Annotated in this window: 56 protein-coding genes, 5 tRNA genes and 2 rRNA genes (1 of these 63 running past the window's edge); 15 read left to right on the plus strand and 48 right to left on the minus strand. The window is 34.9% G+C overall.

Annotated features, from left to right (window positions below):
* Positions 1 to 128: 128 nt before the first annotated feature.
* Positions 129 to 205 (minus strand) — tRNA-Pro (locus tag A9G44_RS02875).
* Between the two features lie 72 nt (positions 206 to 277).
* On the minus strand, positions 278 to 1,414 hold the full coding sequence (gene tgt / locus A9G44_RS02880; RefSeq protein ID WP_065589872.1) for a tRNA guanosine(34) transglycosylase Tgt: 1,137 nt from the start codon (positions 1,412 to 1,414) through the stop codon (positions 278 to 280).
* 137 nt (positions 1,415 to 1,551) lie between these two features.
* Here tgt and A9G44_RS02885 point away from each other — a divergent pair, with 137 nt between their 5' ends.
* Positions 1,552 to 2,226: a M48 family metalloprotease gene (locus A9G44_RS02885; RefSeq protein ID WP_065609151.1), complete on the plus strand. Its 675-nt coding sequence runs from the start codon at positions 1,552 to 1,554 to the stop codon at positions 2,224 to 2,226.
* 80 nt (positions 2,227 to 2,306) lie between these two features.
* Here A9G44_RS02885 and queA read toward each other — a convergent pair whose 3' ends face one another.
* Positions 2,307 to 3,347, minus strand: a complete 1,041-nt coding sequence (gene queA / locus A9G44_RS02890) for a tRNA preQ1(34) S-adenosylmethionine ribosyltransferase-isomerase QueA (RefSeq protein ID WP_065609152.1) — start codon at positions 3,345 to 3,347, stop codon at positions 2,307 to 2,309.
* A 152-nt stretch (positions 3,348 to 3,499) separates the two neighbouring features.
* Between queA and A9G44_RS02895 the strand changes: the two genes are divergently transcribed.
* Positions 3,500 to 4,258: a M48 family metallopeptidase gene (locus A9G44_RS02895; RefSeq protein WP_034914078.1), complete on the plus strand. Its 759-nt coding sequence runs from the start codon at positions 3,500 to 3,502 to the stop codon at positions 4,256 to 4,258.
* A gap of 142 nt (positions 4,259 to 4,400) precedes the next feature.
* Here the strand turns inward: A9G44_RS02895 and A9G44_RS02900 are convergent, their stop codons facing one another.
* The 14 genes from A9G44_RS02900 to rpsU all read right to left on the minus strand — a co-directional run bounded on the left by A9G44_RS02900 (position 4,401) and on the right by rpsU (position 20,481).
* A complete protein-coding gene (locus A9G44_RS02900) occupies positions 4,401 to 4,853 on the minus strand; it encodes a hypothetical protein (protein WP_065609153.1) in 453 nt (150 codons plus the stop codon).
* A gap of 61 nt (positions 4,854 to 4,914) precedes the next feature.
* Positions 4,915 to 6,045 carry a bifunctional diaminohydroxyphosphoribosylaminopyrimidine deaminase/5-amino-6-(5-phosphoribosylamino)uracil reductase RibD gene (gene ribD / locus A9G44_RS02905; RefSeq protein WP_065609154.1) on the minus strand — a complete coding sequence of 377 codons (1,131 nt, stop codon included), beginning with the start codon at positions 6,043 to 6,045 and terminating at the stop codon, positions 4,915 to 4,917.
* Positions 6,046 to 6,053: 8 nt separating this feature from the next.
* Positions 6,054 to 6,506, minus strand: a complete 453-nt coding sequence (gene nrdR / locus A9G44_RS02910) for a transcriptional regulator NrdR (RefSeq protein WP_034914085.1) — start codon at positions 6,504 to 6,506, stop codon at positions 6,054 to 6,056.
* A gap of 218 nt (positions 6,507 to 6,724) precedes the next feature.
* Positions 6,725 to 8,014, minus strand: a complete 1,290-nt coding sequence (gene thrC, locus A9G44_RS02915) for a threonine synthase (RefSeq protein ID WP_065609155.1) — start codon at positions 8,012 to 8,014, stop codon at positions 6,725 to 6,727.
* A 110-nt stretch (positions 8,015 to 8,124) separates the two neighbouring features.
* Positions 8,125 to 9,063, minus strand: coding sequence for a homoserine kinase (thrB, locus tag A9G44_RS02920; protein ID WP_065609156.1), 939 nt, complete (start codon positions 9,061 to 9,063; stop codon positions 8,125 to 8,127).
* Positions 9,064 to 11,520, minus strand: coding sequence for a bifunctional aspartate kinase/homoserine dehydrogenase I (thrA, locus tag A9G44_RS02925; RefSeq protein WP_065609157.1), 2,457 nt, complete (start codon positions 11,518 to 11,520; stop codon positions 9,064 to 9,066).
* Positions 11,521 to 11,866: 346 nt separating this feature from the next.
* Positions 11,867 to 12,196 (minus strand): hypothetical protein, encoded by a 330-nt coding sequence (locus A9G44_RS02930; protein ID WP_034914101.1) that lies wholly within the window; start codon positions 12,194 to 12,196, stop codon positions 11,867 to 11,869.
* 138 nt (positions 12,197 to 12,334) lie between these two features.
* On the minus strand, positions 12,335 to 13,090 hold the full coding sequence (locus A9G44_RS02935) for an SDR family NAD(P)-dependent oxidoreductase (protein WP_065609158.1): 756 nt from the start codon (positions 13,088 to 13,090) through the stop codon (positions 12,335 to 12,337).
* A gap of 181 nt (positions 13,091 to 13,271) precedes the next feature.
* On the minus strand, positions 13,272 to 13,724 hold the full coding sequence (uspA, locus tag A9G44_RS02940) for a universal stress protein UspA (protein ID WP_065589863.1): 453 nt from the start codon (positions 13,722 to 13,724) through the stop codon (positions 13,272 to 13,274).
* A gap of 65 nt (positions 13,725 to 13,789) precedes the next feature.
* Positions 13,790 to 15,304: an inorganic phosphate transporter PitA gene (pitA, locus tag A9G44_RS02945; protein WP_034914116.1), complete on the minus strand. Its 1,515-nt coding sequence runs from the start codon at positions 15,302 to 15,304 to the stop codon at positions 13,790 to 13,792.
* Positions 15,305 to 15,373: 69 nt separating this feature from the next.
* Positions 15,374 to 16,345, minus strand: coding sequence for a bile acid:sodium symporter family protein (locus tag A9G44_RS02950; protein ID WP_065609159.1), 972 nt, complete (start codon positions 16,343 to 16,345; stop codon positions 15,374 to 15,376).
* Between the two features lie 73 nt (positions 16,346 to 16,418).
* Positions 16,419 to 18,260, minus strand: coding sequence for an RNA polymerase sigma factor RpoD (rpoD, locus tag A9G44_RS02955; RefSeq protein ID WP_034914122.1), 1,842 nt, complete (start codon positions 18,258 to 18,260; stop codon positions 16,419 to 16,421).
* 80 nt (positions 18,261 to 18,340) lie between these two features.
* On the minus strand, positions 18,341 to 20,122 hold the full coding sequence (gene dnaG, locus A9G44_RS02960) for a DNA primase (RefSeq protein ID WP_065609160.1): 1,782 nt from the start codon (positions 20,120 to 20,122) through the stop codon (positions 18,341 to 18,343).
* A gap of 143 nt (positions 20,123 to 20,265) precedes the next feature.
* Positions 20,266 to 20,481: a 30S ribosomal protein S21 gene (gene rpsU, locus A9G44_RS02965; protein WP_024495180.1), complete on the minus strand. Its 216-nt coding sequence runs from the start codon at positions 20,479 to 20,481 to the stop codon at positions 20,266 to 20,268.
* A 185-nt stretch (positions 20,482 to 20,666) separates the two neighbouring features.
* Here rpsU and hemB point away from each other — a divergent pair, with 185 nt between their 5' ends.
* The 3 genes from hemB to A9G44_RS02980 all read left to right on the plus strand — a co-directional run bounded on the left by hemB (position 20,667) and on the right by A9G44_RS02980 (position 23,573).
* Positions 20,667 to 21,680 (plus strand): porphobilinogen synthase, encoded by a 1,014-nt coding sequence (gene hemB / locus A9G44_RS02970; RefSeq protein ID WP_065609161.1) that lies wholly within the window; start codon positions 20,667 to 20,669, stop codon positions 21,678 to 21,680.
* A 284-nt stretch (positions 21,681 to 21,964) separates the two neighbouring features.
* Complete coding sequence (locus tag A9G44_RS02975; protein ID WP_034914983.1) at positions 21,965 to 22,735, plus strand: hypothetical protein; 771 nt, start codon at positions 21,965 to 21,967, stop codon at positions 22,733 to 22,735.
* A 28-nt stretch (positions 22,736 to 22,763) separates the two neighbouring features.
* Complete coding sequence (locus tag A9G44_RS02980) at positions 22,764 to 23,573, plus strand: hypothetical protein (protein ID WP_034914980.1); 810 nt, start codon at positions 22,764 to 22,766, stop codon at positions 23,571 to 23,573.
* On the opposite strand, the gene nudC is transcribed toward A9G44_RS02980, so the two are convergent.
* From nudC to epmB, 6 genes are all read right to left on the minus strand, one after another.
* Positions 23,570 to 24,373, minus strand: coding sequence for an NAD(+) diphosphatase (gene nudC, locus A9G44_RS02985; protein WP_065589856.1), 804 nt, complete (start codon positions 24,371 to 24,373; stop codon positions 23,570 to 23,572). The two genes, A9G44_RS02980 and nudC, sit on opposite strands and share 4 nt — an antisense overlap.
* Before the next feature lie 58 nt (positions 24,374 to 24,431).
* Positions 24,432 to 26,054: a membrane protein insertase YidC gene (gene yidC / locus A9G44_RS02990; RefSeq protein ID WP_065609162.1), complete on the minus strand. Its 1,623-nt coding sequence runs from the start codon at positions 26,052 to 26,054 to the stop codon at positions 24,432 to 24,434.
* Positions 26,054 to 26,296 carry a membrane protein insertion efficiency factor YidD gene (yidD, locus tag A9G44_RS02995; RefSeq protein WP_034914994.1) on the minus strand — a complete coding sequence of 81 codons (243 nt, stop codon included), beginning with the start codon at positions 26,294 to 26,296 and terminating at the stop codon, positions 26,054 to 26,056. Before yidD ends, yidC begins: the two co-directional genes overlap by 1 nt.
* Positions 26,297 to 26,343: 47 nt before the next feature.
* Entirely contained in the window at positions 26,344 to 26,700 is a 357-nt protein-coding gene (rnpA, locus tag A9G44_RS03000; protein WP_080702383.1) for a ribonuclease P protein component, read from the minus strand.
* An 11-nt stretch (positions 26,701 to 26,711) separates the two neighbouring features.
* Positions 26,712 to 26,852, minus strand: coding sequence for a 50S ribosomal protein L34 (gene rpmH, locus A9G44_RS03005; RefSeq protein WP_025314679.1), 141 nt, complete (start codon positions 26,850 to 26,852; stop codon positions 26,712 to 26,714).
* Between the two features lie 210 nt (positions 26,853 to 27,062).
* Positions 27,063 to 28,091 carry an EF-P beta-lysylation protein EpmB gene (gene epmB / locus A9G44_RS03010; RefSeq protein WP_065609163.1) on the minus strand — a complete coding sequence of 343 codons (1,029 nt, stop codon included), beginning with the start codon at positions 28,089 to 28,091 and terminating at the stop codon, positions 27,063 to 27,065.
* A 33-nt stretch (positions 28,092 to 28,124) separates the two neighbouring features.
* Between epmB and efp the strand changes: the two genes are divergently transcribed.
* Together efp and A9G44_RS03020 are read left to right on the plus strand one after the other, a co-directional pair.
* Complete coding sequence (gene efp / locus A9G44_RS03015) at positions 28,125 to 28,691, plus strand: elongation factor P (RefSeq protein WP_034914965.1); 567 nt, start codon at positions 28,125 to 28,127, stop codon at positions 28,689 to 28,691.
* A 247-nt stretch (positions 28,692 to 28,938) separates the two neighbouring features.
* On the plus strand, positions 28,939 to 29,499 hold the full coding sequence (locus A9G44_RS03020) for a hypothetical protein (RefSeq protein ID WP_065609164.1): 561 nt from the start codon (positions 28,939 to 28,941) through the stop codon (positions 29,497 to 29,499).
* Positions 29,500 to 29,616: 117 nt separating this feature from the next.
* Here A9G44_RS03020 and A9G44_RS03025 read toward each other — a convergent pair whose 3' ends face one another.
* From A9G44_RS03025 to A9G44_RS03040, 4 genes are all read right to left on the minus strand, one after another.
* Positions 29,617 to 30,144, minus strand: a complete 528-nt coding sequence (locus A9G44_RS03025; protein ID WP_065609165.1) for an STY0301 family protein — start codon at positions 30,142 to 30,144, stop codon at positions 29,617 to 29,619.
* 159 nt (positions 30,145 to 30,303) lie between these two features.
* Positions 30,304 to 30,792, minus strand: a complete 489-nt coding sequence (locus A9G44_RS03030) for an STY0301 family protein (RefSeq protein WP_034914955.1) — start codon at positions 30,790 to 30,792, stop codon at positions 30,304 to 30,306.
* Positions 30,793 to 31,222: 430 nt separating this feature from the next.
* A complete protein-coding gene (locus tag A9G44_RS03035; RefSeq protein WP_034914950.1) occupies positions 31,223 to 31,960 on the minus strand; it encodes a carbonic anhydrase in 738 nt (245 codons plus the stop codon).
* 396 nt (positions 31,961 to 32,356) lie between these two features.
* Positions 32,357 to 33,313, minus strand: a complete 957-nt coding sequence (locus A9G44_RS03040; RefSeq protein WP_065609166.1) for a hypothetical protein — start codon at positions 33,311 to 33,313, stop codon at positions 32,357 to 32,359.
* A gap of 608 nt (positions 33,314 to 33,921) precedes the next feature.
* Here A9G44_RS03040 and A9G44_RS03045 point away from each other — a divergent pair.
* Complete coding sequence (locus A9G44_RS03045) at positions 33,922 to 34,440, plus strand: hypothetical protein (protein ID WP_034913606.1); 519 nt, start codon at positions 33,922 to 33,924, stop codon at positions 34,438 to 34,440.
* 112 nt (positions 34,441 to 34,552) lie between these two features.
* Here A9G44_RS03045 and A9G44_RS03050 read toward each other — a convergent pair whose 3' ends face one another.
* From A9G44_RS03050 to mazG, 3 genes are all read right to left on the minus strand, one after another.
* The gene (locus tag A9G44_RS03050; RefSeq protein WP_034913610.1) at positions 34,553 to 35,245 is read right to left on the minus strand and encodes a glutathione S-transferase family protein; all 693 of its coding nucleotides are present in this window, start codon (positions 35,243 to 35,245) and stop codon (positions 34,553 to 34,555) included.
* Positions 35,246 to 35,341: 96 nt separating this feature from the next.
* Positions 35,342 to 35,782 (minus strand): hypothetical protein, encoded by a 441-nt coding sequence (locus tag A9G44_RS03055; RefSeq protein ID WP_034913613.1) that lies wholly within the window; start codon positions 35,780 to 35,782, stop codon positions 35,342 to 35,344.
* Positions 35,775 to 36,578 carry a nucleoside triphosphate pyrophosphohydrolase gene (gene mazG / locus A9G44_RS03060; protein ID WP_218837513.1) on the minus strand — a complete coding sequence of 268 codons (804 nt, stop codon included), beginning with the start codon at positions 36,576 to 36,578 and terminating at the stop codon, positions 35,775 to 35,777. The genes A9G44_RS03055 and mazG overlap by 8 nt, the downstream gene beginning before the upstream one ends.
* 226 nt (positions 36,579 to 36,804) lie before the next feature.
* Here mazG and A9G44_RS03065 point away from each other — a divergent pair, with 226 nt between their 5' ends.
* Positions 36,805 to 38,808, plus strand: coding sequence for an OPT family oligopeptide transporter (locus A9G44_RS03065; RefSeq protein ID WP_065609168.1), 2,004 nt, complete (start codon positions 36,805 to 36,807; stop codon positions 38,806 to 38,808).
* A 145-nt stretch (positions 38,809 to 38,953) separates the two neighbouring features.
* Positions 38,954 to 40,876, plus strand: coding sequence for an ABC transporter ATP-binding protein (locus A9G44_RS03070; protein WP_065609169.1), 1,923 nt, complete (start codon positions 38,954 to 38,956; stop codon positions 40,874 to 40,876).
* Between the two features lie 67 nt (positions 40,877 to 40,943).
* On the opposite strand, the gene A9G44_RS03075 is transcribed toward A9G44_RS03070, so the two are convergent.
* Positions 40,944 to 41,516, minus strand: a complete 573-nt coding sequence (locus A9G44_RS03075; RefSeq protein WP_065560458.1) for a TetR/AcrR family transcriptional regulator — start codon at positions 41,514 to 41,516, stop codon at positions 40,944 to 40,946.
* A gap of 180 nt (positions 41,517 to 41,696) precedes the next feature.
* Here A9G44_RS03075 and A9G44_RS03080 point away from each other — a divergent pair, with 180 nt between their 5' ends.
* A complete protein-coding gene (locus tag A9G44_RS03080) occupies positions 41,697 to 42,248 on the plus strand; it encodes an HPP family protein (protein WP_065609170.1) in 552 nt (183 codons plus the stop codon).
* Between the two features lie 212 nt (positions 42,249 to 42,460).
* On the opposite strand, the gene nusG is transcribed toward A9G44_RS03080, so the two are convergent.
* The 9 genes from nusG to tcdA all read right to left on the minus strand — a co-directional run bounded on the left by nusG (position 42,461) and on the right by tcdA (position 49,242).
* The gene (nusG, locus tag A9G44_RS03085) at positions 42,461 to 43,006 is read right to left on the minus strand and encodes a transcription termination/antitermination protein NusG (protein ID WP_034913625.1); all 546 of its coding nucleotides are present in this window, start codon (positions 43,004 to 43,006) and stop codon (positions 42,461 to 42,463) included.
* A 1-nt stretch (position 43,007) separates the two neighbouring features.
* On the minus strand, positions 43,008 to 43,409 hold the full coding sequence (gene secE, locus A9G44_RS03090) for a preprotein translocase subunit SecE (RefSeq protein ID WP_034913628.1): 402 nt from the start codon (positions 43,407 to 43,409) through the stop codon (positions 43,008 to 43,010).
* A 134-nt stretch (positions 43,410 to 43,543) separates the two neighbouring features.
* Entirely contained in the window at positions 43,544 to 44,728 is a 1,185-nt protein-coding gene (gene tuf, locus A9G44_RS03095) for an elongation factor Tu (protein ID WP_034913631.1), read from the minus strand.
* 183 nt (positions 44,729 to 44,911) lie between these two features.
* Positions 44,912 to 44,987, minus strand: a tRNA-Thr gene (locus A9G44_RS03100).
* Positions 44,988 to 44,990: 3 nt separating this feature from the next.
* A tRNA-Gly gene (locus A9G44_RS03105) sits at positions 44,991 to 45,065 on the minus strand.
* 55 nt (positions 45,066 to 45,120) lie between these two features.
* Positions 45,121 to 45,205, minus strand: a tRNA-Tyr gene (locus tag A9G44_RS03110).
* A gap of 33 nt (positions 45,206 to 45,238) precedes the next feature.
* Positions 45,239 to 45,314 (minus strand) — tRNA-Thr (locus A9G44_RS03115).
* Positions 45,315 to 45,464: 150 nt separating this feature from the next.
* Positions 45,465 to 48,161, minus strand: coding sequence for a bifunctional acetaldehyde-CoA/alcohol dehydrogenase (gene adhE / locus A9G44_RS03120; RefSeq protein WP_065574926.1), 2,697 nt, complete (start codon positions 48,159 to 48,161; stop codon positions 45,465 to 45,467).
* 286 nt (positions 48,162 to 48,447) lie between these two features.
* Complete coding sequence (gene tcdA, locus A9G44_RS03125; RefSeq protein ID WP_065605816.1) at positions 48,448 to 49,242, minus strand: tRNA cyclic N6-threonylcarbamoyladenosine(37) synthase TcdA; 795 nt, start codon at positions 49,240 to 49,242, stop codon at positions 48,448 to 48,450.
* Positions 49,243 to 49,767: 525 nt separating this feature from the next.
* On the opposite strand from tcdA, the gene A9G44_RS03130 reads away from it, so the two are divergent.
* Complete coding sequence (locus tag A9G44_RS03130) at positions 49,768 to 49,983, plus strand: DUF4177 domain-containing protein (protein WP_065609171.1); 216 nt, start codon at positions 49,768 to 49,770, stop codon at positions 49,981 to 49,983.
* A gap of 220 nt (positions 49,984 to 50,203) precedes the next feature.
* On the opposite strand, the gene A9G44_RS03135 is transcribed toward A9G44_RS03130, so the two are convergent.
* The 5 genes from A9G44_RS03135 to A9G44_RS03155 are packed head-to-tail and all read right to left on the minus strand — an operon-like array spanning position 50,204 to position 52,123.
* Positions 50,204 to 50,587, minus strand: coding sequence for a DMT family transporter (locus tag A9G44_RS03135; protein WP_034913644.1), 384 nt, complete (start codon positions 50,585 to 50,587; stop codon positions 50,204 to 50,206).
* Entirely contained in the window at positions 50,587 to 50,943 is a 357-nt protein-coding gene (locus A9G44_RS03140) for an EamA family transporter (protein WP_034913647.1), read from the minus strand. Before A9G44_RS03140 ends, A9G44_RS03135 begins: the two co-directional genes overlap by 1 nt.
* Entirely contained in the window at positions 50,931 to 51,365 is a 435-nt protein-coding gene (zur, locus tag A9G44_RS03145) for a zinc uptake transcriptional repressor Zur (protein ID WP_065590506.1), read from the minus strand. The genes A9G44_RS03140 and zur overlap by 13 nt, the downstream gene beginning before the upstream one ends.
* A gap of 16 nt (positions 51,366 to 51,381) precedes the next feature.
* The gene (locus A9G44_RS03150) at positions 51,382 to 51,660 is read right to left on the minus strand and encodes an RnfH family protein (RefSeq protein WP_065590505.1); all 279 of its coding nucleotides are present in this window, start codon (positions 51,658 to 51,660) and stop codon (positions 51,382 to 51,384) included.
* A gap of 1 nt (position 51,661) precedes the next feature.
* Complete coding sequence (locus tag A9G44_RS03155) at positions 51,662 to 52,123, minus strand: type II toxin-antitoxin system RatA family toxin (RefSeq protein WP_081298233.1); 462 nt, start codon at positions 52,121 to 52,123, stop codon at positions 51,662 to 51,664.
* A 33-nt stretch (positions 52,124 to 52,156) separates the two neighbouring features.
* Here A9G44_RS03155 and smpB point away from each other — a divergent pair, with 33 nt between their 5' ends.
* On the plus strand, positions 52,157 to 52,639 hold the full coding sequence (gene smpB / locus A9G44_RS03160) for an SsrA-binding protein SmpB (RefSeq protein WP_065590504.1): 483 nt from the start codon (positions 52,157 to 52,159) through the stop codon (positions 52,637 to 52,639).
* Positions 52,640 to 52,752: 113 nt separating this feature from the next.
* Here smpB and lolA read toward each other — a convergent pair whose 3' ends face one another.
* On the minus strand, positions 52,753 to 53,346 hold the full coding sequence (gene lolA / locus A9G44_RS03165; RefSeq protein ID WP_034913659.1) for an outer membrane lipoprotein chaperone LolA: 594 nt from the start codon (positions 53,344 to 53,346) through the stop codon (positions 52,753 to 52,755).
* A 178-nt stretch (positions 53,347 to 53,524) separates the two neighbouring features.
* Between lolA and A9G44_RS03170 the strand changes: the two genes are divergently transcribed.
* Positions 53,525 to 54,862 (plus strand): replication-associated recombination protein A, encoded by a 1,338-nt coding sequence (locus tag A9G44_RS03170; RefSeq protein WP_065609172.1) that lies wholly within the window; start codon positions 53,525 to 53,527, stop codon positions 54,860 to 54,862.
* 420 nt (positions 54,863 to 55,282) lie between these two features.
* On the plus strand, positions 55,283 to 55,576 hold the full coding sequence (locus tag A9G44_RS03175; protein WP_065609173.1) for a hypothetical protein: 294 nt from the start codon (positions 55,283 to 55,285) through the stop codon (positions 55,574 to 55,576).
* A 116-nt stretch (positions 55,577 to 55,692) separates the two neighbouring features.
* Here the strand turns inward: A9G44_RS03175 and rrf are convergent.
* Both rrf and A9G44_RS03185 read right to left on the minus strand, forming a co-directional pair.
* Positions 55,693 to 55,808: ribosomal RNA gene (gene rrf, locus A9G44_RS03180) — 5S ribosomal RNA — on the minus strand.
* Between the two features lie 139 nt (positions 55,809 to 55,947).
* A 23S ribosomal RNA gene (locus A9G44_RS03185) occupies positions 55,948 to 57,671 on the minus strand (it continues 1,176 nt past the right edge of the window).

The raw sequence follows: 57,671 nt of genomic DNA on the forward strand, positions 1-57,671 counted from the left end.
CTGCTAAAATATAAAAAATAACTTATTTTATAATAAGTTAGCTTTAATTTTTTATTTTTATTAAATAATGTAATTATGTTATTTTTTAAGGTATTAATGATGTTAAAAAAGGGTTTTGAAAGGAAAAATGGTCGGCGAGAGAGGATTCGAACCTCCGACCCACTGGTCCCAAACCAGTTGCGCTACCAAGCTGCGCTACTCGCCGTTGGAAGCGCATAATACTGCGCTTCCTAAAAAGTGTCAATACCTACGATAAAAATTTATATCTGCTATGTCCTTATTTCGATAAAGGTGCTGGTGTTTTACCAATTCGTTGATAAAATTCAATGACAAAATTTTCGTAACGTTTATTCGCAACAGCTTCACGAATTTCAGCCATTAAACGTTGATAATAACGTAAATTGTGGATGGTATTTAGTCGTGCACCTAAAATCTCACCACACTTATCTAAATGATGAAGATATGATTTAGTATAATTTTTGCAAGTATAACAATCACAATGAGGATCAAGCGGAGTAGTGTCGTCTTTATATTTTGCATTACGAATTTTAATCACACCATTTGTGACAAATAAGTGACCATTACGTGCATTACGGGTTGGCATAACACAGTCAAACATATCAATACCTCGACGTACACCTTCAACTAAATCTTCAGGTTTACCCACGCCCATTAGGTAACGAGGTTTATCGGCTGGTAATTGTGGGCAAGTACCCTCCAAAATGCGATGCATATCAGCTTTAGGCTCTCCAACAGCTAATCCACCAACAGCATAGCCATCAAAGCCTATTTCGGTCAATCCTTTAATTGAGATATCACGTAATTCTTGATGTATTCCGCCTTGCACAATACCAAAGAGTGCATTTTTGTTGCCTAATTCATCAAAACGCTTTCGGCTACGTTTAGCCCAACGTAAAGACATTTCCATTGATTTTTTGACATAATCCCAATCAGCAGGAAACGGGGCGCATTCATCAAAAATCATCACAATATCAGAACCAAGATCATATTGAATTTCCATTGAAACCTCAGGTGATAAGAAAATCGAATCACCATTAATCGGATTACGGAAATAGACACCTTCCTCTTTGATTTTGCGGATATCACCTAAACTAAAGACTTGAAACCCTCCCGAATCGGTCAAAATTGGACCATGCCACTGCATAAAATCATGTAAATCACCATGTTTTCGCATGATTTCTTGTCCAGGCCTTAACCATAAATGGAATGTGTTGCCTAGTAATATTTGAGCTCCAGTTGCAGTAACCTCTTCAGGGGTCATACCTTTTACCGTGCCATAAGTACCAACAGGCATAAATGCTGGTGTTTCAACGGTATATTCAACTCCACGACGATCGAATTTCATACGTCCTCGACGAGCAAGCCCATCGGTATTGTCTAGTTCAAATTTCATTTTTTTGTTAACCTCTTGCGACCAAATAAACAGTTTGGCGCGAATTATTGTTATAATACGTCACCGTATCATTAATTTTCGGTGTTAGTTTATCGTGCTAGGCATCAATAAACAATATTTGAAAGGATTTAAGACATTTGAAGCATATTAATTTATTTTTAATATTATGTTTTTCAATTAGTTTATTAGTTGGTTGTCAAAACTTCAATAATGAAGTTGCGCTAATTATTACATCAGACAAAATTAAACATTTATCTGAACAAGACATCGAGGCTATTGGAGCACAAGCGTGTGCTGACTCAGATAAGCGATCTGTTATTGCTAATGAAAGTAGTTGGCTTACCCAAAAACTTGAAAAACTAACTCAAACGTTGCCTAAAAAGATTAATGATATTGAAGTAAATTACAAAGTTTATTTAAATACTGATCCTAATGCATGGGCAACAGCTAATGGTTGTATTCGCATAAACAGTGGGTTAATAAAATTATTAAACGATAATGAATTACAGGCAGTTTTAGCTCATGAACAAGCTCATATTGCGCTTAAGCATGCTATAAAATCATTTAAACTAGCCCCTTATGTTGGGATAACTAATAAAGAGGTAGTAGTTCTTATTAAAGAAGAGATTGCTCAACAATATGAGTTTGAAGCCGATCATTATGCCTTAGAATTATTAATGAGCAGTAATATTAACCCTATCGGGCTTGTAACTATGTTAAAAAAAATGCCGATTCATTCAGAAACAAAAACATCGCATCCATCAAATACAAAACGTATTGATCGTATTTTAGATAAATTAGGCAATAAATAAGTATTTATATAGATAAGCTTAATATTGCCAATAAAGTTTGAACCTAGCTAAATTACATTGGCTATTTATTTGATATTTTTTTAATATTTATTACTTTTCGCTGTAATAAACATAGCATCACCATAACTAAAAAATCGATAGTTTTCTTTAACAGCATGTTGGTAAGCTTTCATGGTGTTTTCGTAACCAGCAAAGGCAGAAACAAGCATAATCAAAGTTGATTCAGGTAAATGAAAATTAGTTATGAGTGAATCAATGACCTTAAATTGATACCCCGGATAAATAAAAATTTGGGTATCGGCAAAAAAAGGGGCTATTTTTCCTGTTTTTTGTGCTGCACTTTCTAAAGCTCGAACAGAAGTTGTTCCCACAGCGATAACTTTTTTGTTTCGTGCTTTACATGCTAACACCGCTTCCACAACAGTTTCTGGCACTTCAGCATATTCAGAGTGCATAATATGGGTTTCAATGTTTTCAACCCTAACTGGTTGGAATGTTCCTGCTCCAACATGTAGAGTGACAAATGCCATTTCAACGCCTTTCTGTTTTAGTTTTTCTAATAAAGGTTTATCGAAATGAAGACCCGCCGTGGGCGCAGCAACAGCTCCTGGTACTTTACTATACACTGTTTGATAAACTTCACGATCTTGTTCATTATCTGGGCGATCAATATATGGCGGTAATGGAATATGACCTATCTTATTTAAAACACTAAGCACATCGTCAGGAAATTGCAATTCAAATAAAGCATCGTGGCGTGTTAGCATGGTAACCTTAATAGGGTCATTTTCACCTAATATTAGTTCAGCACCTGCTTTGGGTGATTTTGAAGCTCTAATATGCGCTAGGGCTCGGTTATTATCTAATATTCTTTCAATTAATATTTCAATTTTTCCACCTGAAGCTTTTTTTCCATATAAGCGAGCAGGAATAACTTTAGTATTGTTGAAAATAAGTAAATCACCCGGATTGATTTTATCGATAATATCAGTAAATACATTATCTTCAACTTTACCTGTATGGCTATCAAGAGATAAAAGTCGGCATGCACTTCTGTTTTTTGAAGGATGTTTGGCAATTAGCTCTTTAGGAAGATAAAAATCAAAATCGGATAGTTGCATAATCGTGTTCCTCAAAAATGAGGCATTAGTCTAAAGCCCTGATATTGTCTAATCAAGCAATTATTTGTTGATTATTATAAAAGTTACGTTAAAATTTCAATTGTCTAAAGAAATTAGGCATTTGACATTTATATTAATATAAGGAAAAGAGTATGAATAAACATCAAAAAACATTGTTAGTTGCACTACCTTTAGTTGCTGCAATGTCACTCGCTGGTTGTAAAAATATGAGCGCAGATGACTTAACTAGTCTTGGCATGAAAAGTTTGCAAGCTGCTACTCTAAGTGATAATGATGTTAAAGCATTAAGTCAACAATCATGCGCTGAAATGGATGCTCAATCAAAAATTGCTCCAGCAAAAAGCGCTTATACTAAACGATTAAATAAAATCGCTAAAACACTTGGTAATAATCTAAACGGAACACCAATTAACTATAAAGTATACATTACAAAAGATGTCAACGCATGGGCAATGGCTAATGGTTGTGTTCGTGTATATAGTGGTTTAATGGATATGATGACTGATAACGAAATTCAAGGTGTTTTAGGTCACGAATTAGGTCACGTAGCTTTAGGTCATAGTAAAAAAGCAATACAAGTTGCTTATGCAACTGAAATAGCACGTGATGCAGCAGCTGCTTCTGGTAATGCAAAAATTGCTTCTTTATCAAAATCTAGCTTAGGTGCGTTAGCATCAGCAGTGATTAATTCTCAATTTTCACAAAAACAAGAACAAGATGCGGATAACTATTCTTTCGATTTCTTAGTTAAGAAAAAAATTAATCCAGTAGGTCTTGCAACTGCATTTGATAAATTAGGTGGCGGTGACGCTTCAATCTTAAGTAGCCATCCATCTTCAACAGATCGTGCTAACAATATTCGTAAAAAAATCGCTGAACTTAAAAAATAAGCACAGTAATTTTTAATCAAAAGCGCTATTAATGGCGCTTTTTTTATTTGTTACCAATAAAATAAAATTAGATAAGTTAAGTGTAACCATCCCTTAAATAGTTAAATGGTAGTAATGTTTTAAATAAAATTTGAAGACGAAGCTAAGATTTAAAAGTTTCAAGGAGATTATTGATAATACATTGATTGTTAACCATTTCAAATGAAACCAAAATTCCTTCCAAATTAATACCTAGAGTAATCAAAATGTTATCAAAAACATAATAATAACGCATGTGATCTTCATATATATAATCTTTAAATCTATAATTATGATTAAACTGATTGGTTAACTCAAACGGTTGACCAATTTTAAAGTCAAAACCAAGAAAATCTAAAATTTGATTTGCTTTATCACATAAGAAAGTGTTGTCTATAACTTCATCAATTGATAATGCCTCAACATTATCCGAAATATAAAAAAAGAGAATTTGATAACCACAGACTTTTCCTATTCCTGAAATATCAGCATAACCGAAGTCTTCGATAATACGATACTCATCTAAATTAAAAAAAAGATCGATATCAAGTGTGGCGAATCTTGTTATTTGATACATACTGGCTAACTTACTATTAAATTTTTAGTTTTGAATGTTACTGAAAAAAGTTATTAACCCTTTACAAAGTTGCAAGTAATTTTCTTTTTAAAATAATTCGAAGATCATCGCCCACCATAGCAATCGATTCAAATTGAAATTGTGGTGCTAATGAAAGCTTTTGCAGATTTGGCAATATACACATATCTAACGCATTATGACCAAGTAATTTTGGTGCATAATAAATAATTAATTCATCCACTAAATCTTGTTCTATTAGAGCTCCAGCCAGATGAGCACCAGCTTCAACCCAAACCGAATTTATTTGTTTTTCGGCTAATAATGCAAACAATTTAGATAAATCTATTTGTTTACAACTAGATGATTCTATAATTAATTTGGTATTTTGTTTTGCAATAAGGTTATCTTTTTTTCGTACTACCCATGTTTCACCTGGCTGATTGAAAATATTTTCAGTTCCTATTAGCTGATCTTGACTGTCAATAATTACACGAATAGGTTGCCGGATTTTTTCTGGTAGGTAGATTTTTTTTATTTCATCAGGTAATTCGTTATATCTAACTGTTAAACTTGCATTATCAGCTTGCACAGTCGCACGAGTACTTAAAATACAGCTTGCTTGAGCTCGGAACTGTTGCACATCTTCTCTTGCCTTATTTGATGTTATCCATTTGCTTTCACCAGATGCCATGGCTATTTTACCATCTAATGAGGCGGCTAGTTTAAGTTGAACATAAGGCAAACCTGTTCGCATGAGTTTTAAAAAGCTTTTATTAATAGCTTCTGCTTGCTCAGTTAAAACGCCAATGGTGACATCTATTCCTGCTTCTTTTAAGCGTTTAATACCATTACCTGCAACATTAGGGTTAGGATCTTGCATCGCAATTACTACACGAATGATACCAGCTTTAATAAGCGCATCAGCACAAGGAGGTGTTCGACCAAAATGACTACAAGGCTCTAATGTCACATAAGCAGTTGCGCCGATTGCACCAGCACCAGCCATTTTTAGTGCATGAACTTCGGCATGAGCCTCACCAGCTTTTTGGTGATAACCTTTGCCAATTATTTGATCATCTTTAACAATGACACAGCCAACATTAGGATTTGGTGTTGTTGTAAAACGACCAAGCTTAGCCAAATCAATGGCTTGTTGCATATAGAAGTGATCTTTGTTGCAAATTGTAGTCATATTGTTGATTATTTTTGTTGTAACTTAGCAATTTCATTACTAAATTGTTCGATATCATCAAAACTAAAATAAACCGAAGCAAAACGAATATAAGCAATTTTATCTAGATTTTTAAGTTCTTCAATCACATAGTCACCAATTAATTTTGCTGGGACTTCACGTTCACCTGTTGCTCTTAGTTTGGATTTTATACGTGTAATCGCATCTTCAATGGCATCAAAACTCACTGGACGTTTTTCAAGAGCCCTTTTCATACCATTGCGTAATTTATCTTCATTGAATGGTTCGCGAACTTTATTGCTTTTAATGACATTAGGCATAATTAATTCAGCAACTTCAAATGTAGTAAATCTTTCATTACATTCAACACATTGCCGTCTACGACGGACTTGAAATCCTTCACCAATAAGACGTGAATCAATCACCTTTGTATCATCTGCATTACAAAAAGGACAGTGCATAAATGTATCCTTATGGCAACAAAATAATCATTACAATATCTGAAAATTTTGATTTAAACAAGGGTCTAATTGTTATGACGTTAATCATTATACTAGAAAAATAGGTATGGTTTATTCACCTTAAATGTTAGTTTTATCATTGATAGTATTAAAATATATGATGATGAAGATTCACCAAACATTCAAAAATTAGCCACCTATTTGGTGGCATAAAAAACTTACCAATTTAATTTAATGAGAAAATCTCTTAATTTAGCAAAATCATCAGGCATACAATGAGAAAGCAATGTCATATCAGCTCGCTCTGCTAACTCTTTAGGCAATGGAACTGATTTACCTAAAATATCTTCAACCACTTCTTTAAATTTAGCAGGATGTGCCGTACCTAAAAATAGTCCATATTCACCCTCTTGTAACTGATCACGCAGTGCTCGATAAGCAATTGCACCATGAGGTTCAGATAAGTAACCTTTTTGATCAAGTTCACAAACAGTTTGCTTAGCAACTTCATCCGAAACAGTAGCATGACCGAGTGATTTAAGAGCCCATCCCTCACGCTTATAAATCTCTTCGATACGTGGCCAGTTATTTGGTTGGCTTACATCCATTGCATTCGATAATGTTGCAATGGTTGTGTGAGGTTCCCATTTACCGGTTTCTAAATAACGAGGTACTGTATCATTGGCATTCGTTGCGGCAATAAAGCGTTTAATAGGTAATCCCATTGTTTTCGCAAGTAGACCTGCTGTTAAGTCACCAAAATTGCCACTCGGCACAGAAATAACCAGCTGTTCACGTTGGGTTGATGTGAGTTGTGCAAAAGCTTCAAAATAGTAACAGATTTGTGCTAATAATCGGCTAATATTAATTGAGTTAGCGGAGTTTAAACCTATTGTTTTTTTCAAATCTTCATCATCAAATGCTTTTTTTACTAAGGCTTGACACGCATCAAAGTCACTTTGAATAGCAATTGTATGTATATTATCACCTAAAGTACAAAATAACTTTTCTTGTAATGGACTAATTTTACCTTCTGGGTATAAAATCACGACGCGAATATTTGGTAAATGATAAAACGCATGAGCAACAGCTGCACCAGTATCGCCAGAAGTAGCAGTCAAAATAGTAATTTTTTTGTCAGCAGCAACTTGCACTAAAGCTTGCGCCATAAAGCGTCCACCAAAATCTTTAAATGCTAATGTTGGTCCATGATATAGTTCTAATGAACCAATATCTGCTTCCACAGAAGTTACTGGAGCAGGGAATTGAAATGCATTTTTAACAAGTCTATGCATATCATCACTGCTAATCTCATCACCAATAAAAGCAGATAAGATCTTGGCACTTCGTGTAATGAAATCAAGTTTTAATAACGACTCAATTTCGGATGATGAAAATTTAGGTAATTGTTGAGGAAAGAATAAACCTTGTCCTCTTCCTAATCCTTGTTGAACTGCTTGTGCAAAGCTAACTTGCTGGGAATGATCTTTTAAGTTATATAATTTCATAATATTTTCCGGTTATCTTTATGCTGTAATATTTCACTCTTCGTAATATCAACTTGTTCAATAATAATTGGCATCTTTGTTATATTTAACTCTACTTTTTATAGTAAACATTAAATAACTCTTGTTCCTTGAGTATCAATTTTACAAATATGAGTAAAACCTTCATCATTTTGCAAATAATATTTTTTAAGTAATAATTCAATTTGCTGAGCTGTTTCAAGTTTATCTGCAATCACAAACATTGTTGGCCCTGAACCTGAAATACCCGATGACAAAGCACCAAGTTGCTTAACCCGTTTTTGAGTTTCATCAAAATTAGGTAATAATTGTTTACGATAAGGCTCAGCAATATTATCAAAAAGCATTGTGGCAGCTAGCTTAGGTTGTTTGGTATAACAAGCATGCAAAAATCCCCCCACATAGCGACCATGTGCTACACAATCAGACCTTTGATATTGAGCAGGTAAAATTGCACGTGCTTCAGCCGTTGATACCTTTATACCTGGATAAGCCATCACCCAATACCAATCATCAAAATGCGGAATCGACTCACTAATAATACCCATCTCATTAAGAATAAGTTGCATCCCACCTAAATAGCATGGCGCAACATTATCATAATGCACACTGCCCGAAATACGACCTTCAAGTTCTCCCATCATGGATAACATTTCAAATTCATTAAAAGGTTTATCAAAAAACTCATTTAATGCAACCAATGCACCAACTACTGAGCACGCACTTGAACCTAAACCAGAGCCAATTGGCATATTTTTTTCAAGAGTCATACTAACAGGTAAAGTTTTACCCATTGCTTGACAAAATCGCTGCCAACATTGAAATACAATATTACATTTTGGATCACGTGGTAGCTTTTTGACAAATTGACCTTTGCTAGTAAGGGAAAATTCGTTAGCAGATTTAACTGTAATACAGTCGCCAAGCATAGCACCACTAATCGGGCTAATTGCTGCGCCCAATATATCAAAACCAACACTAATATTAGCCATTGATGCAGGCGCATAAACAGTTAAAGATTTATGACTCATTTAACCTCCAATTTTACCTGATGTTGTACGTAAAATATCAGCAAAAACACCTGCTGCAGTAACATCATTACCAGCACCATAACCACGTAATACAAGAGGAATAGGTTGATAATAACGAGTATAAAAAGCTAAGGCATTTTCGCCATTTTTGACTTTATAAAGAGGATCTTCGCTATCGACAGCTTCAATTCTAACACTGCATTGATGGTTTTCTATGCTACCCACATAACGTAGAACTTTACCTTCTTTTGCTGCTTGTTCAGATTTTGCTTTAAACTGTGCATCTAACTGCGGTAATTTAGCCATGAAATCATCAATGCTACCTTGTGCATATTCAAGAGGTAATACGGACTCGACATTGATTTGATCCAATTCTAATTGTAAACCTGATTCTCTAGCTAAAATAAGTAACTTTCTAGCTACATCGGTTCCAGATAGATCGTCTCGAGGATCAGGTTCAGTAAAACCTTTCTCTTTAGCCAATTTAGTTGCTTCAGACAGTGACATGCCTTCATCAAGTTTACCAAATATAAAAGAAAGCGATCCAGATAGAATTCCCGAAAACTTGATTAACTCATCACCTGCATTAAGTAGATTTTGAAGATTTTCAATTACCGGTAACCCTGCCCCTACATTGGTATCATATTGGAATTTACGCTTACTTTTTGCAGCTTCTTGGCGTAAGCGTAAATAGTAGGCCATTGAGCTGGTATTTGCTTTTTTATTTGGTGTAACGACATGAAAGCCATTAGCTAAAAAATCAGCGTATTTGTCAGACACTTCGCTACTAGAAGTACAATCAACGAGAATCGGATTAAGTAGTCGATTAGACTCAGCAAACTCAATAATACTATCCAATGAATATTTAGTATCACTCTGTTTGATTTGATCACGCCAATTACTAAGATTAATACCGTCTCTATTGGTTATGCTGTGTTTAGAATTAAACAAACCACATACTCGCAAATCAATCTGTTTGTTTTTAAGCCATTTCTGTTGACGTCCGATTTGGTCGACAAGCGCACCACCAACCCCACCAACACCAATAACAAAGACATCAAGCATTTTATCAGTACCAAATAACATCTGATGCGCAACACGAACGCCCATTACAGCAACATCATTATCAACTACAACTGAAATTGAGCGTTCAGATGAACCTTGTGCTATAGCAACAATATTAATATTAGCTCTGGCTAATGCTGTAAAGAAATTAGCTGATAAACCACGTAAGGTACGCATGCCATCACCTACTACAGAGATAATAGCAAGCCTTTCAATCACCTCGATCGGTTCAAGTAATCCATCTTTTAATTCTAAGAAAAATTCATCACTTAAAGCTTCTTCTGCACGATAAAGTTCTGTTTGTGGCACACAAAAACTAATGCTGTATTCAGATGATGATTGAGTAATAAGTACAACTGAAATGCCAGCATAAGACATCGCAGAAAAAACACGTGCCGACATACCAACCATACCTTTTAATCCAGGACCTGAAACATTAATCATTGCCATGTTATTTAAATTGGTAATACCTTTCACAGGTGTGGTTGAGTCAACAATATTAGCACCAATTAATGTGCCTGGCGCATCAGGATTATTTGTATTTTTGATTAAACAAGGAATCTGAAATTGGGCAATAGGTAAAATAGTTCTTGGATGAAGCACTTTTGCTCCAAAATATGAAAGTTCCATCGCCTCTTGATAAGACATTGTTTTTAGTAATTTGGCATCTGGTACAATACGGGGATCACAAGTATAAACTCCATCAACATCGGTCCATATTTCACAGCTATTTGCTCTTAAACAAGCTGCTAATACGGCTGCAGAATAATCAGAACCATTTCGTCCAAGCACAACTAATTCACCTTTTTCATTACCGGCAGTAAAACCAGGCATTAGAATAAAATTGTCTTGTGGAATGTGCATTTCAGCAATTCGATGAGTTGATTCAGGTATATCAACAGTCGATTCTAAATAATCACCTTCTGCAATAAGCATAGCAACAGGATCTATTACCGTGATCGTATGGCCTCTTGCTTTGAGAAGTTCTTGCATAATAGCAATTGATAGCTTTTCTCCACGACAAATAATTGATGCATTGATACTATCAGGACATTGACCGAGTAAACGGATACCCTCAAGTAATTGCTTAACATGATTTAATTCATTAAGAGCAAAATGCTTCATCTCTTCATAAGCAAAATTAGGTTGAGCTTTTGCAAGACCTGCTAATAGATCTGCAAATATCTTTTCAGCATCATAAATGTTACTTTTGATATCTTGCCCAGCAACCGTTTTTTCAACCATGGCTACTAAATGGTTGGTAATTTTAGCAGGTGCCGATAAAACTGTAGCGGTTTGCTCTTGTTTAGCATTATTTTCAATAATTTCTGCAACTCGCAAAAAGCGTTCTGCGTTAGCAACAGATGTTCCTCCAAATTTTAAAACTTTCATATCACACCTTACTTATTATCTTAGTTTATGCCCATTACTATCTATAATTACAGTTTTTAGAACTTATTTATAGGTATCAAAAATCTTGTAGTCTTATCATGCTAATTCTATTTTTAATTTTTTGCACAGGTTAACTACTTTATTTCCATGCAAAATAAAAACCCGCCTTTAGGGGGCGGGTTTTTTAATATTTATTGAAAAAATCAACCCGCCCTAGATCGCATAATAGTACCTAAGGTGCTAATAATTCCTGTCATACTAACTAAAATTATCATGATTTTCCCTAAAAAATATTTAATTAAACTAAAAACAAAACAGCCCAACATTTTCATGTCAGGCTGTAATTTTAAAAAACCTTTTTGCTATTTTCGTATTCATTAACAACTTTATTCAATGCTTGATATATGCACTTTTCATCTTGTTTTTTTAATGCTTCATCTAAAATATTAAGATACGATAACATTAGCTTTTGATTATCTTCGGCAAATTGCGGCGATACTTCTTGATCTTCATATAACATAACATATGTACGAGCAAATCCAAAAATCAGAAAATAAACCGATGCATTTTTTGGATCTTCTTGAATTAGTGCTCTCATTGCCTTTCTTAGCTTTACATAACTATCAGTACCAGGCAAACTTGTCGCAAATGTTTTCGTTACTTCAGAAAATGTCATTGCCATAAACCTCAATCAAAATCACAAGAAGAAAGAATAACAACCCATTAGCATAAGTGCAAGTCTATTTTGTTTGCCAAACAAATTTTTTTAATTTCTACTAAAAATCAACAGAAAAAAATTAATAAAAAAGTTATCTTATTTGGCCTCTTTACAAACAGACAATCCTGCCGATGCTTGTGCAACAGGCATTATTTCAATTGAGTTGACATTAAAATGATTTGGTGTATTAATTAACCAAGAGACAGTATTAGCTATATCTTCGGGAGTAATAAATTCAACACCTTGATAAACCTGTTCGGCCTTCTGGTTATCGCCATGAAAGCGAACATTTGAAAACTCTGTACCACCACTTAATCCCGGTTCGATATTAGTAACTCTAACCTTTTTCCCTAATAAATCGGTACGCAAATTAGCACTAAATTGTTTAACAAAAGCTTTAGATGCACCATAAACATTTCCGCCTTTATAAGCATAAGTACCAGCCACAGATCCAAGATTAATAATATAACCAAAATTGCGCTCAACCATTTCTGGTAAAATTTGTCGAGTTAGATTTACTAGCCCAATAATGTTAGTTTCAATCATTGTTTCCCAATCGTTATAATCTGCTTCATAAGCAGGTTCTAAACCTAATGCTAGACCTGCATTATTTATTAAAATATCTATGGGCTTAAATTCATTTGGTAGTTGCAATAAAATAGTATTTACTGCATCTTTTTTAGTTATATCTAATGGTAATGAAAAGAAATTAGCACCTAATTCATCTGCAAGGTTTTGTAGTTTATCTGCACGTCTAGCTACGCCTACAACTTTATAACCATCTGCTATAAGCTTACGGCAGATAGCTTGCCCAAATCCAGAGGATGCACCAGTAACCAAAGCTATATTCATATTAAATCCCCTTATAAACTAAGTTAAAATTGGAGTATATTTCGATAAACGACTATATGCACAAACAAAAAGTAGTAAATAAAAATATACTGAAACACATAGTTACCTGAAAGTTTTTTACAAAAAACTATCTAATATCTATAAAAAAACCCGCTAATTAAGCGGGTTGATATTTAATACTTCATTTAGCTGGTTCTTCTGCTGGTTCTTCATCTTTTAGCGGAACAATTAATGTATCAATATGTGTATTATTGATAAGTTGACGAGCAGAAGACATTAACTTACTCCAAAAGTCCTGATGATGACCACACACGACAAGATCAGCGCCATATTCATGAATTGCTTCGATTAATACTTGGTCAAATTCACCATTCCCAGAAAGAGTATGGGCTATAGGATATCCCGCATCATTGGCTAGTTTATTTAATGCAATATGCGCATCTTCAGTAATTCGGTCTTTCATATCATTCATATTAATATCAACTAAACCAGTATAAAGATCAGAATAATTAATACCAACATGAATCAAAGATATTTGAGCATTATATGGCCTAGCCATAGAAACTGCTTTTTCGACAAGAACTTCACTTTCAGGTGATAAATCTACTGCAACTAATATGTGTTTATAAGCCATGATACATTACTCCTTCCAATTTAACGGTCAGATAAAACTACAAAATTGATACTCTCTTTTTACTACTAAATCAATTTTTGAGCAAGCCAAAAAAGTGACCCAGATAACAAAATTGAAATTGGAAGTGTTAAAATCCAAGTTAATGCAATATTTTTAATGGTCTTACTTTGAACGCCACCACCATCAACAATCATTGTACCTGCCACAGATGAAGAAAGAACTTGAGTTGTTGAAACAGGCATACCAGTATAACTTGCAATCCCAATTGATAAAGCCGTAGTGATTTGTGCAGACACGCCCTGTGCGTAAGTCATCCCTTTTTTACCAATTTTTTCACCAATAGTAATAGCTACACGACGCCATCCTATCATTGTTCCAATTGCTAGTGCTGAAGCTACCGAAATAATGATCCAAATCGGCGCATATTCAACAGTTTTAAGTAAATCGTTATTCAAAGATTTCAGATATTGTTTTTCCTCTGCTGTTACATTAGCTTGTTTAGCAACATGCGAAACAGTATCCGATAAACATAATAATATGCGTCTAGCTTGTGAACGTTGTTCAACTGTGAGTGATTCATAATTATTGATTTTATTAAATAAATTATGAGCAATACCCAGTGTGATAAATGAATGTGAATAGTCACAATGATACTTATTCAAATCGCCTTCTGGAATACTTGTATCTAATGCAGGTTGTTTACCTATTATCGTAGTTAGATCATCATTGTGAGTAACAAAGTACTCTCGAATATTATCAATAGCATTACGAGTGTTAGTAATATCATAGGTGGACGCATTCATATTAACAATAAAGCCAGCAGGAGCGATACCCATCAATACTAACATTAATAAACCAATACCTTTTTGTCCATCATTAGCACCATGAGAAAAACTCACACCTGCAGCAGAAATAATAAGCATTATTCGGATCCAAAAAGGTGGCTTTTTCTTACCATAAAGTTTTTCTCGCTGCTCTGGAGTCATAAAGATGCGTTCTCTTTTTTTACTACTCTTTTTACTTTGCCCTTTACGTGTCCAATACTTACGCAGACAAAAAATCATTAATCCAGCAATAACAAGACCAACTATTGGTGAAACAATCAAGGATAAAAAGATTTGAATCATCTTAGGAATATTAAGCGCATCAATAATTGATGTATCCATAACCAATGCATTTGCAAGTGCTACGCCAATAATAGAACCAATTAAAGTATGTGAACTTGATGCAGGAATACCAACAAACCAAGTACCTAAATTCCAAATGATTGCTGCAAATAAAATAGAAAATACCATAGCAAGCCCATGAGTAGAGCTTACATTAAGTAATAAATCAGTTGGTAACAAATGCACAATGGCATAAGCCACACTAAGCCCACCAAGTAGTACGCCAAAGAAATTAAATACTCCGGCCATAAAAACGGCAAGCTGTTCTTTCAATGCCCTTGTATAAATAACAGTGGCAACAGCATTAGCAGTATCATGAAATCCATTAATAGCCTCATAAAAGAGTACAAAAAGTAAAGCTAAGACTAATAATATAATGGTTGAAAATTCTAAATCAGCAAATAGATGAAACATAATATATCTTTCTGTTGTTAATTAGCGCCACTATTATCCTTGAGAATAAGCTAATGAGCAAAACAATTTTTATATTTTTCTTTTAGCATAACGAGCAGCTAAAAAAGCACAAATCATTAATTGGATTTGATGAAAGATCATTAAAGGTAGGATCAAAATACCCATCATCGACATGGGGAAGATAACACTTGCCATTGGAATACCGCTTGCTAGGCTCTTTTTTGAACCACAAAATACAATTGTGATTTCATCTTGTTTGCTAAAACCAAAAAATCTTGCACTATAAGTGGTAATAAATAAAACTATAACTAACAAAATAATTGAGAAAAATATAATATTTAACAAAGATAAAAAACCGACTTGCGACCATATACCATTAACAACTGCATCACTAAACGCGACATAAACCACTAATAAAATCGACAAACGATCTGTTTTAGAAATAATATTTTTATACTTATCTACCCATTGACCAATAAAACGTCTAGATAAATGCCCGACAACAAAAGGCAACATCAGTTTCAGCATAATAGAGGTAATGGCATCAATTATGTTCATTGATGCCGAGGTTTGAGTATGTATTAACAATCCAACTAAAAGCGGGGTAATAAACACCCCCAATAACGTTGATGCTGAGGCACTGCAAATAGCTGCTGCCACATTACCTTTAGCTATTGAAGTAAATGCTATTGCAGACTGCACTGTTGCTGGTAAAACACAAAGATAAACAAAACCTAAATAAATATCGTGCGATAAAAAAGTGGGCACTAGTAACTGCATCATCATGCCTAAAACTGGGAATATTACAAATGTAGTTGTAAATATTAACAAATGTAATCGCCAATTTTTAATACCAGAGACAATTGCTTGAAAAGAAAGTTTTGCACCATGCATAAAAAATAGCAAGCCAATAGCAAAAGTTGTAAGGTATTCAAAAACCGTTTTAGCCTGTCCTTCACAAGGAAAAAAGCTAGCTGTAATCACAACACAAATTAGAATCAATAAGAATGAATCAATCTTAACACGTTGAAATATATTCATGATTTTTAATATCTTTGATTAACAAGAATAAAAAAATCGCCACAAAAGTGGCGATATACAAGAAAGATAAAATTTATTCTAAGAAACTACGAAGCACATCAGATCGACTTGGATGACGTAATTTTCTCAGCGCCTTAGCCTCAATTTGACGAATACGTTCACGAGTTACATCAAATTGCTTACCAACTTCTTCTAGCGTATGATCTGTATTCATATCAATACCAAATCGCATACGTAACACTTTCGCTTCTCTAGGCGTTAATCCTGATAAAATATCGCGAGTTGCGCTACGTAAACTCTCAGAAGTCGCCGCATCTAGCGGTTGCTCAAGCGCAGTATCTTCAATAAAATCACCTAAATGCGAATCTTCGTCATCACCAACTGGTGTTTCCATCGAAATTGGCTCTTTAGCAATTTTAAGCACTTTACGAATTTTATCTTCAGGCATTTGCATGCGTTCAGATAACTCTTCAGGTGTTGGTTCACGACCGATTTCCTGTAACATTTGACGAGAAATACGATTTAACTTATTAATTGTTTCAATCATATGTACCGGAATACGAATTGTCCTTGCTTGGTCAGCTATAGAACGAGTAATCGCTTGTCTTATCCACCAAGTTGCATAGGTTGAGAATTTATAACCACGACGATATTCAAATTTATCAACTGCTTTCATCAAGCCAATATTACCTTCTTGGATAAGATCTAAGAATTGTAATCCTCGGTTGGTGTATTTTTTCGCAATAGAAATAACTAGTCGTAAGTTAGCTTCTACCATTTCTTTCTTAGCTCGACGCGCTTTAGCTTCGCCAATAGACATACGTCGATTAATATCTTTAATTTGCTCAATAGAAAGACTTGTTTCAGTTTCAATTTGTTGTAACGAATCAACTTGAGCAGCAATTTGAGTTTCAAAATCTTTTAAATTAGCCGCAAAAGCACCTTTCGATGATAAAGCTTTCTTAAACCAATCCATGCTATTTTCATTACCAGTAAAATAAGTCATAAATAGTTTTTTCGGCATTTTGCATTTTTCAACACAAATCCTCATAATAACACGTTCATGAGTTCTAACACGCTCCATCATGCTTCTCATGTTATTAACAAGAATATCAAACTGTTTAGCAACTAAACGGAATTGTTTAAATATTTCTGATAGATTTTCGATCTCTTTTTGTGCTTTTTTATGAGCACGACCATATTTTTTAATAGCATCAGACGTTTTATCATGTTGCTCTTTTAATTCGGCAAATTTAGCTTTAGCAACTTCGGGATCGATAGAAACATCATCATCAGTTGATGCCTCGTTTTCATCATCCTCACTATCATCATCGCTATCATCGATTTCAATTTCGGTTTCACTAACGTCTAAATCTTCAGGTAACTCTTCAACAACTTCTTCAGCATTTGGATCAACAAAACCTGTAATCAAATCAGATAAACGAACTTGTCCACTTTCGATTAAATTATATTGCTCTAAAAGATAAGTTATAGCTTCTGGATATTCGGATACCGAAGTTTGAACTTGATTAATACCATCTTCAATACGCTTAGCAATATCGATTTCGCCTTCACGCGTTAACAGTTCAACCGCTCCCATTTCACGCATATACATACGAACAGGATCGGTTGTTCTACCAATTTCTGACTCAACATTAGATAATACTAATGCTGTTGCAGCTTCAACGGCCTCTTCATCAGGGACATTATCTGAAAGTAATAACTCATCAGAATCTGGGGCTTCTTCAAGAACTTGAATCCCCATATCATTAATCATTTGGATAATATCTTCAATCTGATCTGAATCAATAATCTCTTCAGGCAAGTGATCGTTGACATCAGCATAGGTCAGGTATCCTAGCTCCTTACCTCGAATGATTAGGAGTTTTAACTGTGATTGAGAATTTTGCTCCATAAAGGTATCCATTTTAGTTATTTGGTCATTTATATTATGCATGTAGAACAATATCTGGAATCTACACGTACTCTATATATTTAGTCTTTTTTTGATAAAACAAGTATTAAAGTCGCCAATTCTTTTTTCTCTGCGGTGCTTAAACCGGAGACTCTCTCTTTTGCGATTAGTTCATCTTGCCTCTGGGCGAGTATATTATCATATAACTCTTTTAAAGTATGTGAAAAAATTGAGCCTATTTCAGCATCTTGATAATGACACTCCCATGTGGATAAACGATTCAACTGCTTATAAAACGGTCTATCCATACACTCTATTAATATTTGTGCAGTAGTTATATTGGGATAACGTTGACATAGTTCAAGTAATTCAACAAAAATCTCGATCCCAGCCATTTTAACCTGGCGAATCACATTTATATCAGAAACTTGCTCAGCAAGATTAGGATATTGAAGTAATAAACCAATTAAAACTCGCATCGTTGTTAATTTCATTTGTGATGTAGGTGCTTTTTCATTTGCCTTTTCATCACGTTGGGAACGATTTTCTTGAATTAATTGTTCTAATTGAGATACATCAAGTAAACCTAAATAATTACCGAGCTTCTGCAATAAATTTAATCTAAAGGCTTTCGCCTTAATTTGATCAAGTAGCGGTAAAGCTAGCGAGCTCAATTTCGCTTTTCCTTCAGCCGTTTTTAAATCAACCTGTTTCAAAAGTTCATCAAATAAAAATTTCGATAAATTTGAAGATTCATTTAAATATTTTTCAAAATTATCCTTACCGACTTTACGCACAAAACTATCAGGATCTTCATCTTGAGGTAAAAAAGCAAAAGTAATTTTCTTACCATCGATTAAGCAAGGTAATAAAACATTAAGTGCCCGCCAAGCAGCGCTTCGCCCAGCATTATCGCCGTCATAACAAAATATTACCGAATCGGTTGCTCTAAATAATAATTTAATATGCTCCTCTGATGTAGCCGTACCTAAAGCAGCAACAGAATAATCAATGCCATATTGAGCAAGCGAAACCACATCCATATAGCCTTCAACCACCATCAATTGCTGAGGATTACGATTGACTTCTAGCGTTTCATAAAGTCCATAAAGTTGAAAGCCTTTATGAAAAATAGGGGTTTCTGGTGAATTAATATATTTTGCAGAATCATTAATGATAGTTCGTCCACCAAACGCGATAACATTGCCTTGTCTATCACGAATAGGAAACATGATTCTTCCACGAAAACGGTCATATTGATTACCCCTATCGTGGCTGACTTGCATACCGGCTTGTTCATAAAGTGCTTCTTCAGCTTTTGTTTTAACCACACTTTGTGAAGTTAAACGCCACTCATTAGGCGCAAAACCAATTCTATACCGTGCTATAATTTCTGCATTGAGTCCCCGTTGCTCAAGATATTTTTGAGCATCAGTAGATGTAGATAATGCTAATTGTTGCTGATAAAAATCGGTAATTTTGCCCATCAAAGTATATAGATCTCGACGTACATTTCTAGATTCAATGTGCTTTGATTGATCAATTTGATTTTTATCGTTATCAATATAAGGGACACGAATCCCTTGCAAGCTAGCTAACTCTTCAATAGCCTCAGGAAAAGATAACCTCTCATATTGCATTAGAAAATTAACAACAGATCCTGACGCTCCACATCCAAAACAATAAAAGATCTGTTTTTTCTCATTAAGAGAAAAAGAAGCTGTTTTTTCATCATGAAAAGGGCAACAACCAAAATAATTATTCCCCTTTTTTTTCATTTTAACCCGTTTACCAATCACATCAAGAATGTTAGTTCGAGCAGTTAGATCCAAGATAAAATCGCGAGGAATAAGACCTTTCATGATAAAACTTTAACCAATTATGGTGTTATAAAAAGACAACAAGCCGTATCAAAATACGGCTTGTTAGAATTCTTTATATCAAAAAGATAATAAATTGATTTTTAATATCAATTTTAATTTTCAGTATAAATAATCTTAAAATATTAATATAAGCGAGTACGACGAGCGTTTTCTCTTTCTAATTTTTTAGCATGACGCTTAACAGCTGCTGCTTTAGCTCGTTTACGAATAGTTGTTGGTTTTTCGTAAAATTCACGATTACGAACTTCAGCTAAAATTCCTGCTTTTTCACAAGAACGTTTGAAACGACGTAACGCTACATCGAAAGGTTCATTTTCACGTACTTTAATTACTGGCATGTGCCTCTCACCTCAAATTTGTTTAATATCACAAGGGATTAAAATTAGTGCGCAATTTTACCCTCAATCGATATATGTTGTAAAGTAAAAAATAGAATTATTACAAGATAACAAATTAATTTGCTAATCAGCATATAGAGTCAGATAATAAATCAAACCTAATTGAGAATAAACAGGAGTATTTCATGCCATCATTAATTACTGGTCAATATCCAAAGCGCCGCCTACGCCGTAATCGTGCCCATGACTTTAGTCGTCGTATGGTTGCAGAACATAGTTTGACGGTCAACGATCTAATTTATCCGGTTTTTATTGTTGAAGGAAATAATATTACTGAATCAATTACCTCGATGCCAAACGTTAATCGAATGAGTATTGACGTATTGTTAAAAGAAGCGGAACAAGTAGCTAAACTAGGAATTCCTGTTCTTTCACTATTTCCCGCTATTGAACCATCAAAAAAATCTTCATTAGCACAAGAAGCATATAACGAAAATGGATTAGTACCAAAAGCTGTTCGAGCATTAAAAAAAGAAATTCCAGAGCTCGGTGTACTAACTGATGTCGCACTTGATCCATATACCACGCATGGACAAGATGGCATTATTGATGAACAAGGGTATGTACAAAATGATATCTCTGTTGAAACGCTTGTTAAACAAGCATTAATGCAAGCTCAAGCAGGTGTAGATATTATTGCACCAAGTGACATGATGGATGGACGCATTGGAGCAATACGTAACGAACTCGAAAAGCACGGTTTTTTTAACACACAAATTATGGCTTATTCCGCAAAGTACGCATCAAGTTTTTATGGTCCTTTTCGTGATGCTGTCGGTTCTGCGAAAAATATTAAAGGTGGCAATAAAAAAACTTATCAACTCGATCCAGCTAATAGTAACGAAGCATTACAAGAAATCTATCAAGATTTAAGTGAAGGTGCAGATATGGTCATGGTTAAACCTGGTATGCCTTATCTTGATATCGTTCGAAGAGTTAAAGACACCTTTGCTGTCCCAACTTTTGCTTATCAAGTTTCTGGCGAATATGCTATGTTAACAGCGGCAATTCAAAACGGTTGGTTAGATGAAAAATCAGCAATTATGGAATCTTTACTTTGCTTTAAACGTGCTGGTGCCGATGGCGTATTAACCTATTTTGCCAAACAAGTAGCCGAATGGTTGCATCAACAAAAATAATATTTTTTGAAATACTGCTCTTTTCAAATTGGAAGGAGCATTTAATTACCTATCTAGATTCTCATATTCATCAAATCACATTATTAATCATATTATTTAATAGCAATTTTTCACATCTTTTTAATTCACCAGTATAAGAAATTTATAGATAAACATTAATTATCATATTTATACTTGGACAATTATTGTACTTTACTAGAAAATGTAAAAAAGTTTCAGGAAAGCTATATGTTTATGTAAAAATCTGATAATATTTACGGGGATAAGCGATAAGGGAATAAAAAATGATTTATGAACTCGTACCAAACGAATTACATGATGAATTTAAAGCTTTTCATCATGACCTAGAAAAAATAACATCGCAACATGTGCAATCTTGTCCCTTCTGTAAAAAAACTGAATTCTATATAATTCGTTCAAAACCTAATAAAACATATCGTTGTAAAGACTGTCATAAATATTTTACCGTTTCAACCAATACTCCTTTCTATCGTTTAATGCCCTATAATTGGTTAGAGTTTATTTTTACCAACCGAATAAATAAAATGGGTTATAAAGAAATTGCGGACAGACTCGAAACATCGCTCGAAAAAGTTATACGACGGGATCGAGCTATTATTAACTATCTTCAAAGCTATTACCCATCATTACATAACTGGTATACACATCAAAAACAAACAAAACTAATGCCATCTTTAGCGGAACAATACAATACCATTAAAGCTAAAGTAACTGCCTTATTGAATGAACAAAATCCAACTTGTAAACACTGTGGATCTAACGAAACCGCCAAAATTGGTTCTCGCACTTGCTATCGCTGTAAACGGTGTCGACATAGCTTTAGTCTTTTAAGCAACACTAGTTTAAACCGTATACCAAAACCTGAATTATGGCTACAATTCATTGAGTTACTTGTTTCTGGGGCTAATAACTCACAAATAGGAAAAGCTTTAAATTTACACAATGATACAGTACGTAAATGGCGCTCTGCTTGGTACTATATGATGAAAGATTGGCAATGTGAAGCACTTGCAGTATGGTGCAAAAATAAATAAGAAAACAGGATAAAAGGAAAATAGAACTATGAGAAAAAATAATTTATTTTTATATACGTGCATAATTAGCAGTACATTACTAATTAACGGTTGCGATGATAAAAAAACATCTGACAAAAAAAACTTACCACAACTACCAACAGCAGTTATTAATAGCTACCTTTTCCATACTGAGCCAGAGCTATTACCATTTAGTAAAATGATTAAACAACAGCATATTCAAGGCTCATCAACTAAGATAATTAACTACAATGACAAAGGCTTTGTAGCTAATTATGATTTAGAAGGGCTACATGGCGAAATTAACTACGACACAGCTAAATATAGCTACGGCATAGGCGATACCAGAAACGTTTACGATATTACCTTTGATTCTTCACAAAATATACTAGGTATGAAAAACAATGAAAATGATATCGTCGCAAGTTCAGAGTTCGATGAACAAGATCGTTTAGTTGAAACAACTTTATCGCATTTTGCAGAAAATAATATCATTTTTAACAGCAAAATTATTTATGACAACAATCGTGTAGAACTCGTGTTATATAATGCCTATATTCCTGTAGATGAAAAAACAAAATTCCCTGTGTTGGCTCAAGAAAAAGAATTTGTATATAACGCAAACAATCAATTAGAAAAAACTATTATCAAAACCTTTAAATTATCATCAAATGGAGACATCATCATTAATGATAAAAACGAACAAGAGGTAGAACTAATAGAAACTTGTACTTATTCAGATTATAATCCAAACAGTGATTGGACTAAAGCTGTGTGTATTACAACAGGTGACGAATCAAAAACAGTTAATCTAACAAGAACAATTCAATATAATTAGTCATTGCCATATTCATCATATTCGCGGCAAAGTATAATTGTATCCTCAATTAAGCGTCTAGCAATGGTGCCATACTCAGGAATTTTAGGTAACTCTGTATAATGGTACCAATTTGCTTCAATGAGTTCGTTTTTATCTACCACTATTTCACCGCTATCATAATCAGCTAAATAAGCCATCATTAATGAATTTGGAAATGGCCAAGGTTGCGAACCAACATAACGAATATTTTTAATTTTTATTTTTGATTCTTCAAATACTTCTCGTTCAACGGCTGTTTCCATTGTTTCACCGATTTCAGTAAAACCAGCTAAAACGGTATATAAGTTATCTTGATTATGCCTAACATGTTTTGCTAATAAAATTTTATTATTATGACGAATAGCCACAATAATAGATGGTGAAATTTGTGGATAATAGCGCTCTTTGCAGTGATCGCATAGACAACACCATTCCGTGCTACTGATATACATCTCATGCCCACAATATCCACAATATTTGTGGGAACGATAAAACTCAGAAAGTTGCACTGCTCGACCAGCTAAATTAAATAATGATTGATCTGTTCTATCAAGTAATGAACGAACTGAACTCATCGCATTTTTCATTTCATCACAAATCAGCCAAGCTGTTTGCCCATTCCATTCACCTATTGGTTGAGCAAGTTTGTTGGTAAAACCAAATTCATCAGCACACCCAACAGGAACTTCACCATTAGGCAGCCATAATCGTCCATTAGCACTTACAAACCAATAACCGTTTTCATTACCTATCAAATTAAATTGTTGCTGTATATTCATATTATTAACACCAAAGATAAAAACAAAAAAGGAGGATCACTCCTCCTTTTAATCAATACTATTTCTTTTTCTTCTCGTGAAGTCCCTTTTTCTCAAGTTCCCAGTAAATAATTCGTTGCTGAGCAATTGTGAATAAGTTACTGACGATATAATATAAAACCAAGCCTGATGGGAACCATAAGAAGAACAACGTAAAAATTAATGGCATATAAGTCATTAATTTTTGTTGTAGTGGATCGGTAACAGGTGTTGGTGACATTTTCTGAATTAAAAACATACTGACACCCATTAATAAAGGCAAAATATAGTATGGATCTTGCGCTGATAAATCATAAATCCAAAGCGCAAATGGCGCATGTCGTAGTTCAACTGTACTACTTAACATATAGAACAATGATAAAAAAATCGGCATTTGGATAATTAATGGCAGACAACCACCTAACGGATTCACTTTTTCTTGCTTGTAAAGCGCCATTGTTTCTACACTAATTTTTTGCCTATTATCACCATAACGCTCTTTTAAAGCTTGTATGCGAGGCTGTAACAACTTCATTTTCGCCATTGAACGATACTGAGCACGAGTTAATGGGAATAAAATACCTCGAACAATAAATGTGATAACAATAATTGAGAAGCCCCAGTTACCAACAAAACTCTGAATAAACTTCAACAAATAAAACAACGGTTGTGATAAAAACCATAACCATCCATAGTCAACAACTAAATCAAGATGATTGGCTGTTTCTTTCAATTGGCTTTGAATTTCTGGTCCTAACCATAATTTTGCACCAATAATTTGTGAACTCCCCGCAGGAATAACTGCTGATTCACTTTTGAAACCAATTGTTGCTTGAGAATTATTAGCCGTCGCACGAGAATAAAATAGATTATTTTTATCCTGTGCGGGTACCCATGCGGAAGCAAAATAGTGTTGCAACATCGCAATCCAACCCGTTTGAGTCTCAACCGATAAAGCTTTATCTTTGATATCATCAAAACTGTATTTACTATAATTAGAACTAGAACTAGAGTAAGCTGTACCACGGAATGCGCTTTGTCCTAATCCACTACCACCTTCGGTTGGAATATCATCAGGTAATTTAATTGTTTGTTTTAATTGACCATACATGGCAACATCAACAGGTGCACTGCTTTGGTTATTAATATCATACTGAACATCAATAGAATAACTACCACGGTGTAATATATAGTATTTAGTATAACTTACACCATTAACTTGATAATTAAGAGGAACACGCAATTCATCTTGCCCATCAGCTAAAACATATTCTGACTTTTCAGTTTGATAGACTGGACGTTTTGATCCTTGAGTTGCATTATCAGGACCATCCTTACCTGTTAATCCGCTTTCAGCAACATAAACAAAATCTGGACGAGATGTTAATAATTGGAAAGGCGTACCAGAATGAAGAGTTTGCTCATATTTCAATAATTGTGCAGCCTGAACATCCCCACCATAAGTATTAATAGTGAGTGACAGCACATCTGATTTTACAGTAATTGTTTTACCTACTGCGCCAGCTATTGAGCCATCATCACTTTGTTGTGTTAATTGGTTTTCGATCGGGGGTTTAGGTGTGTGATCTTCTTCCCACGCTTTCCAAATAAAAAAAGATACAAAAAGTAAAGCAATGACTAAAATATTACGTTGAGATCCCATTAGTGTTTTTCTCTATTGGTTTTAATTTTTGGAGGAACAAAATCTTCTCCTCCTTCATGTAAAGGATGACATTTTAATACACGTTTAACGGTTAGCCAACCACCTTTTATTAATCCAAAGCGTCTCAGTGCAATTATTGCATACTGTGAACATGTCGGTGTAAAGCGACATTTAGGACCTAATAAAGGACTAATAAAACGTTGATAAACACGAACAAAAAACACAAAAACATTAACTATCATATAGTTAAATGCATAAATATGCTGTTTAATAATCAATTTAAATTTATTCAAGCCTCGTATTTGGCTATGATTCGTTGGCATAATTTATTCAGTGTTTCAACGAGTTGCTGATTATCTAAGTCGATAACTGGCTGTTTGGCCATCACAATAAAATCAATATTAGGAAATTGATGTTGATGAAGCCGAAAATACTCTTTAGCCAGTCGCCTTATACGATTACGCTCATGAGCTCGTTTCACTTGTTTTTTAGCTATAGCAAACCCTAACCGCATATGATTGTAGTTATTTTTTCGTGCAACTAAAGTTAAAAACGGAGAACCAGCCCGAATGGACTCTTGGAAGACATGATTGAAATCAAAGGGAGTTAACAACCGCAACTCCCGAGGAAAAGTGAACTTAATCACCCAACTTTAAATCAGCTAGCAACAGTTAAACGAACACGGCCTTTAGCACGACGGCGAGCAAGAACTTGACGACCGTTTTTAGTTGCCATACGAGCACGGAAACCGTGAGTTCTATTGCGTTTTAATACTGATGGTTGAAATGTGCGTTTCATGACGATTTATATCCAAATCTAATTATCAACAGGTTGCAGAGTAAAAACTCCACAGCATTAATTAAAGAGGTCGGAATTATAGTGCCTATTTTATTTTTCGTCAATGAGATTTTTACAGATAAATCCCATTAACCCTTAATTACCATACGATAAAATAAAATAGAATAAATAGATTATAAAATAATAAGTTATAACTAAAAAAACAATTAACTAATTCCAAAAAGTAAGTACTTGTTTACTTTTCTCACCACCGATTTCGCGCGCTAATTTAGGCACTAAATAACCAGATACTTGCTCGGCAAGCTGTTTCATTATTAATTTAGCTGAGTTATCATCAACTAGAAAATGAGCAGCTCCTTGTACTTTATCTAATAAATGAATGTAATAAGGCAAAATGCCAATATCAAAAAGTTTATTACTTAACTGAGCCAAAACATTGGCATTATCATTAATATTTTTCAGTAATACACTTTGATTTAGCACAATTACATCACTCTTTTTTAAAAGCCCAACTGCGCCAGCAACTGCATTATCAATTTCATTTGAATGATTAATGTGAGTAATTACTACAATTTGCAACCTACTTTCAACAAATAACCGACAAAGTTCAGCCGTTACTCGTGAAGGAATAACAACAGCCAAACGCGTATGAATCCGTAAACGCTTAACATGAGGTATTTTTTCAAGTGCATTAATCAAAAAAGCCATTTCATGATCTTTTGCCATTAACGGATCACCTCCTGATAAAATAATTTCATCAAGTTCAGGATGATTTGCAATATATTCAAGCGCAATGGCAAGATTCTTCTTAGATCCTTGATTATCATGATAAGGGAAATGCCGTCTAAAACAGTAACGGCAGTTAATTGCACAAGCGGTCTTAGTGATCAATAATGCCCGATTGTGATACTTATGCAATAATCCAGGAATGGCATTATCTTGCTCTTGTAATGGGTCATGACTATACCCTTCAACTTTTAATAACTCCCTATCATCACAAAGCACCTGTAACAAAAGTGGGTCATTACTATTACCCTTTTCCATTCGATTAATAAAAGCCCTAGGAACTCGAAGCGGAAACGCCTTTTTTGCTTGTTGCATGCGGATTGAAATGGTATTGGGATCTAGTCCTAAACAGGAGTATAAAACGTTGATATCTGTCACAACATTGGCCAGATCAAAAATCCACTCATCTTTATTATTTGGTAGTTCAACTTTTTGCTGTATAATACGACTCATTTTTTGTAATTCAGAATTTTAGTTGGAGCTTTTATGGCATCTTATAGTACTAATGAGTTTAAAGCTGGTCTTAAAATAATGCAAGACGGCGAACCGTGTGTCATTGTTGAAAATGAGTTTTATAAACCAGGTAAAGGTCAATCTATTAATCGTGTAAAAATTAAAAAATTACTTTCAGGCAAAACTGTTGACAAAACATTCAAATCAGGCGAATCAGTTGAAGCCGCTGACGTTGTTGATATGAATTTAACTTATCTTTATACCGATGGTGAATTTTGGCATTTTATGAATAACGATACATTTGAGCAACTTTCGGCTGATGCCAAAGCGGTTGGCGACAATGCAAAATGGTTAGTTGATCAAGCGGAATGTATTTTAACTTTATGGAACGGCCAACCGATTGCAGTAACACCACCAAATTTTGTTGAACTTGAAGTAATCGAAACTGATCCAGGTTTAAAAGGCGACACAGCAGGAACAGGTGGTAAACCAGCAACATTATCAACAGGTGCAGTTGTTCGCGTGCCTTTATTTGTACAAATTGGCGAGATCCTTAAAGTGGATACCCGTTCAGGCGAATACGTATCACGCGTAAAATAAATTAACATTTATCGCAGAAAAAGAGAGGTTGCACTAACCTCTCTTGCTCATCTAAACAGCATAAATTTAATCTTACTGTTTTACGCCAATCCAATGATAATGATTAAAACCTTTTAAAATCTATCCAAATTTAATTATCAACACAATTTTTACATACCCAATAAAAAGTATATTTTTAAAATAGCAACTAAATAAAATCTCATTACTTTTCAAATATGTTAAAATTCAAATAAAATAAGGAAATAGAATGATAACAATTAATATGTTAACTCAGAATAAAAAGCTATCTGATTTTGAGGATGTAATAGAAATCTTTGATAAAATTTATGAATATATACCTTGCGAATCTGATCTAAGCACAAAGCTGGATCGAAATGCCTTTTATGCTTTTGTTGTCATTCATACCATCAGTCACTGGCAAAGTGATGGTTGGTGTAATCTTTTATGGAATTATGCTACAGCAAAATATATCGTACCCGCAATGAAAGCGGTAAATTTACCACAAATTGCAGATGCTTTTGAACAAGTAGAACAAACTTATCCCTTTTCTTATTCTGAATGTGAAAATGAGAAAGAATTATGTAGTTTAGCCAATTTTATTGAAAATCCACGGCAAAAGCGCAAATATATTTCTTCAGAAAGATTATTAGCCATTTCGGAAGAAGAACGTCAAACCTACTCAAAAAATTTTATCACTAAATTAAAAATATTAGATGATCTGGTTACACCTTTATGGGATTATCAAGCACCAGAACAGGAAGTCTGGCGACCTGTCATTCATTTTATAAATCAACATATACAAAAGTAATCTATAACGATCTAATCCCCAAAAAGTAAGGGGGGGAACACCGACCATCTTAATTAATCTTTATTAGGCAATATTTTGTGGTAAATTTGAACACATTCCCGAATATCCAAACTAAAATTATTTTACCTTTTCAGCGCTACACACTAATTTAGCAAGTGTTCCTTGTTGCTGATCTTGGGTGTAAATTGCCCAACAAGTTTTCAGCGAGGCATCAATAGGCTTTATCAGTTGTACTTTGTTATTATAGCTATAATTGCAGCTAGCCCAAAAGCTCAATTTATTGGTATCATTACTACCATCTAACAACCAAACTGCCTTATATTTTTTCCCATTTATTGTCGCTGGCTTAGGTTTTATTTGTTTTGCGGAATCGGCTGATTTTCCTGAATATACTTCTACTTGATTTAGTCGACGTAAAGAAGTACTGTGAGCAATATCTTCTGGCAAAATTAAACTATCAATTTTTTTCATATCATAGCCTTCTTCAGACACTTCCCAACCGTCAGGTACAACTTCTAAATCAGGTTTAGAATATTTTATTGTTACCGATTCGGGACAAACTATCTCTTCATTTGCGTTAACTGAATCACAAAAACTTGCCCCTATTATGGCTATTGTTGCTAAATTTAAAATTTTACTTTTCACGTTTTCTATTCCTAATTAATCGTATAAAAATAAGATGATTTTGACTAATTAACATCATCTTATTAAAAAAATGCATTGACTATTAGCTATCCAAGCCAAGGTTATTTTTACTGTCTAATTTACTCACTGTGGAAACTTAAACTAACTTTATCATCACGTTTAATAAAAAGATTGTGGACCTTCATGTATTTTTTTATCGCAATTTAGTTTTACTTTCATTTTACCTTTTGCATCTTTTGAAGTTATTACCCAACAAGTTTTCATGGTCGAATCGATACGTTTTATCAGGCGAACTCGATTAAATGAATAAGAACAATTAAACCAGTAGCCAGTATCATTGGATGTATTATAACTAGTATCAACATGCCATGAATGTTTATATTTTTTACCGTTAATAGTAATTGTAAAAGGTATCATCTGTCCTAAATTCACTGGTTTACCAGAATATACTTCACCATCATCAACCTGCAAAAACTGATTTTTCTGTTCGAATATTTGCCACCCTTCAGGCAATATTTCTAGTTCCGTCGGAATGGATTTTACTTGAACTGAATCGGGGCAAGTTATCTCATAAATTGCGTTAACCGAAAAGGACATGCCAAACCCAGCTAATAATATTACTGTAATAGTAAAAATTTTATCTTTCATGTTAACTATTCCTTTTTAATCATAAAACGTAATTTTTATTGGCAGATAATATAACTTTTTTAATAAGTTAATTCATTAATTAACTGCATTATCTAATCGATTATTGATTAAGTATTATTACAAACCTAAGTTGTATTTTTAGTTTATTCTAGGGATTTTTAGTATTGTTATATTAGCAAACAAGATAATATCCTATCGTTAGAAAACTTTTCTTTGCTAGCTTAATTTAAATATAATCGCCTTCATCAATTAAGAAAGACAACGATAGTTAAGTGAACTAATTTAAGCTAACTAATAGTATTTATAGAATATGAGTTGTGACTATCAAGGCAGAAAATTACTTAAAAAATAAGCGATATATCTTACTTGTTGATAGATAATAAATGCACAAATTCAAGGCTCTATTCACACTAAACAGAGCCTAGAAACACTAATCAACAATCACTCGCCCATTCAAAGGTTGCGTTGGACGATTATTGTTGTGATGCATGATTGAGTGGAATTTTTCGATTTGTTCAGCAGATGCACTGCTTTCTTGTTCTAACACAATCCATCGAACGCCTTCAGTACAAGGTGGAGTTGTTAGTGAACCGCTAAAGCGGTAAAAATCCAATCTATTTGGCAATAAAGCCTTAATATCGACTGATTGAGATAATGTGGCGGTACTGCCTTCGTCTTCTGGCATTTGTTGCCAAGCTTTCGCTAATTCAGGATTAGGTTTTCCTTTATTAAACATCAAGGCAACAACCGTTAAGTCGCCATTTTTGTTTTTATAAACAAAATGAGCTTCCATCGGGAAGTATTTGCCTTTAATTTTATTTTCGCTTGGCGTATGAAAATGGAATTGTTGTAACGTAAACAGCTCGTTGTCAATTTCAAGCGTATTACCATCATTAACATTAACTTGAATTGTATGACCGTTATTGATGATTTCCTGCTTGCTTAGTTTGAACGTCAGTTTAAGTTTATCGTGGTGCGTTTTAAAAACATGTTCAATGTTAATTGGTGATTGATTTTTTCCTGTTTCGCAGGTTGAAAACTCTGGCGAAAGGTGTCCCCAATTTTCTGGATTATTTTCGCCTTCATAACCCCAATGGAGGGCAGGTTCTGTTGCAGCACAAGATAGACTGGTAACCATTAAAGCCACAATTATTGCATTAAATTTCATCTTGGTTTTACAGCTAGAAAGTGATTAGTGGAACCAAATTATACGCCACAAAAAATTACCTTACTAGAATCGTATATCATCACTTTTTAATATTTTTATAAAAAAAATGTTTGACATTTAAACAAAAAAGTAAGCTACAAAATAACCTGTTTTATTTGTTGCTAATTTTACTCAATATTTATTATGATAATATTTAATTATATTAAGTTATCATTGCTTTGGCATCATCAGTCAGAAGCTTTTTTGACTTTTAGTCATTAAAATACTAGCCTCGCAGGCTTTGCCAGCTCGGCGCCCCAACTTGCGCGGGGGCTTTATTCTTGTCTATATTGTCCCCTCACAAGCACCATAACCACCTTCCGCGCCCTAAGGATTAAGGACTAAACGCTAAAAAAACTAAGGTGCGGTGCAAACAACGGCAGTTCTGCCGTCGGCGCTGATGGCGAAGACGTTGCCGATGAGAATGGGGGTGTTCGAGGTGACAACGAAGTGGCCATCGTAACCTGACTCGTCGCTTGTCCAGTAGGCGAAATTGATGTAGGAGGGGTCGTCGTAGAAGTTCGCATCAGCGTAGTAGCCCACGTGGCCCCACTCCGTGAAAAATCCTGCACCTATGTAACGCATGTACCAATTACCTCGTGACGAAGGCGTGGCGCCATGTGCGCCATTCATACAGGCGAAATCCGTGTAATCACTACACATTGCATTGGTTAAATCGTTTACCCTCGGCATGCGATAACCCAAACCATTACACCATGCTAACTGGTTACTATAATACATATCATATCTCGAAAAATCCCCCGCCCGAAGGAAGAACCACTGCCTCAACTCAAATCCATATTTTACTACCTCATAACCATCTTTATCTCTACCCACTAACTCAAACGTCTGTGGTAACTGTGGCATAGCAATTGGGTTAGGATGAGGATTGTACCATTGATTTCTTGCCTCTGGACCTGTTAGCTTAACGCGTACAACTACTTCTCCTTTATCTTCTTGAGGAATCCACCTATCATTAGCTACAACATTTGTCACTGTTGCAGTGATTCCCCCCAAAGTAACGGGTTCCCATGTCAATTCATTTATATCTACTCCACTTATGAGTAAATCAAAATATAAATTATGCGCACCTGTAGTCGGAAAATTTAGGCTGTATGATTCAGGATTGATTGATTGTACTAAAAAGCCCTTATCAGGATTCCATATGTCAGCTGGGCCTGCGGATAAGCCCGTACCCACATGTAGATTCGGCCTTGCATAATTGATAACTGGCGACGGTATTATTATTGCATCACTACGATTACCCGCTCGAGCCTTTTTACCATTCGCCTGAACATTCCATGACGATGACAATAATAACAGTGCTAATACTAGCAAAGCTGTTTTAGGTGATTTGAACGATAATTTCGATAATTCGTTGAGAAATAATTTGGAAGGTATAAATGAGCTTAGTGTAAAAACACGTCGAATAAGATTATTTAATAAATTTAAGACATAGGTTTGCCAGTGCTGGTGTCTGGTGTCTGGTGTCTAAAATGATAATGCATTATGGTTAACCTGTCAAGTAATTATTTGTTTTATTTAAATTTTTATAATTATTTACTTATTTAATAAGCTTGTTTTCCTATAGCGATAAAAGTATAACCATTTTAAAAATTGTTGGCTAGTTTTTTGGCGGACTTTTTTGTAAAGAAATGTAAAGATGAAAATAATTCAACTTTAGGAATAGGGAATTTTTTGCACATTATCGACTGTCGATAACTAAAACTGTTTAGTATTTCAATCAGGGAGGTGTCGCTAGGCATTATGAAATTTTGCATAAAAATAACCTAATTTGGACAATATCACTGATATTATTAACTTGCGTAAAAGACCAAAATGTTCTAAACCCTACCGTGTTTAAAATTACACTTCATGTTTGAATTCAGGTATAATTTACACATAATACAAAGGAGATATAGATGTTATTTTCAATTACAAGATTTATTGCTGGCGGATGTTTGCCACTTTTGGGGGCCTTTTCTTTTTGCAGTTTTTTATTCAAAAATTATTATATTGGACTCATATTTATCATTATTGGCGTTTTAGCTTACTATCTGGTATTTATTAAATACACAAATATTATTATTAATAAACATATTACAATTTTTAAAAGTGAGTTTAAGGATGAGTTTGTGCGTTCAAATTTTTATTGCGATAAAACCTACGAAAATTTTATGTATTTTGATCGAATGAACAAACAAATCTGCTTTACAGATAAAGATACAAATAAAATTGTATCAAGGCTTAATTATGATGATTTATTCTCTGCTAAATTTAATTCTCATCCTCATTTTACTATTAAATTTGATTTTCATCCTTATGTTATTATGAAATTTAAATTAATAAACCAAGAGATAGAAATTAAATTTAATTATTTTTCAAAAGATTATATTTCATTAAGAACAAGATTTTCTCGATTAACAACTATTTATGAATAATTAAGTTATTTAGACAGTAATAACGTTGCTTTTAGTGTACAAAGTATCTGTTTAGCCTCAAAGATTCGAGGCTATCACACGAGTAATTTAAAAATATCTTAGAATTTGTTAATTAACGGTGTAGACGATAAGGTTCATCCACCACAATAAAATCTTTTTCTTGCATTGCCTCACTTATCCATTCTTTAACACTATGAGTTTGACAAATAGTGTTAATGTAGTTGGTTAACGTTGCCGATGTTTTGATACCGAAATTTTTTAGTCTTAAACACATTGGTGCATAGAAAGCATCAGCAATAGTAAATTCACCAAATAAGTAGTTAGATTGAGGTAAATTAAAATTTAAGAAAGAAGATAATAATTCATCAACAAGAGAAATTTCATTTTTGACATCAGCATGATCACGTAAAATAATTTGCCCAATTTCGAAAAACTCAGCTTCAATATTCATTGGTAAATGTTTTCTAATAGCAGAAAATCCTGAATGCATTTTAGCCACTAAACTGCGAGCATTAGCTCTTTTTTTAGTATCTATCGGCCATAAAGCTAAGTTGGGATGTTTTTCAGCCAAGTATTCACAAATAGCCAAAGAATCAGATATCACCACATCATTATCAACTAAAATTGGTACTGTACCATATTTTGATATTGAGGATACTGTTGCTTTAAAAGCAGATTTATCGTCAAGATTATCAAATCTAACAAACTTTTCATCAAAAGGAATACCAAAGTGTTTCATTACAACCCAAGGGCGCATAGACCACGTTGAATAGTTTTTATTGCCTATATAAAGTTTGTAATTCACTTTCAATCTCCATCCAATTCAGTAATGTAAAGTTTGTTAATATTTATCTACTTGCTTAGTTTTATTGGTAAAGAATTTTAAGAATGATTATTTTTATTACAAATAAACCACATGAGTGCCTTTTTCGGGTTGAAAAGTAGCTTTGCCAAATTCATCTAAGAAATAAGCAATATGATCGGCTTTATCCCCTACTAATCGTCCTTTTACTTTGTTCCATGTCATGAGGACTATCATGGCATCAGGTTCACAGCAAATTAACATGGGTTGTTGAAATTCTTCGTTCCAATAAAATTCACCTCCGTATATTTTATGGGCGGTGAGCAATAAATAACATCCGTATTCTTGCGATATCATGTTGAGTTGTTCTTCTGGAATGCTAAAGTTTTTTTCAGCCAGCTCACTGATGATCATTTCAACAACCGTAATACTTTTTTCAGAGTAATCGAGCTGATTAATGCTCCATTTTGGACTATTTAATATCGCATTTTGTGCCCATGCTTCGATCTCTTGATATAATTCATTTTTTTGTTCAGTCATTTTTATTCACTTCGCTATTGAGTTTAATCTGTTCTAATTGCTTAACACTTTGCCACGCGTCTTCCATTTGTTCAAGCGTTGCATCAATTAAAGATAAGTTTTTTTGTTTGAGTATCGATTCTACTTGTTGAAATCGTCGGGTAAATTTTTTATTGGCTTGCTGTAAACAGAGTTCTGATTTAACCTTTAAATGCCTAGCTAAATTGACGGTCGCAAACAATAAATCACCAAGTTCTTCCTCAATTTTTTGTGGATCTTGTTTAGTGCGTTCTAATTCTTGCTCAACTTCGCCAATTTCTTCTTTTACTTTATCAAGCACAGGTTTTATATCATGCCAATCAAAACCAACCGAGGCACAACGCTTTTGAATTTTTTCTGCTTGCATTAACGCTGGTATTGCTTGGGGTATATCGTCAAGCAATGAGTATTGCGCTTTTTGGTTTCGTTCTTTTTGTTTAAGTTGTTCCCAGTTAGTTTTTTTAGTCTTATTTTCAGTAAAAATATGAGGATGACGATAAACTAATTTATCTACAACCGATAAACAAATCTCATCAAAATTAAAGCTTCCTTGTTCTTGGGCTAAATCAGCATAAAAGACAATGTGAAATAGTAGATCACCAAGTTCTTTTTTTAGCTCATCCATGTCTTGTTTATCAATTGCATCTAAAACTTCATAGGTTTCTTCTAAAGTATACGATTTTAGTGATGCAAAAGTTTGTTGCCGATCCCATTGACAACCATTAACAGGATCACGAAGTTGTTTGGTTATGGCTTGTAAGCGTCGTAATGCGTTCAAAATATCTCTCATAAATCAATTATTGATTGAACTATTGTAAATGGTTTCATAGCAAAACGGTTACTCTTTTAAACATTGGCGCTTATATATTTTGCTATTATTGATAATTATTTCACCAAAAATAATAATATAAATTGTAAAAATAGCCTTAAAGACGGAACTTCTAGCCGATAAATGTGAATTAAGTATATAATACCTGCTTATTAATTTAACGTTATTAAACAATATGAATAATTTACGCGAGCTTACTTTAAGAGGTACCATTCTCGGCGCTCTTATTACTGTTATTTTTACTGCATCGAATGTTTATCTTGGCTTAAAAGTTGGATTAACTTTTTCGTCAGCAATCCCTGCTGCAGTAATTTCAATGGCTGTATTGAAACTGTTTTCAGGTTCAACTATTTTAGAGAATAATATGGTGCAAACTCAGGCATCAGCAGCTGGCACTTTATCTTCAATTATTTTTGTGCTACCAGGGTTGTTAATGATTGGTTATTGGCAACACTTTCCTTTTTGGCTAACCTTTGCAATATGTGCCGCAGGCGGAATGCTTGGGGTTTTATTTTCAATTCCTTTACGTCATGTAATGGTCGTTAAAAGTAATTTACCTTATCCTGAAGGTGTGGCTGCCGCTGAAATTTTAAAAGCTGGCTCTAAAACCGATAATAATGAAGCTAATGATGGGCTAAAAGATATTTTATTTGGTGGCGTGATTGCATCCATTGTTAGCCTTTTTACTAATGGTTTTCGTGCGTTATCAGAAAGCACTGCTTATTGGTTTACTGCTGGTAAGTCTATTTTTCAACTGCCTATGGGGTTCTCATTAGCTTTACTTAGTGCTGGTTATTTAATCGGAATTATGTCTGGAATTGCTATTTTAATTGGTACTATTATTGGTTGGGTATTTGGCGTTCCAATTTTAAGTGCAATTACCGATTATGATACTAGTCAACCGTTATCTGAAGTTGCTATGGGATTTTGGGCAAAAGATATTCGTTTTATTGGTGCAGGGGTAATCGCAATTGCAGCCGTTTGGACATTACTCACGTTAATCAAACCGATGGCCGAAGGGTTAAAAATCTCGTTTAAAAGTATGCGTTCAGATGCGTCTGACAGTGATATTGCATCAACCGAGCGGGATTTATCACCTAAAACTATTTTAGTCATTATGGGCAGTATGTTAGCTATTTTGTTAGTGACTTTTTATAGCTTCATTGGCAATAGTGGGTTATCAGCTGGCGTCGCTTGGACATTAGTTTTTTGCGCTGTATTATTTGCTTTTATTATGGGTTTTTTAGTGGCTGCCGCTTGTGGTTATATGGCTGGACTTGTTGGCTCATCAGCAAGCCCAATATCAGGAATAGCAATAGTTGCTGTGGTTGTCATTTCATTGATCTTATTAGGTTTAGGCGAAGCTAATGGTATGCTATCTTCTATTGAAGGTTCTAATTTTGCAACCGCACTTGCGCTCTTTACAACCAGTGCTGTATTGGCTATTGCTTGTATTTCAAATGACAATTTACAAGACCTAAAAACAGGTCATTTGGTTAATGCTACCCCTTGGAAACAACAAGTCGCATTATTACTTGGCTGTGTTGTTGGTGCAATTGTTATTGCGCCTATTTTAGAAATTTTATATAACGCTTATGGCTTTACTGGCGCTTTACCTCGCCAAAATATGGATGTAAGCCAAGTTTTAGCTGCACCACAAGCAACACTGATGACAACAATTGCTAAGGGAATTTTTGCTCATCAACTTGACTGGACGATGATTTTAATAGGACTTGCTTTAGGCGCTGCTATTATTATTGTTGATTTAATTCTTGCCCGAAATAAATCTAATTTTCGCATACCTGCTCTTGCTGTTGGGTTAGGCATTTATTTACCGCCAAGCATTACAACACCAATTATTATTGGTACTTTTTTATCATGGATAATTAAACGTAATGCGTACAAAAAAGCCCAAGCGCAAAATTTAGATCCAGAAGAACAATACCAAAAAGTTGATCGTAAAGCGGCGCTAATTGCATCGGGCTTGATTGTTGGCGAGAGCTTAGTTGGCGTGTTATTAGCTATTGTAATTGTGATTAGCATCACCAATGGCGGAAATGATGCTCCACTCGCAATACCGTTCGATTTAGGTATGTTACCGCAACTTTTAGGGCTCTTTGTTTTTGTTGGTATATGTACGTTCTTTATCCGTCGTGCTTTATCAGCAATTAAAAAATAGGCCTACGAATAATTAAATTTAAGCCCTTTTCGTTTCAACAAAGGGCTTTTTTGTTTAAATTGATTGTTTTATAACGTTCCTGATTTTAGATGATTAAAACAATTTTTATTAACCTACTTTATTTTGAATAATAGACATAAATATCATGATAGTTTTTGATTCGATCCAAGTGCGCCGTGGCGTTAACCTGCTATTAGATAATGCATCAGCAACCATTAATCCTCAACAAAAAGTGGGGTTAGTGGGTAAAAATGGCTGCGGAAAATCCACCCTTTTTTCGCTAATTAAAGGTGAAATCCAAGCTGATGCAGGCACATTGAGTGTTCCATCTCACTGGCAACTGGCTTGGGTCAATCAAGAAACACCAGCCTTGGATATTCCTGCGATTGAATATGCGATTGATGGCGATCGTGAATATCGTCAATTAGAAAAGCAGTTAAATATTGCCAATGAGCAAAATAATGGTCAACAAATTGCGGTCATTCATGAAAAGCTTGATACCATAGATGCATGGACAATTCGTGCACGAGCTGCAACATTATTACATGGTCTTGGTTTTTCTAATGAGCAATTAATGTTACCGGTTAAGTCCTATTCCGGTGGTTGGCGAATGCGATTGAATTTGGCACAAGCGTTAATGTGTCGTTCTGATTTATTACTGCTTGATGAACCAACCAATCACCTTGATTTAGATGCTGTCATTTGGCTTGAAAAATGGCTAAGCAACTATCAAGGAACTTTAATTTTAATTTCTCACGATCGTGATTTTTTAGATCCTTTAGTCAATAAAATTATTCATATTGAACAAAAAAGTTTATTTGAATACACTGGTAACTACTCCTCATTTGAGATTCAACGATCTACAAAGTTAGCACAACAACAGTCTCTTTATGAAAGCCAACAACTCAAAGTTGCACACTTACAAAATTATATCGATCGCTTTAGAGCCAAAGCAACAAAAGCTAAACAGGCGCAAAGCCGTATAAAAATGTTAGAAAAAATGGAACTGATTGCACCAGCGCATGTCGATAATCCATTTCATTTTAATTTTAAACCATCAGAATTCTTACCAAGTCCTTTGTTAATGATGGACAAAGTCGTAGCGGGTTATGATGATAAAATTATACTAGAAAAAATTAAGCTTAATTTAGTTCCTGGTTCACGTATTGGTCTATTAGGACGCAATGGTGCAGGTAAATCAACACTGATTAAATTACTAGCTGGTGAACTTGCACCTAAAGAAGGCCATATTAATCTTGCTAAAGGTGTTCAATTAGGCTATTTTGCTCAACATCAATTAGAATATCTACGCCCTGATGAATCACCACTTTGGCATTTAACGCAACTTGCCGAACCGAAAAATACAGAGCAAGAACTGCGTAATTATTTAGGTGGATTTGATTTTCAAGGCGACAAAGTCACCGAGCCAGTTAAAACTTTCTCGGGTGGTGAAAAGGCGCGACTTGTTTTAGCTTTAATTGTCTGGCAAAAACCAAATCTTCTTTTATTAGACGAACCAACTAACCACCTAGATTTAGATATGCGACAAGCATTGACTGAAGCGCTAATTGATTTTGATGGTGCATTAGTTGTGGTGTCACATGATCGCCATTTACTACGTTCGACCACCGATGAATTCTATTTAGTCCATGATCATAAAGTTGAACCATTTGACGGCGATCTTGATGATTATCAAAAATGGTTAGCCGAAGCACAAAAAGATGATAACCAATCAAATGACGAAATAAATTCACCCAAAAAAGAAAATACAAGTAATATATCAGCTCAAGATCGTAAAGAGCAAAAACGTAAACAAGCTAAATTACGTGCACAAATGCAGCCAATAAAAAAACAGTTACAAAAAGAAGAACAGATGCTTGATAAATTAACCCATCAATTAAAGCAAATTGAAGAACAACTGTCTGATCCTGCAATCTATGATGCGAGCAAAAAAAACGAACTTACAACTTTGTTACTAGAGCAAAGCCAACTTAAAAATCAATTAGAAGAAACAGAACTACAATGGTTAGAATTACAACAACAATTGGAATCGTTTAACTTAGATTAAATTGATCATTTCGGTTAATAGGCTTGAGGTAATGGCTATCCATTGTCTATAAGCCAGCTATTTAAATTCATAGGTTATCCTCGCCAATGTTATCGACGATATCATAGATATACATTTTTGCCTGTTCAAAATCATATCCCTCAATACCAAAAACGGATGTGCAAGATATCATACCTTCAAGTATTAACATAATTAGGCAAGATGCTTGTTCACATGACTTTGTGCCTCCTAGACATTCAAAAATCCTATCTTGAATCCACTTTTTATGTTCACTAACAATAGCGCATATTTCTTCGCTTTTATTGTTATATTCAGACTTGGCTCGTACAAACATACAACCACGGTAATTATCATTCTTAAACCATTTTATATGCCATGAAATAATTGCATTGATTTTGTCTTTTTTTTCAGAAAAAACAGCGATAACATCTGTAAGTGATTTTTTAAAACAATCATTCCGCCTAAGTAACACTTTACTTACAAGCCCATTTTTGTCACCAAAATATTTATATAATGTTCTTTTTGATACACCTGCATTTTCTGCAATAAGCTCTAAACTAACAGGATGATAACCATATTCATTAAACAGCGATTCAGCCGCAGCAAGTATCATATCAACAATTTCAGGCTTCAATTTCATTTTTTATTATTTGTAATTGCTAGAATATTTTTGATTCTATCACAACAACTCTAATATAGTTAATTATAAATAATGTTTGACCTTTATAGTTAACAAATATACATTAAGTAAACGAGACAGTTTACTTAATAGACTTACTAGTTTTATTAAAATCCCACATTAACCAAACAGGAGAGATTTATGCTAGAAAAATTAAAAGGAGGAGAGGTGATGTCACCTAAACCTAACGCAGTAGCTATATTGAGAGGATTTATTGGGGGTGCTTTAGGGATTTTAACTTTGCTCGTAATCACTCAGTGGGGAGGTACATTAGCAATTATGGCTCCATTTGGTGCAACATGCGTCTTGTTATTTGCTGCACCTAAATCTCCATTAGCACAACCAAGAAGTGTTATAGGAGGGCATTTTATTTCGTCTTTTATAGGTGTGTTGTTCATTAATTTATTTAGTAATGGAATTATACCGATAGCATTAGCAGTTGGGACATCTATCGCATTGATGCAGTTACTACGTGTAGTTCACGCTCCAGCTGGTGCAAACCCTATTCTAATCATGATGTCTGGAATTACTGACTATTCATTCTTGATAACACCAGTACTTATAGGTTCGGTTTTATTAGTCATGGTTGCTTTAATAGTTAATAATATAGGAATCGAAGCACGTTGGCCTAACTATTGGTTGGGATATCACTTTGATATGGGTAAAAGAATAAAAAAATCTAAAAAAGAATAGATTGCCTGTATTATATTAATAATAAATTATGATCCTATAGTGGTTTTATCTACCTTGGCAACTCACTTTGATTAAATATATTAGAAACAGAACTATTATTCTCAAATTCTGGAAAGGCATTATATTTCTTTCATAAAAACAAAAACCACAAGATAGACTCTTGTGGTTTTGTAAAAGATACAGCTAATTCAGTGAAAAACTATATCAAAAGATTAGCTCTTTTCAACTTGACTAAAATCTAGCTCTACAGGCGTTGAACGTCCAAAAATAGAAACCGATACTTTCAAGCGACTTTTTTCGTAATCAACTTCTTCTACTACACCATTAAAGTCAGCAAATGGACCTTCGTTAACACGAACAAGTTCACCTGGTTCAAATAGTGTTTTAGGGCGTGGTTTATCACCTATTTGTTGTAAACGATTCATGATAGCATCAACTTCACGTTGGCTAATAGGCGCTGGTCGATCCGAAGTACCACCAATAAAGCCCATTGTTCTTGGTACACTTTTTACTAAATGCCAAGTTGCATCATTCATCATCATTTCAACTAGCACATAACCTGGAAAGAATTTACGTTCACTTTTACGGCGTTGACCACTTTTCATTTCAACAACTTCTTCAGTGGGTACTAAAACTTCACCAAATGCATCTTCCATATTATGTAATTTGATGTATTCACGTAATGATTGTGCAACCCTCGCTTCATACCCAGAATAAGCTTGAATAACATACCATCGCTTTTGTTGTGTTTCGCTCATATTAACGCCCTATTGATGTTAAATAAAAGATGACTAAACGGAATACTGTATCCATCCCCCAAAGCGCTAAACCAACAAAAAGTGTAATAGCTGCAACAAGTAAAGTTGTTTGTGCTGTTTCTTTACGTGTTGGCCATACAACTTTTCTTAATTCTTTTCTAGATTCTTGTAAAAATAACAAAAATGACTTACCCATGTTTGTTGTAATCGCAATTAACAGCGTTAATAACGAAATTACAACAACTGCAATAATCCGAACGATTGTATTAGGTTGATATATATCATTTGGTTCAGCAAAATAAAAATTTCCCCAAACAACAAATGCAATCAATACTAAAACTAAACACCATTTAAATTTGTCTAGAATAGTATTTGAATCTTGACTCTCGTTACTTACTAGCATATAAAACCCATAATTATGTTATTTATAGTAATATCTATTTTCCAAAATGCTCTTTTATCAAAAACATTTTGCTAAACAGACTAGATAAGAAAGGGCATCTATTGATACCCTTTCTATTGGTAGCTAATACTAGATTATTTAATAACCCTAGCAACAACACCCGCACCAACAGTACGACCACCTTCACGAATCGCAAAACGTAAGCCGTCTGCCATTGCGATTGGGTGAATTAATGATACTGTCATTTTGATGTTATCTCCAGGCATTACCATTTCTACACCTTCTGGTAATTCGATAGTACCAGTTACGTCAGTTGTACGGAAGTAGAACTGTGGACGGTAACCTTTGAAGAATGGAGTGTGACGACCACCTTCATCTTTGCTTAAAATATACACTTCTGATTCAAAATCAGTATGTGGTGTGATTGAACCTGGTTTTGCAAGTACTTGACCTCGTTCGATTTCTTCACGTTTTGTACCACGTAGTAATACACCAACGTTTTCACCTGCACGGCCTTCGTCAAGTAATTTACGGAACATTTCAACACCAGTACAAGTTGTTTTAGTGGTTGGCTTGATACCAACAATTTCAACTTCTTCACCAACTTTGATTACACCGCGTTCAACACGACCAGTTACTACTGTACCACGTCCTGAAATTGAGAATACGTCTTCAATTGGTAATAGGAATGGTTTGTCGATATCACGCTCTGGCTCTGGAATATAGCTATCTAATGCTTCTGCTAATTCAACAATTTTGTCTTCCCATGCTGCATCGCCTTCTAACGCTTTAAGCGCTGAACCACGAATTACTGGTGTATCATCACCTGGGAAATCATATTGAGATAGAAGTTCACGTACTTCCATTTCAACTAATTCTAATAATTCTTCGTCATCAACCATATCACATTTATTTAAGAATACGATGATGTAAGGAACACCTACTTGACGACCTAAAAGGATGTGTTCACGAGTTTGTGGCATAGGACCATCTGTTGCTGCTACTACTAAGATAGCACCGTCCATTTGTGCCGCACCAGTGATCATGTTTTTAACATAGTCAGCATGGCCTGGGCAGTCTACGTGTGCGTAGTGACGAGTTGGTGTATCGTATTCAACGTGTGAAGTGTTGATGGTAATACCACGTGCTTTTTCTTCTGGTGCGTTATCGATTTGATCGAATGCACGAGCTTGACCGCCGTATTTTTTAGCAAGTACAGCTGTAATTGCAGCAGTTAAAGTTGTTTTACCGTGGTCAACGTGGCCGATTGTACCAACGTTAACGTGGGGTTTTGTACGTTCAAATTTTTCTTTAGACATTTATCGTCCCTCAAATGTAATACAAATCGGTGGTGAATCACCACATTAACCAAGTATCATATTTAATATCAACATAATACTAACTTAAAATTAGCTCTGAATGATAACAGATAAAGTTACCGAGTGACAAGCTATAAAGCAGGCAAATTTGATATTTTTAGAAGTTTAGGAGATTAACAAGAATGGTGCTGATAGGCAGATTTGAACTGCCGACCTCACCCTTACCAAGGGTGCGCTCTACCAACTGAGCTATATCAGCAATTGGAGCGGGCAGCGGGAATCGAACCCGCATCATCAGCTTGGAAGGCTGAGGTAATAGCCATTATACGATGCCCGCATGTTCAAACTCGGCTACCTAAATGCTTCAATTAGCTATTGCTAATATTAGATGATGGTGGTGGGGGAAGGATTCGAACCTTCGAAGTGTGACACGGCAGATTTACAGTCTGCTCCCTTTGGCCGCTCGGGAACCCCACCCCGAATCTTTATAAATTTGTCTACTTAGGAAAATGGTGCCGGCTGCCGGAATCGAACTGGCGACCTACTGATTACAAGTCAGTTGCTCTACCTACTGAGCTAAGCCGGCCTAAGTGCTGCGCATTATGAACTAGAACATTTAACCTTGCAAGCAAAAAAAACAAATTTTATTTTGTTTGCTTAAAAATAAATCAAAAATATAAAAAAACCCGAAATGTATAATTATTTCGGGTTTTATTTAGCTCAAAATAAACTTATGTTATTTCTTTTTAACTACATTTTTTTTGGTTGTCCCTGCACCTTTAGCCGCTGTTTGTACCGCTACATCTTCGCTAATATCACCTTTGTCTTGATATGCACGTCCATAATAAGTATCAAGAAGGATCTGTTTTAGCTCTGCAATTAGAGGATAACGAGGGTTTGCACCAGTACATTGGTCATCAAATGCATCTACTGCAAGCTGATCGACTTGATCCAAGAAAGTTTTTTCATCCACACCAAATTCTTTAATAGAAAATGGAATATCAAGATCTTTTCTAAGTTGATCTAACCAACCAATTAGCTTCTCGACTTTCTTCTCATCATTATCCGTAGCTGCAGTTAGACCTAAATGATCAGCAATTTCGGCATAACGGCTAACTGCTTTAGGATAACCATATTGACTAAATGTACCTTGTTTAGTTGGTTTGTCGGTTGCATTAAAACGGACAACATTACTAATTAACATCGCATTAGCAACACCATGAGGAATATGGAATGCTGCACCAATTTTATGAGCTATTGAGTGACAAACACCAAGGAATGCTTGAGCAAAAGCAACACCAGCTAACGTTGCAGCACTATGCACTTTTTCTCGAGCAATAGGATTTTTAGCCCCTTCTCTATAACTTGCTGGTAAATAAGCTTTAAGTATGCTTAGCGCTTGTAGCGCTTGCCCATCAGAAAACTCACTTGCCATAACTGATACGTAAGCTTCTAAAGCATGCGTTACGGCATCATAACCTCCAGCTGCACAAAGTGAACGAGGCATATTCATCACTAAGTTCGCATCAACTATTGCCATATTAGGCGTAATAGCATAATCCGCTAATGGATATTTTTGACCTGTTGCATCATCAGTAACAACGGCAAATGGAGTTACTTCAGAGCCTGTACCTGATGTGGTTGTTACACAAATTAATTTTGCTTTTTGCCCCATATTTGGGAAGTGGCAAGCACGTTTACGAATATCCATAAAACGTAATGCTAGCTCTTCGAATTTAGTTTCAGGGTGCTCATATAAAACCCACATGATTTTTGCAGCATCCATTGGTGAACCACCACCTAACGCAATAATTGTATCTGGTTGGAATGCTTGCATTGAATCAGTACCTTTACGCACGACACTTAATGTTGGATCTGCTTCAACATCAAAGAAAGTTTCACAAATAACACCTTGTGCTTCTAATTGATCAGTGATTTGTTTTGAGTAACCGTTATTAAATAGGAATTTATCTGTTACCAAAAATACACGCTTTGCACCTTGCTCAACTACTTCACTTAAAGCTACTGGTAGTGAGCCACGTTTAAAATAGATAGAACTTGGTAGTTTGTGCCATAACATATTTTCTGCTCTCTTAGCGATTGTTTTCTTATTGATTAAGTGCTTCGGTCCAACATTTTCAGATACCGAGTTACCACCCCAAGAGCCACATCCTAATGTTAAAGATGGCGCTAAATCAAAATTATATAAATCACCAATACCACCATGAGCCGCTGGTTGGTTTATTAAAATACGGCAAGTTTTCATTTTACTACCAAAATAAGCAATACGTTCACGATTGCTATCTTGATCAGTATAAAGGACTGAAGTGTGCCCCATTCCACCCATTTCAACCAATTTTTCTGCTTTATCAACAGCTTCAGAGAAATCTTTAGCCTTGAACATAGCAAGCGTTGGAGAAAGTTTTTCGTGGGCAAACGGTTCAGATAAATCAACTTTACTTACTTCGCCAACAAGTACTTTCGAACCAGCTGGAACTTTAAGACCAGCCATTTCAGCAATTTTAGTTGCTGGCTGACCAACAATATTGGCATTTAAGGCGCCTTTGTCGTTTAAAATAATACCTTGTACTGCTTTAGTTTCTTTAGCATTTAAGACATATGCACCATATTGAGTTAATAAGCGACGTACTTCATCATAGACAGAATCAACAACAACAATTGCTTGTTCTGATGCACAGATCATCCCGTTATCAAATGTCTTAGACATAAGTACTGAGGCAACAGCACGTTTCAAATCAGCTGTTTCATCTATAACAACTGGTGTATTACCTGCACCAACACCTAACGCAGGTTTACCTGAACTATAAGCTGCTTTTACCATGCCTGGTCCACCGGTTGCTAAAATAGCAGACACATCATCGTGGTGCATTAATGCATTTGATAATTCGATAGATGGCTCGTCAATCCAACCAATAATATCTTTTGGTGCACCAGCTTTAATTGCGGCATCTAATACAATTCGAGCAGCTTCAATAGTTGATTTTTTAGCTCGAGGATGTGGAGAGAAGACAATTGCATTGCGAGTTTTTAAGCTAATTAATGATTTAAAAATCGCAGTTGAAGTTGGGTTAGTTGTAGGAACAATTCCACAAATAATACCAAGTGGCTCTGCTATAGTAATAGTACCGAATGGTTCATTTTCAGCAACGACTCCACAAGTCTTATCGTGACGATATTTATTTAAAATATACTCAGCGGCAAAAAGGTTTTTTATGACCTTATCTTCGACAATTCCCATTCCTGACTCTGCAACAGCTTGTTGCGCAAGTGGAATACGTGCCGCAGCGGCGGCTGTTGCAGCTGCTACAAAGATTTTGTCGACTTGTTCTTGAGTATAAGTTGAATAAGTCTCCTGCGCCTTTTTGACTCGAGCCATTAACTCATTTAACTCATTCATGTTAGTTACTGCCATAGATTTCTCCTTGAAATTAAAAAATAAATCGGGATCGTTTGGCGTCTTCCTTGAAACTATTTAATGCTTAAGCATAATGACAAAACGAAATTGACGTTATCGTAAATCAGATTTTTACTTTATACAATAATATATTGAATAAAAAAAAGCATGTTACGAAAAGTAACTAATTTTTTATGTATTTAATCACTAAAAAAGAAATAGATATAAAAGACAACCACTTTCACTCAAAAGTGGTTATTATTAATGGAATTTATTATGGAAGAAAAAGGACTAGTTTTAAAAATTATGTGTTACACAATTTATTTAGCACATAACTAACCGCCACAAAACCAAAGGTGGCTGTAACTGTTGTAATTGCACCAAACCCTGACTCACAATCCATTTTTTTAGGACCATCTGCTTCACTTTTTGTTAAGCATACTTGTCCATTTTTAGAAGGATACGTTAATTGCTCAGTCGAAAATACACAAGGAATGCCGTATTTACCTTTACTATCTTTATTTAATTTATAATTATGCTTTAGTTTCTCTCGTAACTTCGCTACCAATGGATCTTGAATTGTCTTTGCTAAATCTGAAATTTTAATTTGGGTTGGATCTTTTTGCCCACCAGCTCCACCAATGGTAATCACTTTCAATTTTTGTCGCTTACAATATGCAAGCACAGCCGCTTTATCGTATACACTATCAATTGCTTCAATAATATAGTGATAACGGTGGGATTGCTTTGTTCCTAAATATTTGCCAACATTACTCGCATTAATAAAATCATCAATTTCATTTACGATACATTCAGGATTAATTTGTAAAATACGTTCAGCCATAACTGATGTTTTAGCTTTGCCAATATTGGATTTTAACGCATGAATTTGGCGATTTGTATTTGTTACACAAACATCATCCATATCAATTAAAGTAATTTGACCAATACCGCTACGCGCTAGCGATTCAGCAATCCAAGAGCCTACACCACCAATACCAATTACACAAATATGCGCTTGCGAAAAACATTGCAAAGCCGACTGACCATAAAGCCTAGCTATACCGCTAAAACGTTGAAAGTAAGATTCTTTATTCATCAATAATTAATAATAGTGTTTTATACTAAAACAACTACTCTCCTGAAACTTTTTTACAAATTATAACTGTAATATTTTTTATATAAAGAACTTATCAATAAGTATTAGAGATATTATACCTTTCACGAATAAAAAACCAAATTCATAACTTTTATAAAGGTCAACTACATCATCCCGATGATGAGCAATCGGTAAAATATTATGTGTATTTGTTTAACTTATTAGTTTTTCCTATAATTTGCCATTTCACACCAAGCAATTGTACCTTTAGCTTGACCAAATAAGCAAAGTAGATAAAGAGTCTAATAACCTGTATCAGGTCGTAATATCCTCGTGCTTAGTCAGGCTAACGTCGAGCAAAATAGGGTTATATTTAAAATGGTTAACAATTTTAATATAAATTGAACATATCTATTTTTTAGATCAAACAAAATTGTTATACGCTAGATACTTAAGTCTTAACAGTATATAATATTAAAAATTTTCAATGTCAATTTAAATAAATTATTGGAGTTTTAATTTTTTATGAAAGAATATAAGGTAGTTATTTATCAAGAAAACGCTTTTTCTTCATTTCTTTTTGGATCAGCTAATGTTAATCCAGCTAGGTTTGCCGAGTTATTAAATAAAAATGCTGAAGCAGGCTGGCGTGTAGTAACGATGGAAAGAGAGATACGCCGCTTGTTCTTATTCTGGAATCGAGAAGCTCACATTGTTATCCTTGAGCGTGACCGTATTTAAACAATCTCAAAAGCATTTTTATTAAAATAATCCATTACAGGTAATAATATTTTAAATTAATAGTTGTAAGGTTAAAAATCAATATGCTCATTAGGGCATATTATTTCTACTAAATAAGATAAACTCAAACTGGCTAATTGCTAAATTAGTAAATTGGAAGTATTAATTCTTTGTTAAAAAGTTTCAGGAAACACTATGTTTCAGTATAAAATAGGCAACTTTAAGATTTATGCTGTAATTTTTGCTCTGCTAGAGCTAAAAAAACAATACCTATAATGATAGATAACCCACCAAGCATGCGTGTCAATGTAATTTGCTCATCAAAAACAATAACCGATACCAACATTACTGTAACCACCTGTAAATGAGAAGCGGCAAAAGCTGGACCCACTGGGGCTTTTTTTAATAATACCATCCAAGTGACAAATGCCCCTGTATAGCCAAGCATTACTAAATAAGCCCAACCATAAGTAAAAATACGGATTAACCAATCAATACTCACTTCAAATGGCATAGCTGATATTGCCGTTAATTTAAAGCTTGTTTGACCAAATGTGTCAAAAAATAATAGTAAAATGAATCCAATAATATAAAATTTTTTCATTACGTAAGCCCCACTAAAACTACGCCTGTAGTAATAAAAAATATACCAATGATACGAAATAAAGTAAGGTGCTCTTGAAATAAGATACGACCAGCTAACATAACAGTAATGATATTAAATGAACCTAGTAAAATACCTTGCGACAAAGGCACTTTACTTAAAAATGCTAGCCAAAAAATAAAACCGATAAAATATGTGCCAAACCCCAACCAAAGCCAAAAGTTGCTAAATAATTTTTGCCAATAATGTAAACCCTGCTTATTTTTTGAAGTAATTGCGGCATACTTAAATGCAATTTGCCCAACAGTATCACAGGCAATATTAATTAACCAAAGAACAATAATTAAGGTTGACACTGCTGGCAAAATCCGTGTATTTCTAGCACACTATGTTTGATTAAAAAATCACTTTGTTGTGCTAACTGTTTAAATTGATGTTCGATATCTTGTGAATGTTTTTCGATGATTTGTTGACATTTATCGCAAATGAATAAAATTGAAATATGTTCAGGATCTTGAAAATGTGGACAAATAATATAGCTATTAGAAGATTCCACTTTATGGATAAAACCTTGTTCAAGTAAAAATTCAAGTGCACGATAAATTGTTGGAGGTTTAGCTTGTGGTTCGCTTACTTTTAGTAGATCTAAAAGATCATAGGCACTCATTGCTTTATTTGCCGTTAACATAATATCTAAAACTGTTCGGCGTTGCGTTGTCAGTTTAATACCACGTTTTTTGCATAAAGTTTCAATCTTTTCAATTAATAGATTATGCATTTAATATCCTTTGCCTTTAGCCATAATTTTTTTGTGCAGCTTTTCTTCGTCTTATTTCTTTAGGATCATTGATTAAAGGGCGATATATTTCAATACGATCGCCATTTTTAACCAATTCATTAAGATCACAACGTTTTCCATAGATGCCGATTAAATGTTCATCTAGTTTAATCTGGCATAACGATAAGATATTGGATTTTGTAATTGCTTGCAAGACATTCGTTTGCTCATCAACATTACAATTAATTACTGTTGGATTATTCGGTAACGCATAAACAACTTGAATATTGATCATTTTAATAAATCTGCCTTGCTCTTTTTGAAAACGCATTAACCATACTAGTCATGATTTCTTTAAATACAGGAGTAAAAGTCATATCTAATAATTTATTTTTGAACTCAAAATCTAAATTGAGACTAATTTTACTTTGGTTTTCAGTAATTTTAACAAATTGCCACCGACCCGATAATTGTTTAAATGGACCTTCTAAAAGCGTTATATCAATTGAGTTAGGTTCATTAACTCTATTTAATGTGGTAAAAGATTTTTTAAAACCGAACTTTTCAACCTTAATAAAGGCAGTCATAATATTATCTTGTTTTCTAATAATGCCTGTTGCGATACAATCAGGAATGAATTCTGGATATTTTTCTATATCATTAACTAAAGCAAACATTTGCTCAATTGAGTAGGGCTCAATAACTTCGTGAAAAACATGTGCCATAATAATAAAATAAAAAGTTAAAATTAGTAGCATATAGTATCACGTAACTCTATAATAACGCACATTATGACTAAGAAAAAATTACACAAGCCGGGATCGGCAACTATTGCATTAAATAAACGTGCACGCCATGAGTACTTTATTGAAGAGGAAATTGAGGCGGGATTATCCCTGCAAGGTTGGGAGGTAAAATCACTCCGTGCAGGTAAAGCAAATATTAGTGATAGCTATGTTTTACTTAAAGATGGTGAAGCATGGTTATTTGGTGCAACTATTACGCCGTTAAATGTTGCCTCAACGCATGTTATTTGTGAACCGATGCGAAATCGTAAGTTGCTGCTAAATGAGCGTGAGCTCAACTCATTATTTGGTCAGATCAACCGCCAAGGCTATACGGTTGTTGCTCTTTCGTTATATTGGAAAAACGCATGGGCAAAAGTAAAAATTGGTGTTGCCAAAGGTAAAAAAGAATACGATAAACGTACCGATATTAAAGAACGCCAATGGCAAGTTGATAAAGCACGTATTATGAAAAACGCAAATCGGTAATGTTTTGATTCACTTCGTAAAATATAACGCTAGCAGTAGATATCGATTCAATTTCTGTTTTAATTAGATTTGCTAGCGCTATCTTTTTTAGTACATTATAAATCTACAATATACTAACGTTGATCATCAACAGTTACGCCTGCTGGCGGAGTAAATTTAAATTTATCTAATGCGACTTTACCTAGTGTTTGTCGAGACAAGTCATAAAAACTACGTTGGCCATCTTCTTCTATAATAGTAAAGTTAGAAATCATACCTGTAGGTAATACCGAAATAATAAAGTCTTGATTAGACCCATCTGTTGGTTTTAGGGTAAACGAATCTTGTTTACGAGTGACATTATAAACATTCCAAATTGGGTTCTGACTGTCAGTAATTAGTAACATTAATCGGTTATCAATCGCTTTTTTCAAGTCCATTACACTAACTTGTTGAACTGCTGGTGTATATACCCACATATTCTTTCCATCAGAAATAATCGATGTTTCATCAGGTTCATTCATCGTCCAATTAAAATAGTAAGGTCTACTAACCCATAAATCGCCTTTACCTTCTTGTACTTGTTGATTATCGGCCGTTTTCACATCTTGCGAAAACCTTGCATAAAACCCGTCAATTTTATCTAAACGTTGTTGTAATACTTCTTTATCGCCAGCCCATGCAGATAAACTAACTAATGCTCCAATTAAAAGTAAAAACTTTTTCATAGCCAATCCTTATGTATTTCTTCTATAAAAATATGTTAAATATATTTTGATTACTATATAAGATTGAAATATTACCGTTTTTATTCTAGTGGGGAAAGATATTTTCTTTTCTTTTTTCACTTACAAAATAACAAGTATATAATAGGTTTTATTTTACAAATGCGGATAAATACCTGCCATGCCGAGTATGTCTTTTGAATTTACTACTGATGAATTTAAACCATTAGCAGCTAGAATGCGCCCACGTAATCTAGCTGAATATATAGGTCAATCTCATCTATTGGGGAAAGATAAACCGCTACCAAAAGCAATTGAAGCTGGAAATTTACACTCAATGATCCTTTGGGGGCCACCTGGCACTGGCAAAACAACTTTAGCTGAAATTATTGCTCATCATGCTAATGCTAAAGTTGAACGAGTTTCTGCCGTTACATCTGGCATAAAAGATATTCGTGAAGCAATTGAACGTGCTAAAATTAATCAGCAAGCAGGGATCCGCACTATATTATTTGTTGACGAAGTTCATCGTTTTAATAAAAGTCAACAAGATGCGTTTTTGCCTTATGTCGAAAACGGTACTGTTACGTTTATTGGAGCAACAACTGAAAACCCATCATTTGAATTAAATTCTGCGTTATTATCTCGTGCAAGAGTCTATTTACTCAAATCATTAACCAACCATGACATTGAGCAAATTTTACAGCAGGCAATGGATGATCCTAAGCGTGGTTATGGTAATAAAAACATCAATCTACCTGAAGAAATAAAAAAACAAATTGCAGAATTCGTTGGTGGCGATGCGAGGCGAGCACTCAATACTCTTGAACTATTAATTGACATGTCAGATGGGCATGAACTTACACCTGATTTACTCAAAGAAGTTATGGGAGAACGTAGTGCGAGATTCGATAATCAAGGCGATCGTTTTTACGATTTAATTTCCGCGGTACATAAATCAATACGTGGTTCCGCACCTGATGCCGCTCTTTATTGGTATGCCAGAATTATCTCTGCTGGGGGGGATCCGCTTTATGTTGCACGTCGATTATTAGCCATTGCCTCGGAAGATGTTGGTAATGCCGATCCTAGAGCTATGCAAGTAGCACTTGCCGCATGGGACTGCTTTACAAGAGTTGGTCCTGCTGAAGGTGAACGTGCGATTGCACAAGCAATCATCTATCTTGCTTGTGCGCCAAAAAGTAATGCAGTTTACCTTGCATTTAAACAAGCAATGACTGATGCCGAATCAAAACCTGATTATGATGTTCCTGAGCATTTACGCAACGCTCCAACAAGCTTAATGAAAAAGTTAGGTTATGGTGCTGAGTATCGTTACGCCCACGATGAACCCAACGCTTTCGCAGCAGGTGAAAATTACTTCCCGCCAGAAATGGCTAATACAAAATATTATCGCCCAACAACTCGTGGTGCTGAAAAAAATTATACTGAAAAATTAGCATGGATAGAAGAACAAAACCTCTCAAGCTCTATTCAACGTTATAAGTCTAAAAAATAGAGGCTATGTTTATTTTTTATAAAAATATTCTGAAGGTATTTGATCTAACAAAATAATTATAAAATGGAGAATACTATTTCTACATACTTATTTTTGTACCTACCTTTAAATCTTAAAATAATGTTAAAAACTTTCAGGAAACTATGTGTTTGAGTATAAAATTTTAAATAATTAAAGTGCTTTTTATCTAAAAATATGTCGGGTTTTTAACAACCTGGAGCAAACAAATAGAATGACTGAAAATGACTTACCATTTATAATACTGAAAAAATCATGAGACATTAAATATGTATAACGCCTATTGAATACAAAACACAAAAACAACTAGCATGATTTTCTACGTTAATTTTGTATTAAAAATGAGATAATCACACTTCAGCTCGCTGTAAACTATTAAAATTATGAAATAGGATTAATTTTATGCCGGCATTATTTGAATATTCAAATATATCAAACACTGTACTCAATATATTAGATAAAAAAGGATACCAAATTTGGTATGACGAAAAGTTAAAAATGTACTGTGCTGAAAAGAATGGTTGGGATTTTATAGCCGATTCACCATCAGGTTTGTTAGGTTTAATTAGCATTTATGAATTTAAAAAACCAGCTATATATAAAGAATATTGGTGGAAAGATGATGATAAAAACTTACTAAACAATTTAAGAAAGAAACCTAAATACATATCAGTTATAGATAAAAATATAAGATAGGTTAAGGTTAAGTTACTAAAAATAAAGCAAAAGCAACTAAGTGATTTTTTACATATTATAAGATAATAATGTAAAAGCAAAAAGCCCAGCATGACTGCTGGGCTATATATTTAAAAGTCTGGCGGCACCCTACTCTCACATGGGTAATACCCACACTACCATCGGCACTACGGCGTTTCACTTCTGAGTTCGGCATGGGGTCAGGTGGGACCACCGCGCTATTACCGCCAGACATATCCTGTCTCTTTCAATTAGTATTGATATCTTCTACCATTATCTCATATCAATACCTATCTATCAATCCGGAACAAACTGCTCTCTCAACTTTTTATCAACTCTTTACCACGTAACCCAAAACAACTCCGAGTTGTAAGGTTAAGACTCTCGGTTCATTAGTATCAGTTAGCTCAATGTATCACTACACTTACACACCTGACCTATCTACGTCTTAGTCTCAAACGGACCTTACTGAATCTCTTCAGGGAAAACTCATCTCGAGGCTAGTTTCGTGCTTAGATGCTTTCAGCACTTATCTATTCCGCACGTAGCTACCGGGCAATGCAATTGGCATCACAACCCGAACACCAGCGGTGCGTTCACTTCGGTCCTCTCGTACTAGAAGCAAACCCTCTCAATTTTCCTACGCCCATGGCAGATAGGGACCGAACTGTCTCACGACGTTCTAAACCCAGCTCGCGTACCACTTTAAACGGCGAACAGCCGTACCCTTGGGACCTACTTCAGCCCCAGGATGTGATGAGCCGACATCGAGGTGCCAAACACCGCCGTCGATATGAACTCTTGGGCGGTATCAGCCTGTTATCCCCGGAGTACCTTTTATCCGTTGAGCGATGGCCCTTCCATTCAGAACCACCGGATCACTATGACCTACTTTCGTACCTGCTCGAGCCGTCACTCTCGCAGTCAAGCTAGCTTTTGCCATTGCACTAACCTCCTGATGTCCGACCAGGATTAGCTAACCTTCGTGCTCCTCCGTTACTCTTTGGGAGGAGACCGCCCCAGTCAAACTACCCACCAGACAGTGTCCCTTACCTCGATTCAGAAGTATAGGTTAGAACATCAAACATTAAAGGGTGGTATTTCAAGGTCGACTCCACACACACTGGCGTGCATGCTTCTTTGCCTCCCACCTATCCTACACATTAAGGCTCAATGTTCACTGTCAAGCTATAGTAAAGGTTCACGGGGTCTTTCCGTCTTGCCACGGGTACACCGCATCTTCACGGCAATTTCAATTTCACTGAGTCTCGGGTGGAGACAGCCTGGCCATCATTACGCCATTCGTGCAGGTCGGAACTTACCCGACAAGGAATTTCGCTACCTTAGGACCGTTATAGTTACGGCCGCCGTTTACTGGGGCTTCGATCAGGAGCTTCTGCATAAGCATAACCCCATCAATTAACCTTCCAGCACCGGGCAGGCGTCACACCGTATACGTCCACTTTCGTGTTTGCACAGTGCTGTGTTTTTATTAAACAGTTGCAGCCAGCTGGTATCTTCGACTGATTTCACCTACGTCCGCATGGGATTTCAATTACACATCAGCGTGCCTTCTCCCGAAGTTACGGCACCATTTTGCCTAGTTCCTTCACCCGAGTTCTCTCAAGCGCCTTAGTATTCTCTACCTGACCACCTGTGTCGGTTTCGGGTACGATTAACTATAACCTGAAGCTTAGAGGATTTTCCTGGAAGCAGGGCATCAATTACTTCACTGCCTTAGCAGCTCGTCATCACGCCTCAGAGTCTTAGTGACCGGATTTGCCTAATCACACCCCTACACGCTTAACCCACCATCCAATAGGTGGTAAACCTAGCCTTCTTCGTCACCCCATCGCAGTTATAGCCAGTACGGGAATATTAACCCGTTTCCCATCAGATACGCCCTTCGGCCTCTCCTTAGGGGTCGACTCACCCTGCCCCGATTAACGTTGGACAGGAACCCTTGGTCTTCCGGCGAGCGGGCTTTTCACCCGCTTTATCGTTACTTATGTCAGCATTCGCACTTCTGATACCTCCAGCATGCCTCACAACACACCTTCTACGGCTTACAGAACGCTCCCCTACCCAATACACT

The sequence above is a fragment of the Gilliamella sp. Occ4-3 genome, from assembly GCF_001690675.1.
GTDB classification, from domain to species: Bacteria; Pseudomonadota; Gammaproteobacteria; order Enterobacterales; family Orbaceae; genus Gilliamella; species Gilliamella bombi.

What these genes read in the sequence shown, in the direction of transcription:
- tgt (WP_065589872.1), bottom strand. Translation starts at nt 1,414, where the DNA reads ATGAAATTTGAACTAGACAATACCGATGGGCTTGCTCGTCGAGGACGT.
- queA (WP_065609152.1), bottom strand. Translation starts at nt 3,347, where the DNA reads ATGCAACTATCCGATTTTGATTTTTATCTTCCTAAAGAGCTAATTGCC.
- A9G44_RS02895 (WP_034914078.1), top strand. Translation starts at nt 3,500, where the DNA reads ATGAATAAACATCAAAAAACATTGTTAGTTGCACTACCTTTAGTTGCT.
- A9G44_RS02900 (WP_065609153.1), bottom strand. Translation starts at nt 4,853, where the DNA reads ATGTATCAAATAACAAGATTCGCCACACTTGATATCGATCTTTTTTTT.
- ribD (WP_065609154.1), bottom strand. Translation starts at nt 6,045, where the DNA reads ATGACTACAATTTGCAACAAAGATCACTTCTATATGCAACAAGCCATT.
- nrdR (WP_034914085.1), bottom strand. Translation starts at nt 6,506, where the DNA reads ATGCACTGTCCTTTTTGTAATGCAGATGATACAAAGGTGATTGATTCA.
- thrC (WP_065609155.1), bottom strand. Translation starts at nt 8,014, where the DNA reads ATGAAATTATATAACTTAAAAGATCATTCCCAGCAAGTTAGCTTTGCA.
- thrB (WP_065609156.1), bottom strand. Translation starts at nt 9,063, where the DNA reads ATGAGTCATAAATCTTTAACTGTTTATGCGCCTGCATCAATGGCTAAT.
- thrA (WP_065609157.1), bottom strand. Translation starts at nt 11,520, where the DNA reads ATGAAAGTTTTAAAATTTGGAGGAACATCTGTTGCTAACGCAGAACGC.
- A9G44_RS02930 (WP_034914101.1), bottom strand. Translation starts at nt 12,196, where the DNA reads ATGACATTTTCTGAAGTAACGAAAACATTTGCGACAAGTTTGCCTGGT.
- A9G44_RS02935 (WP_065609158.1), bottom strand. Translation starts at nt 13,090, where the DNA reads ATGAATATAGCTTTGGTTACTGGTGCATCCTCTGGATTTGGGCAAGCT.
- uspA (WP_065589863.1), bottom strand. Translation starts at nt 13,724, where the DNA reads ATGGCTTATAAACACATATTAGTTGCAGTAGATTTATCACCTGAAAGT.
- pitA (WP_034914116.1), bottom strand. Translation starts at nt 15,304, where the DNA reads ATGTTTCATCTATTTGCTGATTTAGAATTTTCAACCATTATATTATTA.
- A9G44_RS02950 (WP_065609159.1), bottom strand. Translation starts at nt 16,345, where the DNA reads ATGAATATATTTCAACGTGTTAAGATTGATTCATTCTTATTGATTCTA.
- rpoD (WP_034914122.1), bottom strand. Translation starts at nt 18,260, where the DNA reads ATGGAGCAAAATTCTCAATCACAGTTAAAACTCCTAATCATTCGAGGT.
- dnaG (WP_065609160.1), bottom strand. Translation starts at nt 20,122, where the DNA reads ATGAAAGGTCTTATTCCTCGCGATTTTATCTTGGATCTAACTGCTCGA.
- rpsU (WP_024495180.1), bottom strand. Translation starts at nt 20,481, where the DNA reads ATGCCAGTAATTAAAGTACGTGAAAATGAACCTTTCGATGTAGCGTTA.
- hemB (WP_065609161.1), top strand. Translation starts at nt 20,667, where the DNA reads ATGCCATCATTAATTACTGGTCAATATCCAAAGCGCCGCCTACGCCGT.
- A9G44_RS02975 (WP_034914983.1), top strand. Translation starts at nt 21,965, where the DNA reads ATGATTTATGAACTCGTACCAAACGAATTACATGATGAATTTAAAGCT.
- A9G44_RS02980 (WP_034914980.1), top strand. Translation starts at nt 22,764, where the DNA reads ATGAGAAAAAATAATTTATTTTTATATACGTGCATAATTAGCAGTACA.
- nudC (WP_065589856.1), bottom strand. Translation starts at nt 24,373, where the DNA reads ATGAATATACAGCAACAATTTAATTTGATAGGTAATGAAAACGGTTAT.
- yidC (WP_065609162.1), bottom strand. Translation starts at nt 26,054, where the DNA reads ATGGGATCTCAACGTAATATTTTAGTCATTGCTTTACTTTTTGTATCT.
- yidD (WP_034914994.1), bottom strand. Translation starts at nt 26,296, where the DNA reads ATGATAGTTAATGTTTTTGTGTTTTTTGTTCGTGTTTATCAACGTTTT.
- rpmH (WP_025314679.1), bottom strand. Translation starts at nt 26,852, where the DNA reads ATGAAACGCACATTTCAACCATCAGTATTAAAACGCAATAGAACTCAC.
- epmB (WP_065609163.1), bottom strand. Translation starts at nt 28,091, where the DNA reads ATGAGTCGTATTATACAGCAAAAAGTTGAACTACCAAATAATAAAGAT.
- efp (WP_034914965.1), top strand. Translation starts at nt 28,125, where the DNA reads ATGGCATCTTATAGTACTAATGAGTTTAAAGCTGGTCTTAAAATAATG.
- A9G44_RS03020 (WP_065609164.1), top strand. Translation starts at nt 28,939, where the DNA reads ATGATAACAATTAATATGTTAACTCAGAATAAAAAGCTATCTGATTTT.
- A9G44_RS03030 (WP_034914955.1), bottom strand. Translation starts at nt 30,792, where the DNA reads ATGAAAGATAAAATTTTTACTATTACAGTAATATTATTAGCTGGGTTT.
- A9G44_RS03035 (WP_034914950.1), bottom strand. Translation starts at nt 31,960, where the DNA reads ATGAAATTTAATGCAATAATTGTGGCTTTAATGGTTACCAGTCTATCT.
- A9G44_RS03045 (WP_034913606.1), top strand. Translation starts at nt 33,922, where the DNA reads ATGTTATTTTCAATTACAAGATTTATTGCTGGCGGATGTTTGCCACTT.
- A9G44_RS03055 (WP_034913613.1), bottom strand. Translation starts at nt 35,782, where the DNA reads ATGACTGAACAAAAAAATGAATTATATCAAGAGATCGAAGCATGGGCA.
- A9G44_RS03065 (WP_065609168.1), top strand. Translation starts at nt 36,805, where the DNA reads ATGAATAATTTACGCGAGCTTACTTTAAGAGGTACCATTCTCGGCGCT.
- A9G44_RS03070 (WP_065609169.1), top strand. Translation starts at nt 38,954, where the DNA reads ATGATAGTTTTTGATTCGATCCAAGTGCGCCGTGGCGTTAACCTGCTA.
- A9G44_RS03075 (WP_065560458.1), bottom strand. Translation starts at nt 41,516, where the DNA reads ATGAAATTGAAGCCTGAAATTGTTGATATGATACTTGCTGCGGCTGAA.
- A9G44_RS03080 (WP_065609170.1), top strand. Translation starts at nt 41,697, where the DNA reads ATGCTAGAAAAATTAAAAGGAGGAGAGGTGATGTCACCTAAACCTAAC.
- nusG (WP_034913625.1), bottom strand. Translation starts at nt 43,006, where the DNA reads ATGAGCGAAACACAACAAAAGCGATGGTATGTTATTCAAGCTTATTCT.
- secE (WP_034913628.1), bottom strand. Translation starts at nt 43,409, where the DNA reads ATGCTAGTAAGTAACGAGAGTCAAGATTCAAATACTATTCTAGACAAA.
- tuf (WP_034913631.1), bottom strand. Translation starts at nt 44,728, where the DNA reads ATGTCTAAAGAAAAATTTGAACGTACAAAACCCCACGTTAACGTTGGT.
- adhE (WP_065574926.1), bottom strand. Translation starts at nt 48,161, where the DNA reads ATGGCAGTAACTAACATGAATGAGTTAAATGAGTTAATGGCTCGAGTC.
- tcdA (WP_065605816.1), bottom strand. Translation starts at nt 49,242, where the DNA reads ATGAATAAAGAATCTTACTTTCAACGTTTTAGCGGTATAGCTAGGCTT.
- A9G44_RS03130 (WP_065609171.1), top strand. Translation starts at nt 49,768, where the DNA reads ATGAAAGAATATAAGGTAGTTATTTATCAAGAAAACGCTTTTTCTTCA.
- A9G44_RS03135 (WP_034913644.1), bottom strand. Translation starts at nt 50,587, where the DNA reads ATGAAAAAATTTTATATTATTGGATTCATTTTACTATTATTTTTTGAC.
- zur (WP_065590506.1), bottom strand. Translation starts at nt 51,365, where the DNA reads ATGCATAATCTATTAATTGAAAAGATTGAAACTTTATGCAAAAAACGT.
- A9G44_RS03150 (WP_065590505.1), bottom strand. Translation starts at nt 51,660, where the DNA reads ATGATCAATATTCAAGTTGTTTATGCGTTACCGAATAATCCAACAGTA.
- A9G44_RS03155 (WP_081298233.1), bottom strand. Translation starts at nt 52,123, where the DNA reads ATGCTACTAATTTTAACTTTTTATTTTATTATTATGGCACATGTTTTT.
- smpB (WP_065590504.1), top strand. Translation starts at nt 52,157, where the DNA reads ATGACTAAGAAAAAATTACACAAGCCGGGATCGGCAACTATTGCATTA.
- lolA (WP_034913659.1), bottom strand. Translation starts at nt 53,346, where the DNA reads ATGAAAAAGTTTTTACTTTTAATTGGAGCATTAGTTAGTTTATCTGCA.
- A9G44_RS03170 (WP_065609172.1), top strand. Translation starts at nt 53,525, where the DNA reads ATGCCGAGTATGTCTTTTGAATTTACTACTGATGAATTTAAACCATTA.
- A9G44_RS03175 (WP_065609173.1), top strand. Translation starts at nt 55,283, where the DNA reads ATGCCGGCATTATTTGAATATTCAAATATATCAAACACTGTACTCAAT.